General features: G+C 52.5%; 38 protein-coding genes and 1 riboswitch (1 of these 39 cut by a window edge). Of the genes, 20 read left to right on the top strand and 18 right to left on the bottom strand.

The genetic code is table 11. From position 1 onward, the window contains the following. The first annotated feature begins 191 nt into the window (after nucleotides 1–191). The 4 genes from ACUN9X_RS13825 to ACUN9X_RS13810 all read left to right on the top strand — a co-directional run bounded on the left by ACUN9X_RS13825 (nucleotide 192) and on the right by ACUN9X_RS13810 (nucleotide 4127). A complete protein-coding gene (locus tag ACUN9X_RS13825; RefSeq protein ID WP_445473466.1) occupies nucleotides 192–1091 on the top strand; it encodes a hypothetical protein in 900 nt (299 codons plus the stop codon). Beyond that, entirely contained in the window at nucleotides 1084–2055 is a 972-nt protein-coding gene (locus tag ACUN9X_RS13820; protein ID WP_445473465.1) for a TniB family NTP-binding protein, read from the top strand. The genes ACUN9X_RS13825 and ACUN9X_RS13820 overlap by 8 nt, the downstream gene beginning before the upstream one ends. Further along, a complete protein-coding gene (locus ACUN9X_RS13815; RefSeq protein ID WP_445473464.1) occupies nucleotides 2052–3560 on the top strand; it encodes a TniQ family protein in 1509 nt (502 codons plus the stop codon). The genes ACUN9X_RS13820 and ACUN9X_RS13815 overlap by 4 nt, the downstream gene beginning before the upstream one ends. 324 nt (nucleotides 3561–3884) lie before the next feature. Further along, nucleotides 3885–4127 (top strand): hypothetical protein, encoded by a 243-nt coding sequence (locus ACUN9X_RS13810; protein ID WP_445473463.1) that lies wholly within the window; start codon nucleotides 3885–3887, stop codon nucleotides 4125–4127. Between the two features lie 99 nt (nucleotides 4128–4226). Here the strand turns inward: ACUN9X_RS13810 and ACUN9X_RS13805 are convergent, their stop codons facing one another. Next, nucleotides 4227–6137: a DUF262 domain-containing protein gene (locus ACUN9X_RS13805; RefSeq protein ID WP_445473462.1), complete on the bottom strand. Its 1911-nt coding sequence runs from the start codon at nucleotides 6135–6137 to the stop codon at nucleotides 4227–4229. Between the two features lie 151 nt (nucleotides 6138–6288). After that, entirely contained in the window at nucleotides 6289–6561 is a 273-nt protein-coding gene (locus tag ACUN9X_RS13800) for a hypothetical protein (RefSeq protein ID WP_445473461.1), read from the bottom strand. Between the two features lie 412 nt (nucleotides 6562–6973). On the opposite strand from ACUN9X_RS13800, the gene ACUN9X_RS13795 reads away from it, so the two are divergent. Next, nucleotides 6974–7282, top strand: a complete 309-nt coding sequence (locus tag ACUN9X_RS13795) for a type II toxin-antitoxin system Phd/YefM family antitoxin (RefSeq protein WP_445473478.1) — start codon at nucleotides 6974–6976, stop codon at nucleotides 7280–7282. 220 nt (nucleotides 7283–7502) lie between these two features. Here ACUN9X_RS13795 and ACUN9X_RS13790 read toward each other — a convergent pair whose 3' ends face one another. Continuing rightward, a complete protein-coding gene (locus tag ACUN9X_RS13790; protein WP_445473460.1) occupies nucleotides 7503–7691 on the bottom strand; it encodes a hypothetical protein in 189 nt (62 codons plus the stop codon). A gap of 530 nt (nucleotides 7692–8221) precedes the next feature. On the opposite strand from ACUN9X_RS13790, the gene ACUN9X_RS13785 reads away from it, so the two are divergent. Next, complete coding sequence (locus ACUN9X_RS13785) at nucleotides 8222–8674, top strand: DUF1499 domain-containing protein (RefSeq protein WP_445473459.1); 453 nt, start codon at nucleotides 8222–8224, stop codon at nucleotides 8672–8674. Between the two features lie 43 nt (nucleotides 8675–8717). On the opposite strand, the gene ACUN9X_RS13780 is transcribed toward ACUN9X_RS13785, so the two are convergent. From ACUN9X_RS13780 to ACUN9X_RS13765, 4 genes are all read right to left on the bottom strand, one after another. Then, nucleotides 8718–10433, bottom strand: coding sequence for a protein adenylyltransferase SelO (locus ACUN9X_RS13780; RefSeq protein WP_445473458.1), 1716 nt, complete (start codon nucleotides 10431–10433; stop codon nucleotides 8718–8720). A gap of 41 nt (nucleotides 10434–10474) precedes the next feature. Further along, nucleotides 10475–11686: a D-amino acid dehydrogenase gene (locus ACUN9X_RS13775; RefSeq protein WP_445473457.1), complete on the bottom strand. Its 1212-nt coding sequence runs from the start codon at nucleotides 11684–11686 to the stop codon at nucleotides 10475–10477. A gap of 165 nt (nucleotides 11687–11851) precedes the next feature. Further along, nucleotides 11852–11948, bottom strand: a riboswitch (glycine riboswitch). 159 nt (nucleotides 11949–12107) lie between these two features. Then, entirely contained in the window at nucleotides 12108–13568 is a 1461-nt protein-coding gene (locus tag ACUN9X_RS13770) for a malate:quinone oxidoreductase (RefSeq protein ID WP_445473456.1), read from the bottom strand. Between the two features lie 170 nt (nucleotides 13569–13738). Further along, complete coding sequence (locus tag ACUN9X_RS13765; RefSeq protein WP_260039375.1) at nucleotides 13739–14149, bottom strand: ACT domain-containing protein; 411 nt, start codon at nucleotides 14147–14149, stop codon at nucleotides 13739–13741. 292 nt (nucleotides 14150–14441) lie between these two features. Here ACUN9X_RS13765 and ACUN9X_RS13760 point away from each other — a divergent pair, with 292 nt between their 5' ends. Both ACUN9X_RS13760 and ACUN9X_RS13755 read left to right on the top strand, forming a co-directional pair. Next, the gene (locus ACUN9X_RS13760; RefSeq protein WP_260039377.1) at nucleotides 14442–15365 is read left to right on the top strand and encodes an esterase/lipase family protein; all 924 of its coding nucleotides are present in this window, start codon (nucleotides 14442–14444) and stop codon (nucleotides 15363–15365) included. Next, complete coding sequence (locus ACUN9X_RS13755; protein ID WP_445473455.1) at nucleotides 15362–15631, top strand: hypothetical protein; 270 nt, start codon at nucleotides 15362–15364, stop codon at nucleotides 15629–15631. Before ACUN9X_RS13760 ends, ACUN9X_RS13755 begins: the two co-directional genes overlap by 4 nt. Nucleotides 15632–15681: 50 nt before the next feature. Here the strand turns inward: ACUN9X_RS13755 and ACUN9X_RS13750 are convergent, their stop codons facing one another. From ACUN9X_RS13750 to ACUN9X_RS13735, 4 genes are all read right to left on the bottom strand, one after another. Further along, nucleotides 15682–17013, bottom strand: coding sequence for a sensor histidine kinase (locus tag ACUN9X_RS13750; protein WP_260039380.1), 1332 nt, complete (start codon nucleotides 17011–17013; stop codon nucleotides 15682–15684). Then, entirely contained in the window at nucleotides 17003–17677 is a 675-nt protein-coding gene (locus ACUN9X_RS13745) for a winged helix-turn-helix domain-containing protein (protein WP_445473454.1), read from the bottom strand. Before ACUN9X_RS13745 ends, ACUN9X_RS13750 begins: the two co-directional genes overlap by 11 nt. 57 nt (nucleotides 17678–17734) lie before the next feature. Then, a complete protein-coding gene (locus ACUN9X_RS13740; RefSeq protein WP_260037392.1) occupies nucleotides 17735–18043 on the bottom strand; it encodes a PepSY domain-containing protein in 309 nt (102 codons plus the stop codon). A 109-nt stretch (nucleotides 18044–18152) separates the two neighbouring features. Continuing rightward, nucleotides 18153–18473 (bottom strand): PepSY domain-containing protein, encoded by a 321-nt coding sequence (locus tag ACUN9X_RS13735; RefSeq protein ID WP_260037394.1) that lies wholly within the window; start codon nucleotides 18471–18473, stop codon nucleotides 18153–18155. A gap of 247 nt (nucleotides 18474–18720) precedes the next feature. Between ACUN9X_RS13735 and ACUN9X_RS13730 the strand changes: the two genes are divergently transcribed. Next, nucleotides 18721–19089 carry a hypothetical protein gene (locus ACUN9X_RS13730; protein WP_260037395.1) on the top strand — a complete coding sequence of 123 codons (369 nt, stop codon included), beginning with the start codon at nucleotides 18721–18723 and terminating at the stop codon, nucleotides 19087–19089. A gap of 163 nt (nucleotides 19090–19252) precedes the next feature. Continuing rightward, nucleotides 19253–20560 (top strand): ATP-grasp domain-containing protein, encoded by a 1308-nt coding sequence (locus ACUN9X_RS13725; RefSeq protein WP_445473453.1) that lies wholly within the window; start codon nucleotides 19253–19255, stop codon nucleotides 20558–20560. An 89-nt stretch (nucleotides 20561–20649) separates the two neighbouring features. On the opposite strand, the gene ACUN9X_RS13720 is transcribed toward ACUN9X_RS13725, so the two are convergent. Together ACUN9X_RS13720 and ACUN9X_RS13715 are read right to left on the bottom strand one after the other, a co-directional pair. Next, nucleotides 20650–21918 (bottom strand): ABC transporter permease, encoded by a 1269-nt coding sequence (locus tag ACUN9X_RS13720; RefSeq protein WP_445473452.1) that lies wholly within the window; start codon nucleotides 21916–21918, stop codon nucleotides 20650–20652. Beyond that, entirely contained in the window at nucleotides 21915–22607 is a 693-nt protein-coding gene (locus ACUN9X_RS13715; RefSeq protein WP_445473451.1) for an ABC transporter ATP-binding protein, read from the bottom strand. The genes ACUN9X_RS13720 and ACUN9X_RS13715 overlap by 4 nt, the downstream gene beginning before the upstream one ends. Before the next feature lie 48 nt (nucleotides 22608–22655). Here ACUN9X_RS13715 and ACUN9X_RS13710 point away from each other — a divergent pair, with 48 nt between their 5' ends. Continuing rightward, nucleotides 22656–23171: a DUF3299 domain-containing protein gene (locus tag ACUN9X_RS13710; RefSeq protein ID WP_445473450.1), complete on the top strand. Its 516-nt coding sequence runs from the start codon at nucleotides 22656–22658 to the stop codon at nucleotides 23169–23171. Nucleotides 23172–23200: 29 nt separating this feature from the next. Here the strand turns inward: ACUN9X_RS13710 and ACUN9X_RS13705 are convergent, their stop codons facing one another. Next, a complete protein-coding gene (locus ACUN9X_RS13705; RefSeq protein WP_445473449.1) occupies nucleotides 23201–23860 on the bottom strand; it encodes a ZrgA family zinc uptake protein in 660 nt (219 codons plus the stop codon). A 265-nt stretch (nucleotides 23861–24125) separates the two neighbouring features. Between ACUN9X_RS13705 and ACUN9X_RS13700 the strand changes: the two genes are divergently transcribed. The 9 genes from ACUN9X_RS13700 to ACUN9X_RS13660 all read left to right on the top strand — a co-directional run bounded on the left by ACUN9X_RS13700 (nucleotide 24126) and on the right by ACUN9X_RS13660 (nucleotide 34450). Then, nucleotides 24126–24896, top strand: coding sequence for a metalloregulator ArsR/SmtB family transcription factor (locus ACUN9X_RS13700; protein ID WP_445473448.1), 771 nt, complete (start codon nucleotides 24126–24128; stop codon nucleotides 24894–24896). A 112-nt stretch (nucleotides 24897–25008) separates the two neighbouring features. Further along, on the top strand, nucleotides 25009–26013 hold the full coding sequence (locus ACUN9X_RS13695) for an ArsJ-associated glyceraldehyde-3-phosphate dehydrogenase (RefSeq protein WP_445473447.1): 1005 nt from the start codon (nucleotides 25009–25011) through the stop codon (nucleotides 26011–26013). 1 nt (nucleotide 26014) lies between these two features. Then, a complete protein-coding gene (gene arsJ, locus ACUN9X_RS13690; protein WP_445473446.1) occupies nucleotides 26015–27247 on the top strand; it encodes an organoarsenical effux MFS transporter ArsJ in 1233 nt (410 codons plus the stop codon). Between the two features lie 116 nt (nucleotides 27248–27363). Then, complete coding sequence (locus ACUN9X_RS13685) at nucleotides 27364–28764, top strand: NTP/NDP exchange transporter (protein ID WP_445473445.1); 1401 nt, start codon at nucleotides 27364–27366, stop codon at nucleotides 28762–28764. Beyond that, the gene (locus tag ACUN9X_RS13680) at nucleotides 28733–29698 is read left to right on the top strand and encodes an aldo/keto reductase (RefSeq protein WP_445473444.1); all 966 of its coding nucleotides are present in this window, start codon (nucleotides 28733–28735) and stop codon (nucleotides 29696–29698) included. The genes ACUN9X_RS13685 and ACUN9X_RS13680 overlap by 32 nt, the downstream gene beginning before the upstream one ends. A gap of 261 nt (nucleotides 29699–29959) precedes the next feature. Then, on the top strand, nucleotides 29960–30772 hold the full coding sequence (locus ACUN9X_RS13675; RefSeq protein ID WP_445473443.1) for a prolipoprotein diacylglyceryl transferase family protein: 813 nt from the start codon (nucleotides 29960–29962) through the stop codon (nucleotides 30770–30772). Between the two features lie 126 nt (nucleotides 30773–30898). Continuing rightward, on the top strand, nucleotides 30899–32428 hold the full coding sequence (locus ACUN9X_RS13670; protein ID WP_445473442.1) for a response regulator: 1530 nt from the start codon (nucleotides 30899–30901) through the stop codon (nucleotides 32426–32428). Next, complete coding sequence (locus tag ACUN9X_RS13665) at nucleotides 32421–33080, top strand: LuxR C-terminal-related transcriptional regulator (RefSeq protein ID WP_445473441.1); 660 nt, start codon at nucleotides 32421–32423, stop codon at nucleotides 33078–33080. The genes ACUN9X_RS13670 and ACUN9X_RS13665 overlap by 8 nt, the downstream gene beginning before the upstream one ends. After that, a complete protein-coding gene (locus ACUN9X_RS13660; protein WP_445473440.1) occupies nucleotides 33077–34450 on the top strand; it encodes a sensor histidine kinase in 1374 nt (457 codons plus the stop codon). Before ACUN9X_RS13665 ends, ACUN9X_RS13660 begins: the two co-directional genes overlap by 4 nt. A gap of 251 nt (nucleotides 34451–34701) precedes the next feature. Here ACUN9X_RS13660 and ACUN9X_RS13655 read toward each other — a convergent pair whose 3' ends face one another. The 4 genes from ACUN9X_RS13655 to ACUN9X_RS13640 all read right to left on the bottom strand — a co-directional run. Beyond that, on the bottom strand, nucleotides 34702–36489 hold the full coding sequence (locus ACUN9X_RS13655) for a CotH kinase family protein (RefSeq protein WP_445473439.1): 1788 nt from the start codon (nucleotides 36487–36489) through the stop codon (nucleotides 34702–34704). Between the two features lie 257 nt (nucleotides 36490–36746). Then, nucleotides 36747–39197 (bottom strand): response regulator, encoded by a 2451-nt coding sequence (locus ACUN9X_RS13650; RefSeq protein WP_445473438.1) that lies wholly within the window; start codon nucleotides 39195–39197, stop codon nucleotides 36747–36749. Between the two features lie 594 nt (nucleotides 39198–39791). Continuing rightward, nucleotides 39792–40499, bottom strand: coding sequence for a DUF1223 domain-containing protein (locus ACUN9X_RS13645; RefSeq protein WP_260037409.1), 708 nt, complete (start codon nucleotides 40497–40499; stop codon nucleotides 39792–39794). Between the two features lie 154 nt (nucleotides 40500–40653). After that, on the bottom strand, nucleotides 40654–41165 hold the 3' portion of the coding sequence (locus ACUN9X_RS13640; RefSeq protein WP_445473437.1) for a hypothetical protein. The gene runs 253 nt beyond the window's last position; only the last 512 of its 765 coding nucleotides appear in the window; the start codon falls outside the window, past its right edge — the gene reads right to left on this strand; its stop codon occupies nucleotides 40654–40656.

The raw sequence follows: 41165 nt of genomic DNA, 5'->3' as shown, positions 1-41165 counted from the left end.
AAGATGTGGGTGGCTATCTGATGGACTATTACAACCGGCAGCGACCTCACGCATTCAACGATGGCATTCCGCCCGTTGCAGCTGAGGAAAACCTTAAAATACTGTCCGGGATTAGTTGACCACTACACCTCAAGAATGTAGTAAGTGACGGTGGGCCTGGATACAAGGCAATCGAAACCCACTCATTTCTCTTGCATCTCAATGCTGGCTCTTCTATTGCCCCAACATTCTCCGGCGAAAAGAAACCCTTTATCGAGTCGTTCAACAAAACGGTACGAGCGCAATTTGCCTCTCGCCTCCCCGGATACGTTCCCAAAACACCTGGCAATCAACCCTCGGATGCAACCATCGAACAACAGGCTGTGTTAACACTTGATCAAGTAAAAAGAAAACTCACCCAGTGGATTGTTGACGACTATCACCAAAACGAACACGAGGGTCTCAACTGGCAGACTCCTCACCAGGTATGGTCCGAGAATGCGAAGTTGTTCCCACCGGCAATTCCCGATGAGCTGTTTACCCGGGTCAAACTTACTCACGGGGAAAAAAAGACCCCGAAAATCTCCGGAGATGAGGGGCACTTGGGCATCGCCGTCAACAATGCCAGGTACAACGATCCTGACAAAAGGCTGAAGTCTATCTACGGCTTTCTAAAAAAGCTCGGGAAAGAACCACGTGTGGAGTGCGAATTCACACCGAACGATATTTATTCGGTTTCGGTAAGAGACCCTGAGACCAATGAACGCTTTCCTGTCTTTGCGACCGATCGAAGAATCCATCCAGGTATGGCATTGCGAGAATGGGATGCCATCCGTCTGGACAAGAAACCTCTATCACGTGTCCGAAAATCGTCCCTAGACGGCGATCCCGAACTACTCGCTGCGGATAAGCAGAGCCAAAAGCAGACAAGAGAAGCGACAAGGAGGAAAAGCACCAAGGCCAACCTTTCAGAGATGACCAAAGGTGTTCATTCACTGCGCGATTCCAATCGAGCCAGAACATCAGGATCGGGTTCGGAACCGGATGCCGGAACATTACTGGAGGGACTTGCTGACGAAAATTCCAACGACGAGGGCTACGACGTTGTCTAAGAAAACCAGTGTAGAGGCTCTGTCGCAACTCTTTGATGCGATTACCCAGACTCAAGAGAGAGAGGTAACCAGGCGGATTCAAGAGTCGTCGATCTTGTATCCAAAATTCAAAGAAGCGCTTACGAATATTCGATATGCGCACTCCATGCACGGTTCAGAGCGGGCTGGAATGATCTTGACGGGCCTGACCGGGGTCGGAAAGAGTCGAGCCGTCGACACCTACATTGCTGCTTACTATGCCTCCAGGCCAGACCTTGAAACAGATCAGCTGACCGAGCTACCGATTCTTAAAGTTCGCTTGTCAGGGCGTCCAACCTACAACGGTCTGCTCCAGCAAATCCTAATGGCGGCAAACCACGTCAAACTTTCGGGCAACTCAACCACACTGCTGAAGAGGGTTCACAAGCTGGTTGCAGAGCAAGGTGTTCAGATGCTTGTAATCGATGAATTCCAGCATCTCCTGAGTGAGCAGGCACGCATTTCTACCCGAAATGTGCTCAACCTCCTCAAGACGCTGATGGATGACTGCAAATTTTCTTGCTTGCTCACCGGGTTGCCAGAAGGCCTCAAAACTTTTGTTCAACACGACGAAATCCGACAGCGGTTTGCAAAGAATCGCTTCGAATTGCGTCCGTTCTCAATTGCGGACAAAACTTCGGTCTTAGAGCTGCGTGATTATCTGAAGGCTTATGACCGTCGCTTGGAACAAGAAGGAATTAACAGCATCGCTCTCGCATCGGAGTTTATGCTTCCCCGAGTTTACCTCGCCACCCTCGGCTTGCCGAGGGCTATCAGCGAACTGATTTCCAGCACGCTGGATCGTACCGATATCAGTGCTCCGCTCACAAAACACAATTGGGCCCAAGGATACGAAGCCATTTTTCTGGACAATAATCTCGGCGAGACTTTTAACCCATTCGTTGCAAAGGATGAGCAGGTTAAAAACCATCTGGAGGCGCTATGAGGCGGTTTGGCGTTCGTCCATACCCTGCGGGTGGAGAAGGTCTTTCAGGGTACTTGCTGCGGCTCGCAGAACTCAATGGACTCGTCTCGCTCGATGAGGTTGTTGCCATCTGCTCCAGCAAGGTATCGAATCGTGGCAAGCCCGAGCGTTGGTCGCTCTCTCACGTTGGCGAGATCATGGATGGGCTTTCGCAGCGCTTAGGTCGGGATTGCGAAGCAGAGGCCCAGCAATTCGAGCACCAACACACAGTTCAAGGAATCGAAGACCCGATTCGAATGGTTCGTGATCTCCGAGTTTCGACGCCCCGCTTCTGTATTGATTGCCTGTTAGAGAATGAGTTTTTGGATTGGCGCTGGAGTTTGGGGCACCTTGCTCATTGCCCCGTTCACCGTGCACCCCTGATCGATACATGCCCCTCATGTCAAAGTCGGTTACCGTGGGCTTCGGAGCTTTTGCGTAAGTGTCCCAATTGCAAAACGCCTTGGGATTCGCAAAAGAACCCTCATCAACAAATCTCTGACTTTGAGATGAATTTGTGGACTCAATTAACTGAAGAATCGCTCGGAGCCGCAGATGCCCTTCGAGAAGTTTCCGCGGCGATCATGTTGGTTGCTAGGCCCTTCGATTCAATGATTGCTCCTCTGAACCGATTCCCGGCGACTTCGAATCTCTGGAGAGTTGCCAGCACTGCTTATCAACTCCTTCAGGACCCCTGTTCTGGAAGTGAAATCATCCGAAAGCGAGCTGAAAGAAATGAACCGCTGGGCTTTGAGTTATCACTCAGCCAGAGGCTTGCTCAAGTTCCCCCTATGAAGGGCTCAGCATCCCTGGCAACTAACCCACCAGGGGATATGCCCGAAATCTTACTTGAAGAAGATAAAAGTGAGTTTGTGACCAACAAGAGAGTTCAACTCAATTGGGACCGGGCGATCCGCGATTTAGAATATCAAATCGATGCTCGGGGGCTTGCTCAGGTAATTGGCATTCCCATGACCGAGCTTCGTTACTGCCTTGAGAATCACTGCATCACTCCTTTGAATAATACCCATGTAGTGAGGCAGCAAATTTTCGATATTAGAGACCTTCATTGCCTGTCCGAATTAGTTGGCCAGAATAATGACAGCGGAGCTTCTACCTTGGTTTCGATGAACGACGTCCGGTTAGACCGTAATTTAACCAGTTATGGTCGCCTGTTGGCCGCCGTTTGGTCGAGAGAGGTTAAAGGGCGTCTGTTCTGGTCGAACAACGTGCCGACCATTGAAATTGACGAGAATACTTTTGATAAATGGCTGGGAGCGGAGTTACGGACGCAATGTTCTGGAAATCTCGAGTGTTATCGCGTGATGGCCGCTCTGCATTGCGGCAAAGGCAGGCTGATGTCACTTGTTTCAGCCGGAAGGCTGGAGTGTGTGGATTGGGTCATCGGTGGCCGAGACGTAATTACTGGCGCATCCTATCTAGAATATCTTGATAGCTTGGATGGAGGTTCGCGTGGTGCCCAATGAGAAAACGATAAGCTAAGGCTCTATGTAAAGTCGATACGCTAGGTCAAAGTTTGCTTCAAATCTTCAGGGCCGAGATTCTCCATACCGCATATTTGTCCTTTTCAATCCACTCGAATCGAGCACGATTCCCCCTGAACGTTTTCTGTTTCCAGATCTTGCTATATCCCTTTGCATAATCATTATCTCTGCATTTTTCCAGCTTTAGCGTTCATAACGATCGTTGACCCTAACCGTTCGGTGATTTCGCCTTTAGCCTGTTGGTGGTGGGTCCGTGGATTTACCAGTCTGGTACACTAGAAAAGAATCTTGAAACGAGAGGTTCCCATGCAAAAGAAACGACCAACAGAGCAGGAGTTACTCAAAGACCTAGATGCCTTCGGAGCCCACTCGGACGAGTTGGGAGAGCTGCTTCCCCAAGAGTCCGAGCCCTTGGAGAGACTGAAAGGGTCTGTGAAGAAATTCGAGCGACCCACGGACCCAGTTACTGATCCAGAGGACTGGGATGCGTGGTTTGACGGAAAAGGTGTTTCAGAAGATTTCATGGAAGACCATGGAGAGAAGCGATAAATAGGTTAGAACCCGAATAACCCACCTTTGAAATTTCAATATCGATCTGATGTGATCAAGGTGCATTTTCGCCTATAGATCTGCTCTATCGGGTTACCCTCAGTCGATTGGCACTTGATCCAGATGGAGCAGGCGTTCCTTGAAAGCCTCATCGCCCAACTCGATGTTCCAGCGCCGCTCCATGAACCGAAGCAAATCCAGGCCGCGCTTGCGAATCTCCTTGGGCGACCACTCTAGGGCTTGAGCCACCTCGTTTTCCGATACCGAGCCGTTGTAATATCCGACCCCATTGCCATTATTGACCTTCAAGGGAAAGCGGGCATTTTGCAACGACCCATTTTTGGCGCGGGAAAGTGGCAGAAGGTTGCCCAGCGAGTGGGTCAGGTAATTTCGCTGCCTACCCTCCAGATAGCCGAAGCGCTCCTGCCAGTAAGGGTCATCCGGCGTTTGCGGGTAGATGTGCTCCAAGGTGACGTAGTCGCCCTTATTGGCCTTCAGAACGGCCCAGCTCAGCTTACTGGTTGTCTGCTTGCCCTTCTCCCGGAGCCATTGCTCGTGCTCGTAAAGAAAATACCGCAGGCCATCCCACTGATAGAAACCCTTGCCATCGAACTCGTAGCGTTCCTTGATCTGATCCAGAAACTTGTTGGCGTCATAGAAGCGCTCATTCTTGCTCTTGATGGCCTCAACCACCCCTTCGATGGTTCGCCGCCCATTGAGCAGTTCCCGAGACATGCTAAACATCTCGGTATCGCCCGTTCGTGCACGCCGCTGGCTGATGTTGAAGAGGGTGAAGTTATAGCGTTCCGCCGCCTTGAGCAGTTCGGTAATCATCTGCGGGTTTTGGCGAGAGACGAAGGCCGACAGAATAAGGGGTTTAAAGGAGGTGAAGCCCAAGCGATCCAGGCGCTCCAGCCAAGTCTTCTGATCGTTGGTTAGCACGCTCGCCTGGGCATGGTGGGGGTTGTGCATGTAAAACCAGTGCACAATCGACTGTTGAAGGCTTTTCACATAGTCGGAAATCTCTTCAATCTTGAGTTCAACCTGCTCGGACTTGGGGTGCGTGACGTTTCGCGCATTGAACTTCTCATCCAGCAGGAACTTGATGTAATCGTCCCCTCGATTTCGGCTGTACTTGAAGTACATCGTCCAGTGATTCCTCAGGAATACGTTGTCACTCAGAGGGTTTTCCGGGTTCTTCCCGAGGTATTCGTACATCGTCTTCCAGGCGTCGTTGATATTGGTCCGGAGCTTTTCCTTACCCGTGTTCTCCCTGAACAGGGTGGACAGGTAAATCAGACGGTTTTTCAGCAACTCCAGGCTGGTCAGCGATTTCCCTCGGTTGTTCATCGTCTCAAAAGTAACGAAGACATCAATCTCGTCGCTGATCTCATAAAGGTTGAACTTGAACCTCTGAGTCACCTTTTTGAAGAGTACGACCACTTCTTCGAACGACAGGCCGGACAGTTTCTGTTTGAAATAGTGCTTGGCATTCAGAAGATTGCGAGTGTAAAGCGTTTCCTGTTGCTGGTCGGAATGCGAGTGCATGCCAAAGATGCGGGTCCTCAGGAACTCATCACTTGGGTTGTCTTTTTCGTAGCCAAATATGAAGGATTCTCTGATTTTGTCATCGGCTTTCAGCAAGATGAACTTCTTTAGAATGGTGTCAATGGATTGATACGCCAACAGTTCGCCTTCAGGAACCGTCTCGATGATGGCTTTGATGAGGATCATCGACGTCGTGAGTCGTTGCTGGCCGTCTATGACATAGAAGGGGCTGTAGTCCACGTCTTGGATCAACCAGTGGTCGTTTTCCCACTTCGACCAGATTCTTTCCGGTACCGGCTCCAGGGTAATGACCCCGGTGTAGTGAACCCGTTCCGGCTCCAGCAAGAGCAGGTCTTCCCAAAAATCTTCCAGATGCTGCTCGGTCCAGGCATACCCCCGCTGAAAGTCGGGAATGCGAAGAATGCGCTCTTTAAAGATGTTGTTCAGGCTTTGTAATTCCATTGTGCACCCTTTGAAGACAGCTCCAGTGAGCGATAATTTCTACAGGGTTTTACAGGCCATATCAACGGAATAGGTGATCGGTCCGACACCAGAAACTGATGGTATCGACCCGTACAGGAGCGCATGTCAGCGACCCGGGATGGGGGTACCTTCAGAGTCCCAGCTCTTTAGGGTTCATTTCCTTCGGTCCTCGTTTAATGCCATTGAGCGATTCTTCCTGGTGCGTCGCCACCGCCTTGATGACACCTTTGGAATAATTCGGCATGTCGGCCATGTGCTGACGAGTTTTCTGGTCCAGAAACCGGGACATTTGCTGCTCAAAGATATTGAAATACCCCGGATCCAGAATTTCCTTGATTCGACGCTCCAGATTGCCTTCAAAGAGGCCCTCCTCCTTGTGGTCCACCCGTTTTTTGCGAACCATGGTCGAGGTCTCCCGAAATGTCCTTGCGCTTGAGCCACTGTAGGGCCCGACACACCCCAGTCTCAAACGGAGGTCAGTTCAAAGATTTCTGGACTGACGAATCCTTTACCTGCGGTAAATTAGCTGCAAAGAACGGGCCGGGGCGTTTGCACAAGTTAGTTATCTTCCTGACCCTGACCCCGTTTTACGTCCACCCAAGGATGGAAGAATCGGGTCTAGTGAGTCGGACGACGAACTTAGCACTTTTTATGGAAATTACCGGCTAACTTATTGTTTCTGGCCATTAATAAATTCAGTACTTTTAGGTTGCTTGCTGCGGCTTTCAGAACTGAATGGACTCGCCTCGCTTGGTGATATCGTAGCCATTTGCTCCAGCAAAGTATCGAACCGTGGCCTAACCTTATTTGTTAGCGTGCGCTGCGTGACGTGTGTGGATGCCTCCTTTCACAGCATTCACATCTGCACTGTTGCTATTGGTGAATCTAAATTCGGAGGGTGTAGTGTGCTGGAAGCACAAGAGAAACTCGCCAAATTAGTGGATGCCGTGGCTTCCGGGAAAGAAATCGTCATTTTACGTCACGGCAAGCCTGCCGCTCGGATGATCCCCGCTGTACAGGAATCAGTTATATTCCCTGATCGATCTGAACTCAGGAGATCCCTACGTCCGGCTGGCGAAAGCGCAAGTAAGGCAATCGGTGCTCTGCGTGACAACGATCATTGATACTCATTTTTGGTACCGAAGTGACCCTTTCTAAATACCCTCACGAACAAGGGGGGAATCGCATACAGGCAGTACCGCCTAAACAAACCGATGCAGGTAGGAACCTGCCAATCACCATAATGAGCACTCAAAGTTTGCCTGCAAACTCGTGCTGCAATCGTGTTAGCACATGCTGAATGCCTGACGCTCAGTTACGCTCTGAAAAGCCCGAACTCCTTACTTACTCCGAGTATTTTCCAATGTCATCCGCATCCAGAGCCTCCATACGGCGACTGCCTTCCTTTCCGATCTCTTTGAGTCGGGCAGCGCTCACCCGGAACTTGCCTCTGAAGGTTTTCTGTTCTCCAGTGCGAACAGCTTCCTTCGGATGATCATCCTCTCTGCTTTCCTTTCCAGTGTTATCGCCCATAACGATCACCATCAAATTTAGATGTCGTCATTGTAGCCCAAAAATTCGCTTCTTTTTGTTCTGTTACCTGAACCCTAAATAAAACACCTCGCCCTTTACAGTTGCCGCGCGCGCTGCTATAAAATACTAAAATTTAAATAATTAAATCAGACGCCTACAGCACACTTTGAAAATAAGTCTTACCTTATTTTGAAAAACCGGCACAAAATCTCAAGAAGAATTTGAACTTCAAATTCTCGCAATTGAAAACCCTCTCCTAAACCTCTGATTTCTGGAAGTCGCAAGTCTTACAGTCATTTGAAATTAACATATAGAGTATGCGAGTACACAAAGTATAAAACAGCAAACAACCCGCCTTCGGCTCGCCATTTCAGCGCCTGAGCTAATTCTTGTTTAGTGCTTTGTGTAAAAATAAGCGGTTAATTATCGAGCCAGTCTAGTGATCTCTGCCGTCGTCTAACCCGTAATGCAAAATTATCACGCGATCTCGCTTCCATCATGACGTCTTTAACACGGAGCCTTACCCAAACATGCGCCACTTTATGGCACTCTCAATACTGCTTATTCTCTCGGGATGCGCGTCAACTGGCAACGTACCGCCCGCGGGAACCGATTTTACTCTGGATAGCTGCCCGCCTTTTCTGAACTGCGTGTCGAGTTCATCCACCGTTGGCCTTTACGCTATAGAACCTATTCGGTTGGCGGAGCCTTTAAATGAATCTTCATGGGCGATTATCAAAGCTGAAGCTTTGCAACTACCTGGAGCGTCGATTAACGACGCCCGCTTCGGTTATGCGGACATCACCTGCTACAGCGATTTGTTTGGCTTCCCGGATTATCTTGAAGTTCTGGTCGATGCGGACATGCAGCGCTTGAACGTCCGATCGCAATCGCTCTTCGGATTATACGATATGGGCGTGAATCGGCGCAGGGTCGAATTGCTGCGGAGTCAGCTTGTGGAGCGCGGTATTGCCGTGGATTGATACCTGCCGTGCCAAGCCAACGTGGATTTCGGGTTCTAGACCGTCACGACGAACAGCTGTAATGCGACGATCCACCAAGTTCAAAATACGCCGATGGCTTCAGCCTGTAGAACTTCTCTTCTATGTCCTTCGATTGCTCGGAATATGGCTGCGTCATGACGTTCTGCAGTTCTCGCAGCAAGGTGTAATCCCCGGCTGCCGCTTGCTTATAAGCAGGTACAACGAGCCACTCCCTCAAGCTGTACTTTGGGTTAACGCGCTTCATCTGACTGGAAAGCTCTTCGCGCGGGATCGTTCGAGTGAGTGATTGCCATTTTGTGAGCCACGTTGACCAGCGCTTTTCTATCGCTTCGGGGTCTGCAACATAAGTTGAGCCCTTGTAGAAGCTTTTCTTGAGTGGGCCAATGTCGTCAGGCACGAGCGAGAGTTCCCGGAAGAAAATGGTGTAATCAACGGGCGTCTGCATCATCAGCGTTGCCAGCTCACGGAACAGGTCTGCGTCAAACGCATCAAGTCCCAGTTTGGCAGCCCACATCGTCTCCAGTTGAGCTTGCATCAGCTTCGGGAATTCACTTTGAATCTCGTCTAGCTGCTGCAGACTCTCTTGATGCGTTGCCAATAGCGGCCGCAACGCTGAACAAAACGAATGAAAGTTGCGTTCTGCCGCCATGGGTTGGTTGAGAAACGAGAAGTGACGCCCCCCACCCGTCCAGGGTTGGAACTGCGGATCAAACACATCGCAGAATCCAAAGGGGCCATAGTCGAGCGTGAAGCCGCCGGCCGCACAGTTGTCGCTATTGAAGTTGCCCTGGCAGTAGCCGACACGGATCCAGTTCGCCACAAGCGACGTCAATCGACTGCGGAAAGCACGTGCAAGCAACACCACTTTTTCAGTGACGGGCAGGTTCCGGTCGATAACGTCATGGTACTCACGATCAATCAGGTGCAAGACGATTTTCTCGAGCTCTTCCATCGCCTGTGGGTGTTCCTCATTGCGGGCACGACGACTAAAGAGCTCGAGCTGCCCGACCCGGAGGAACGACGGTGCAACACGCGTTGAGATAGCAACTGGCTCGGGTATAAGCACGTCCGGATCTATTGAGCGTGAGCCCTCCGAGTACCAGGGGCGCCTGACTTTCTCGGTTTTAGACACGTACAGACTCAGAGACCGTGACGTTGGCACACCCAGCGCGTGCATGTGCTCCTGTGCCAGAAACTCCCGCACACTGGAGCGCAAAACCGCCCGGCCGTCCGCGCCTCGGCAGTAAGGTGTGCGCCCTCCTCCTTTTAGCTGCATTTCCCAGCGCTGATCGTTGATGACGCCCTCAAATACCGATATGGCGCGACCGTCGCCGTATCCGTTGCCGGTCTGGAACGGGCATTGCCGGATGTATTCGGTGCCGTAGATCGACAGTGCGTAGCCACACGCCCACCCGGTTTTGCGCATCGGCTGCGGAACGCCCGATAAGTCGCCGGAGAACATACGCACGAAGTCCCCCGATTGCGCCATGCTGTCGGCGAATCCCAGTTCACGAAACAGCTCTTTGCCGTGCGCGACGTATTCGGGGTTTTCGATGGGCGTAGGACTGACCGGAACATAATGGCCCGAGAAGACCTGTCGCGGCGCGTGATCGGCTCCGTTTGTATTCCCCTCAGGGTCGCAGTTGAGCGCGTCGACGAACGAATAGTCTGCCAATGTTGCGAGGTCGTCTAGCGTCGTGACAATAGCGTGCGCGCTCCTGGGCGGTTGCTCAAGCATAAGGACTCCACATCTGAAATCTGGATACCGCCATCGCCTTCTCAACCCGCTATTTCGTCAGCGAGCATCTCAGCGGTGATGGCCGATAGTGTCCAGCCAAGGTGTCCGTGACCGGTGTTGTAGAACACAGTGGGCAACCGTCCGCCACCGACTCTTGGCATCATGTTCGGTAACATCGGGCGCAGGCCGGCCCAAGGCACGACGCGGCGAGTGCTGACGCCAGGGAAACATTCTTCGACCCAACGGGTCAGTGGCTGGATACGATCATCCCGGATGTTTCTGTTGTAGCCGTTAAACTCCGCTGTTCCGGCGATGCGGAAGCGATCGTCGCCGAGGCGGCTGGTCACCAGTTTGGTTTCGTCATCCAGAAGGCTGACGGTTGGTGCCGCTTTCCGGGAGGCTTCATCGTCCAGCCCGACAGTGATGGAATAACCTTTTACCGGATAAATATTAACCCGATCGCCCAGTTTTGCAGCCAGTGCCCGACTGCCAACGCCTGCGCACATCACCACACCATCAAAGGTTTCGCGATGCTGCTGCTCACCGTCATGAGCGGTAACCCAGGCGTTTTTTGGGTCTGCGCTCAGCTCCGTTACCGTGTGGCCATAGTTGGTTTTCACGCCCTGGCGCACGATGGCATCGGCCAGGCCGTTGGTGAATTTATGAATATCACCGGTGGAATCGCTTTCGGTGAAAAAGCCACCGTAGTAGGTGCCCGCGAGTGTGGGCTCGATCGCGCTCATCTCGTCAGGCGTCACCGCGCGACGTTCCAGGCCTCCCGCCGCCAGTAGCTTGGACACGTGGGCGGCGTGATCGAATCCTGCTTTGTCGCGGTAGATGTGGAGAATGCCCTGCTTCTTCAGGTCAAAATCGATGCCTTCTTCCTGAGCCCATTCGAATAAATATTGACGGGCTGCGATGGCCATTCGGGCAGTTTCGGTGGTGTTTTTTTCGTAGTGGGGTATCGCTGCAATAAACTCTGCGAACCAGCTCAGCTTGTGCCAGGATGGCTTGGGGTTGACCAGAAGTGGCGCATCACTGCGCAGCATCCACTTCATCCCTTTCTTGATGGTTTGCCAGTTGTTCCAGACTTCGGCATTCGAAGCTGAAAGCTGACCTCCATTGGCAAAAGAGGTTTCCATTGCCGCATAACGATGTTTTTCGTAAACGGTGACATCCAGGCCGCGCTTGGCCAGAGTGTAAGCGGTGGTAATACCCGTAATACCACCGCCAATAACTGCGATGCGTCTCATAAACTCTCCTAACGGCGCCCCAAGGTTTCCTTTCTACACGGTATGGTAGAAAGCACCCCTTCCGTCACTTGTACCTGAGAGATTCACGCGCCGCTTCCGCAGAGTTGGCCGCTTGCTCCTTCGGTGTGCCGACTGACGCAGTCGTCGGCAGCTCTTCGGAAAGTCATCGTGTTAGCGGTCCGTTTGCCTGAGAGTTTCCGGGGCAGTTGCTCCTTCGGCGCTGAGCACTAATCGTGCGCTCAGTCTCTCCCGCTAACACATCTGTTCTGCAATTAGTTTCAACCTGTTCGGGAACATAACAAATAAAGGCAGCTCGATGAACTCCGCTATCTCTATTTATATTGTTTTCCTGTTTCTTCCATCATAGTTGATTATGCGAAGCGTCATCGCTTCGTGGTGCTGACCAAAACCGTCGATTTCATTACGTCGCTGACGGGGTAATCCCCAGCTTTTCGTTAACCGCATCGCGAATCTCCCGATACCGGTCAGGATTATTGGCCAATATGTCCAGATCATCCTCGGGAAAAATCTCTTTTTTCTTTTTCTGGGCGGCTTCTTTAGTAAAAATTGCCGGCATCAATTGCTCCACGCAACGCAACATCACTTCGGGCGAAACCGATGCGCCGGGCGATGCGCCGAGCAATGTCCCGTAAGTCTTGTCTTCGGACACAATGATCTCTGTACCCATCTGCAAATCGCCGTCTTTAATGATCTGTACCCGTTGACCGGCTTGAACCGGTTCCCAGTCAAACCGTTCGCTCAAGCCCGGAGCAAAGCTTTCTAGTTCCTCGAACATGCTCTTTTTGCCTTTAAACGTCTCTGAAACCAGATACTTAACAAGAGGAAAGTGCTCGAGGGTGACGTTCAGCAAGCCTGAGATATCATGCAGGCGCATTGAGCTGAGGTAATCAAAAAAGCCACGCCCTTTCTCAAGAACAGGGTTAAATGACGCGAACGGTCCGAAAAGCAGGTAGCGCTGACCGTCCACTACACGCAAATCGAGATGAGGTACGGACATGGGAGGCGCGCCGACTTTCGCCTTGCCATAGGTTTTGGCCCGGTAATGCTCGGCCTGTTCGTCACTGATTGGCGCTTGTAAAAATCGCCCGCCCACAGGGAAGCCGGTATATCGGTGCCGAAATGGCAAGTGGCTTTTTTTAAGGATCGGGAATGCACCGCCGCCGGCACCGACAAACAGCACGTCTGCCTTGTATTTGATGGGCTCTCCCCTGCCTTCAGTTTCAATAATCCATTGTCCGGATGGACTCTTGTGCACGCGCTTGACGTGGGTGCCGTATTCTATTTTTACCCCCAGGTCATTCACTGCGTGGGCGGCCATTTGCTCAGTTAAAGCCCCAAAGTTTACGTCTGTGCCGGTTTCAATAACGGTAGCCGCCATTTTTTCATGGCGTGGGCGCCCTTCCATTGTGTAGGGAATCCAGTCTTTTATTTCGTCGAAGTCTTCCGAAAAACGCATGTGTTCGAAAAAATGATGCGCCGACATTTCCTTGAATCGCAATCGCAGTTCTTCAATCGCCGTTTCGGAAACGATGGTGCAGTGTTTGGTTTGGTTGATAAACGTTTTAGGGTCTTTGATGGCGCCCTGCTCGATCAAGTGAGCCCAGAATTGCTTTGCAATATTGAACTGAGCATGAATCTTCAACGCCTTTTCAACTGAAATAACTTCTTCATCCACCGGGGTATAGTTAAGCTCACAGTTCGCTTCATGTCCCGTGCCAGCGTTGTTAAATGCCCACGAGTTTCCTGCACCAGGGCCGTCCAGCCTTTCTAGAATGGTGATTTCCAAATCGGGTGCAAACTCCTTTGCCAGCGTGGCAAACGTAGTTCCCATAATTCCCGCGCCGATAATGATTACATTCATGAGCTATACCTGTCGGTCGAACGATTTATGACATCTGTAAACATAGTTTTGAATTACCCCCGCTGAGCTTAAGGCCATCACGGGAAACCTGTTTTGAGGTTTCGCCTAACCTGCGAAAACAGGAAACACCTGAACCAGCCTTCGAATACGTACGCTTTCAATATCGCATTCTAGCCATTCGGTTTGCTGGCCAGTTCCTTCAATGCGTCCATTGCCTCATCGGCGCGATCGTCCGGCACAAACATGTGGTCGTGGTAGAAGCCTGCGATGACGTTGGTGGTGATCCCGCGCTCTGCGAGCAAGCTTGTAACAACGGATGTGAGCCCCAGCGCTTCAAGGCTGGAGTGCCCTTCAAGGGTGATTCGGCGGAAGACTCTGTAATAGTCCAAACCCTCTGATTCGGCTTGTTCGCGAGGAATGACCAGCGTCAGGCCTTCGAGCTCGGCAATGCTGACAATAGGTTTGAGCTTTTCCAGTTCGCCGTACCGGGCGTTGGCCACTGTGCAGTAGACATAGGAATTGGAGTCGAGTCTTGGCGAGAGCTGCTTGATCAAATCCTGGAGAAACTGTGTTCGCTTCATCGTTTTGTGTCCTTCCTATGGCCGAATGTCGTGGGCGAGTTTTGGCTAGGTACAGAATATCATCCTAACCGATTGATTCGCCTCAATAGCAATTTAGCATTTTATCGGGATCTCTGATTAGTCAGGATTATACGGTTAAGGCTTTGGATTGGGTGTCTTTGGCCATCCCCAATGCTGTTCAGCGGTAGAGGTAGCCTGATTGGCCCAAATGCACGCCACCAGATGGTTCTGCAGACATTGGACAAAAAACAGACAGTGCTATGCTGAGACCACATTTTGTAGAGCCTGAATTATGGTGTCATCGCATCGCATACCTGCCAAGTGGCAGGAACAAACCTCGGCGATTGTCAGCGGCTTCCTGGGTGAATGGCTGCATCAGCGCCAAAACCCCATGGCATTTTCCATGGACTTGCGTTTTCAGGATGAGGTTCTGGATATCGCAAACCCATCGTTCGATGCTGCCCGTCCAACGCTCGTTGTTCTGGTGCATGGCCTGACGGAGCTCGAGACCGTTTTCGACTATCCCGAACGCCCAGGTGAGAATTATGCCACGGAACTGGCCGTGCAACTGGATGCCACGCCACTGAGCCTGCGCTACAACAGCGGACGTTCCATCAGCTCGAACGGCGCCGCGTTTGATCAACTGTTGGCTGAGCTTGTTGCACACTGGCCGGTGCCGGTGGAGCGGTTGATCCTTATTGGCCATAGTATGGGCGGGTTAGTGACGAGAAGCGCGTGTTATCAGGCAAGCCGGCAACCTTCCCCCTCCCCGTGGCTTTGCAAACTGGAGAGCTGTGTCTATATCGGCTCACCTCACGAAGGTTCATGGCTTGCGAGAGCCGCCCATAAAAGCGCGGATGTTCTGGGAAAAGCCCCTCGTGACTACGTGCGGGCGATAGCGGATTTTCTGAATGTGCGAAGCCCCGGTATTCATGATCTGACAGAGGGCAATATTCACCCCGACCACGAGGCGTTGCAGCAACCGCCCCTTGTGGAAGGCGTGCGCCATTACGCTGTAGCCGGGCTTTTGGCGTCTCAGTCCAGCCATCCGGTGAGCCGCTTGTTTGGTGACGCACTTGTGCAGGAATCAAGTGCAACAGGGTCTCGTCAAACTGAATGGAAGCTTACTGCAACCGCAGTATTTCCCCGAATCGATCATATCCGGCTAAGCCACCATCCGTTGGTGTACCGGCAACTAAAGGAGTGGTTGGTATGAATAAACCGCAAACCCAGGATAACCGCCAATGGTGGTTGGGCTTTTTCGATTTCGCCTTTGAAGGTACCGCAGTTGTGGCGACTCGGCTTGAGCAGGTTCACTTGTCGATCGCAGACGAAACCTTTGATGTACTCGCCCGGGTACCGATTACGAACACCATAAGCGAGCCTGTTCGGGAACTGCACCATGGTATCTCCCGGCTCTCCTACCGAACAGTCGCTTCCGCGGCGCGTTTGCTCAATCGGGTTGGTCAACACGCACGATAATTGCTCAAATGCCTGGACGGCCCTGAACGCAATAGCCAGGGAGCCCGGTGTTATGCCTTATGGAATCGGAGCTGAACGCGCAATCCGGGGGAATTGTCAGCCAGTAGCATCGTCGCGTCATGCCGTTTAGCGATACGTGATGCGAGACTCAGTCCAAGACCACTACCCGGCTTGTGCCGGCTTGGGTCTATTCTGAAAAAAGGCTTAAGCACTTCGCCCCTCATGGCCACCGGTATACCGATACCGTTATCCGCCACAACGACTTCAACGACGCTGGTATGGGACGTTACCGATAATTGGATACTGGCACCGACGCCATTATGATTAATCGCATTCTCGACCAGATTGGCGAACATTTGTGTCAGAAGTCGCTGATCTCCCTCAATCACCGTATTGCCGCTCACCTTGCAGACGAGGGTTTGCCCGGAATCCTCCGCGACCGGAGTATAAATCTCTGCAAGCCTTTCGAGCAGGTTCGATAAATCGATTTGCTCGCGTTCGATGGCGACCGTAGCGGAATCCATCTCGGCGATTCTCAGTAGTAAGCTGAAGGTTTCTAATGCCTGGTCTAGATTGCGAATGGCGCCACTGCAAAGTTGGCGCGTTTTTTCAGTTGATTGAAGCTCTTCCAGACCTTCCAGTTGTTGGCGCACCCTGCCGAGCGGGGTTCGTAAATCGTGCGCGATGTTGACAGATACGCTCTGTACGTCGTGTACCAGATGCTCTATTCGCTGGAGCATTCCGTTGATGGTGACCGCTAATTGCTCAAAGTCATCACCGATGTCCGCTAACGGAATCCGCTTTGACAACGAACCGGTACCGACCTGCTCAGCAATGTTCCGTAATCTTTCAACGTGCCTCAGGAATCGTCTGCTGACGATTCGACCTGCAACCACACTCAGAACCAGCACCGCGCAAAGCGTAAGTGCTGTCGAACGGAGAATCGCTTGGCGGAATTCAGCAATACTGCGGGTGTTCGCGGCGACGCCAAGTTGAAAACCGTCATCAAGGGAGGTTGTCAGCAGCAGCAATTCCGGCTTCGCGGATTGCTGAATACGGCTCCACCCATCGCGCTGTGGCAATTTGAGACGATCAAATACGGCGACGCCCTGTGGATTGACCAAGGTGTAGATTAGTCGCGGGCTTGGTGCGCGTTCCAGCCGTTCACCGATATCATGGCGTAATTCTTCAAGCCCGTTGTCGTTATACTCACCGAGTAACTGAGTCGTCTCAGTGCTGATGCGCTCGCGTAGTTGCTGCTCCATTCCCTCGCGAACGGTATAGTAGAACAGAATGCTCAAAAGCAGCGTGCTCAGCGCAAAGACCACCGCCGAAAGTGCCGCGAAACGAAAGCTGGCGGTGCGAAGCCAGTTAACTGTCATCGTCGATCATGTAGCCGGAACCGCGAACCGTCTGGATCAATTCTTTACCGAATCCCCGATCAATCTTGGAGCGCAGGCGGCTGATATGAGTCTCGACGACGTTGGTTTTCGGATCGAAGTGAAATTCCCATACATGCTCCAGCAACATGGTTCGCGTGACCACATTGCCTTTATTGCTTAGCAGATACTCCAACAGTCGAAACTCCGTGGGCTGGACCATCACTTCCTTCCCTGCCCGGTAAACCTTTCGCCGAAGCAGGTCTACTTCGAGATCATCGACCGAAAGATTAGTCGGTGCCTGCTTGATTTGTGGTCTCCTAATCAGCGCGCCCACGCGCGCGCGTAGCTCCGCAAACGCGAACGGCTTGACCAGGTAGTCGTCGGCAATCATCAGACCGTCAACCCGGTCGTTGACACTGCTTACAGCTGTCAGAAAAATCGCCGGTGTAGTATCGCCGCCGGCGCGCAGCATGGACAGTACTTTGAGGCCGTCAAACCCCGGCACCATGCGATCCAGAATAAGCGTGTCGTAATCGCCTTCAGCAGCCATCATCAAGGCATCTTCCCCACGCTCAGCCAGATCAATCACGTGGCCGTCTTCCCGAAAACCGCGAACGACGTAGTCTGCGGTTTCGCGATCATCCTCAAGTAGCAGCAAATGCATGCTCATACCCCATGGTCAATACCGACAAAAGCTACGATGGGCAACGCTGGTATAACATCAGTCATCTTTATCTTCGCGTACTCCGATGACGTCACCGGTTTCTGCGTTAACCCGTACGTCGTAAATTCGGCCATCTCGTGATATCGACACCTCAAACTCCGGCTGAAAGCTGTCGTCATCGATACCGGCTTCAAATGCTTTACCCCCTTCTGAGGACTCAGCGCTTTCAATGGCCTCGATCAATGTGATCTTCGCTTTCGCCATGGCGCGCAGATCTTCGCTATCTGCCGATGCCAAGCCGGCTGTCAACATCAATGCGGCGCCGAGACCAATAAGATTGGCTTTTCTGCTATGGAGCACCATCATTTGTCCTCTGTCGTCACAATGATTTGCTGTCCGGTCAGGCGTGACGCATATGCTGAATGCGCCACGCCGCTCAATACACAGGATACTGTAACACCATCGCTATTGGCGTTTAGTCATCCTGCTGATTCTGTAGCACCTCACCGGAAGCCGCATCTATGTCCATGTCCCATTCCTGGCCCGTTTCGTCGCGCAACTCCAGCTCATAGACATACTTGCCATGAGAATCTTCCAGTTCAGTATCGGTAATCGTTGCTCCCGGATGTTCTTTGAGAGCAATCTGGTTTAACGCGTCATATGATTTGATTTCACCAGATTCCTGGAGCTTTGCGGCGTCGTCCATGCTTACGTCAGCCAAGGCTGTTCCGGCTGCGAGCAGCGCTGCGACACTAATACCTATAAGACCGGCGGTTTTGATTTGAGTTTTCATCATACGTCTCCTGTTCGCACATAAGTTTGTCAGGTCATCTGTCATCTGACAGAGCCCAGAGTAAGCGAGGCTCCATAGCGCCGGGATTTCCCAAACTATACAAAATCACAATCGGCACTTCCGTTTCGCGAAAGGACTTAGCTGGGTGCACGCGCCGGATCATCTTTTATTGGTAATCGAACGATGAGCCCATCTGCGAGTAGTAGCGCCGATGTAGAGCTTGCCAACGTAGAACTACAAGGTGCCGGCAGTGCTCGAAGCCAGGATCGATCATAATGTTCGCATCATCCTGGGCTTTGACGGCAGCGGCCTCGATATCGGCAATAATGCGCCGTTGCTGATCGCCTCGGGCGGTGTCTACACCGAAGGTTCGCCGATCCGCGACCGGGATATCGCAACTCAGTATCTGCGTCTGGTAATGAAGAAATCGAGGCCGCAGCGTTCCGATGAGACTGTTTGGTCGTGTTGTGTGGCGACTTCAGTTGAATCAATCGACGGCTTGTTGGACTTCATTACCTTCAGAAAGGCGATAGTCGGTGTGATCCAGCAGATTCCCGGCCGTTTGTTTCTATTTGTAACCAGGCCAGCTATATTGAGGGTGATGGTTGGGATGCACTAACCCGTTCTATTCGTCCGGCGAGGCATGCTTGTAATCGCACAGATTTGTGTCTCGCCCCGGTCACTCGTTGTCTACACACGACACTGACGAAATGCTCAGTTCACCTCGCGCGTCCCAATGTCGGCGCAGCTTTTTCTGCGTCAACCAGCAAGGAGAACATCGAATGTCGACAGTATCAAAAGCAGAATCAATCGCCGATGTGTCAGGCTGGCTCGATCCGGACATGGATTCGGTAAAAGGAACCGAGACCCCCAAGGATCCGAACAAAGGGTACATCGCCCTGCTTGGCTGGAGCGTCAACGCAATCAAGGCGGCTCAAAAGTTTGATCGCCGCTACATTGTCGTCGCTCCGGATTGGGCTGCGGATTTCTGTACCGCAAATAAAATACCTTTTATCCAGTGGGATTTTGTTCGCCTGAACGATCGGTCTCTGGAGATTGCCCAAAAACTGAAAGCGGAAGGCGTCGATGTTGCCATTCCGCTGTTTGAAGAAACGGTTGAGTGGTCCGGCGCGATCAACTCGGTACTCCTGGACAGCCCCCGTATGTACGGGCAATCAATTCTCTTCCGCGACAAAGCGTTGATGAAGCGTCGTGCCCAGCTGGGTGGCATCCGTGTCGGGATCTTCGAGGAAGCGCACGAAAAGGAAGATATCGTGCGTTTCATGAAGCGCGTTAACCAGACGCTGCTCAAACTCGATGGTGATCCGGACGACCCGATTCACGTCAAAGCCTTCGACAAGGCTGGCTGTCTTGGACACCGGATGATCCGCAAGGTTGAGGAAATTGACGCCATCCCGCAGGAGGACTATCCGCTGTTGATGGAAAGTCATCTGGACGGCTGGGAATTCGCGGTTGAGGCCTGGATTCACGATGGCGAGATCAAGTTCCTCAATATTTCCGAGTATGTGACTCTGGGGTATTCGGTTTTCGTACCCGCAACAGCGCAGCTCGAAAGCTGGCGAAACGCGATCACCAAACAGATCGAGAAACTGATCAAAACGTTCGAGATCAAATTTGGTCTGATTCACCCCGAGTATTTCGTGACTGCAGACGGCGAAATGTACTTTGGTGAGGTTGCCTACCGTCCGCCGGGATTCAAGGCTTTCGAATTGATCGAGCGGGCTTACGGGTTCAATGCTTATCAGGCGTCAATGTTGGTGTTCGACCCTAAAAGCACGAAGGAGGAAGTCGACAGTTTCTTCCCTCGCGAAGTGGTCGACGCGAAAGGCTATGCAGGTTGTTTCGGTGTTTACCCACGCCGTCGTGTGGTCAGCAAACTGGAGATGCCCAAAGAAACAACGGAGCATCCCTATTTCGAGTCACACGAACTGGTCGCGCCGGCGGAAGAAACAGTGCCTGATAGGTCAGCCTTCGGCACGCACTGGGGGCTGGTATTCTTCTTTGGCGACGATCCCATCAAAATGCGGGATCTATTGAAAGCTCAGGAAGATCTGGACTTCTACGTCTAGGCCGCCTGATCAGAGAAGAGCAGTTGCAATAGAGGTGACGTCCATGATTCTGGCCATCCAGCGCCGGAATCATGGGCGGTCTTTCCCCCTTATTCTTTCGGCGTAAGCCCTTCTGCAAGCGTTTTACGATAGGCGCCAAAAGCCGGAACAAGCGATATCACACACGCCATCAGCGGCACAGCGGCCAGTAGCGTTATTTCATCGACATTCAACGGTCGCAAACCTAAATGCACCCCCAGATTCCCTTCCAGCATCGGCATGACAAACGCGATACCTGTGTACCCGAAGCCCAGTGCCAGCGCCACGCTTACGATAGAAATCACGATAGCCTCAAGTCCGAACAGTGCAGCAATCGCCAAAGGTGTGGCGCCGTTTGCCCTTAGTATCGCCATTTCGCGAGATCGCTGAGCCTGGGCGGTCAGCAACACAGCGAGCATGCCTATAAGGCTGGTCACCACAACAAAACCGGTGATGATCAAGAGCGTTTTTTCGAACCCACCCATTATTCGCCAGAGCTGTGATAGCGCGACACCGGGCAGAATTGCGCTCAAAGGCTCGTCAGCCAACTGATTGAGCTTCCTCTGTAGCTGGAACGTCATAACCTTGCGCTTGATGCCCACCATGACGGCGGTGATGGCATGAGGTGTAAGGTCAAGTTTCAACGTGTCTTCGGCATTGGGTGTCCTACCCGGCACTGGTACTCCGGACTGCCAGCCAACATGAATGGCTTCAATCGCCCTGAGACTGACGTACACGGCTTTGTCTACGGGGGTTCCTGTTCTTGCAAGCGTACCCACAACGGTGAAAGGCTTATCTTTGTGATTAACGAAGCTGACGCTACCGGTGCCATGGGCAAGAATAATGGAATCCCCTTCCCCATAGCCCAGCTCTTTCGCTACCTCTGCTCCAACGACGGCTTCATAAACACCTGAAAATATGCGTCCTTCTGAAACCTGTAATGACTGATTGCTTCCGTACATGAAGCGCGAGAAAAAATCAGCGCGAGTGCCGACCACCCGATAGCCTCTGTGCGAGTCTCCAAGTGAAACCGGGATAGCCCAATCGACCGCAGGATCCGCCTCAATGCGCTGGTAAGTAGTCCATCGGATATTGTTGGTTGCGTCACCAATGTGAAAAACCGAGTACAACAACAGGTTAAGCGGCCCGCTGCGCGCACCGACTATCAGGTCGGTTCCGGATATTGTATTCACGAACGATTTTTTCACTTCAGTCCGCAAGTACTGCACGCCCAGTAAAAGACTGACGCTTAGTGCCAGCGTGAGCACAACAAGCGACAACGTCTTTCGCCGATGCCAGACACTTGCAAGCGTGAGCTTTGCGATGATCGCTATCATCATGCCGCGGGCTCCATCCACTCTGTTATGTCCTGGTTACGCGGGAACCGGGAAGCCAGTGTCTGATCGTGACTCACAAAAAGTACGGTACTGCCTTTTTCTTCGGCGAGGCGAATCAATAGATTCAAAAACCTGTCGCGGTTATTTTCATCGAGCGCCGAAGTGGGCTCATCTGCCAGCACAATTTCCGGCGCGCCCAAGAGTGCGCGGGCCGCGGCGACCCGTTGTTGCTGGCCAACACTCAGTTCGCCGATTTTTGAATACCAGTGAGTACGAGGTATATCCAGGGCTTCTAAAACATCACGCGCACTTTCAGCCGCTGGCGCCGCCAGTCGATCACGGCGAAGTGACGAAAACCGACAGGGTAGCAAAACGTTGTCGATCGCATTCAGATAAGGCACCAGGTTGAACTGCTGAAAGATGATACCCATGTGATCCGCCCTGAAGCGGTCTCGGTGGCGACGGGACTGCTTTGTGACGTCTTGTGTCAAAAGCTCAATTGTTCCGGCTTTCGGAGTGACCAAACCGGCCAGCAACGACAGAAAGGTGCTTTTACCTGATCCGCTGGGGCCGCGAATAAAACAGTGCTCGCCCCGGTCCAGCGTCATTTCCGGGATGAGCAGACCCTGCTGTTGCCCCGGCCATGAATACTGAACGTTGCTGAGCGATAAAATGCTAGATGGCTTTTTCATGGATACTAATCCCGTGTAATCTGGAGCTCCTTAAGGCACACCGGGTTCATGGATATGCTGAGCAACGCTTTCAGATTGTTGTCTTTTATAGCTTTTTTGGCTGCGATGCCACTTTCAGCAAAAGAATGGAAAGAAATCGAGTGGACAGAACTGATGCCCCCGGAAGATCTCAACCTGCTTGAGAATATGCCGCCCATCGATCACGACGGCGGCGCTCCTCCGCTATTGCCTGATGAAATCATGACAGGCCGCGTGAGACCGGAAATGGGTGATATGCCGATTCGAATTCCGGGCTTTGTTGTGCCGCTTGTCGTATCAGACGATATGGTGATCTCCGAGTTCTTTCTGGTCCCATACTTCGGTGCCTGTATCCACGTACCGCCACCGCCACCAAACCAAATTATCCATATTACCTACCCGGAGGGCTTTACCCAGGAGGCGCTTTACTACCCGGTATGGATAGAAGGTGTATTGCGTATTGAGACGACCAACCACGATATGGGCAAGTCGTCGTACTCAATCAAAGCGGAATCCATTGAGCCATACGAGATACCAGAGCAATAGCCTGGTTACTGATGTCCAAGAGCTCTGTCTCAATCGCCGAGGTTGAGTGTCATTGATTCACGGGTAACTTCGCCGCCGCCCTGCCCGCTGCTGGTTACCCAGCTTACATCCAGCTCTTCAATTCCGTTGAATTGCTTTAGAAGTCCCGCAGTCGAGATTTCACCGGTGACGTTGGTGTCGCAAGACAGCGTTTGGTTCACGATGAACTCACTGTGGGATCCCTCGTGTTCACCGTGTTCGTGATGGTGATCGTTATGTGATTCAGCTTCCTGAGTAACGGTCTCTTCAATAGAAGACCGGGATAGCTCGCAGTTCCGGTTAACAATATCGATGATTGAATGTTGATCGAACCAGGCGACAGCATTTTTTAGCTGATCACGCTCATCATTGTTTTCCGGGGCATGCTCAAACCCGATCAAATTGACAGCCGGCGACTTGAAATAAAGTTCAACTGTTTGATTTTCCGTTGCAATATCGAGCGTCGCATGACCATGTTCATGCGCGTCAAGAGCACTTGCTGCATATGCGCCCGGGGTCAAAAGTGAGCTGAAGGTTAATATACCCACACTGAACCCACGACGATTATAAAGTAGCTTAAGCATTGAATTAACTCCAATTTTACGACGTAAGCCGCTTGGGTAATAAAAAACGGCACTGATCGAGAAGTTTTGGCGAGTAGCTGACGCCATTGATTGACTCAGGCCTCTCCCGCCCATGAAACAAAAGCATGTTATAACATACCATTTAAGACGTATGTACCAGCCAATTCTCTAAGCCCCCATCATTGTTCTATCTCTCATGCTTGTCTTTCGGTGTGCAACGAAGATCGATGTGAACTCGCGGGCAACTTGATGCTCTTAGCTTGCAGGTCGATCGACCAAGTCTTCACAAAGCATTTAGATAAATATATCATTATTTATATATAACGATTTCTAGATATCTGTGGGGCTACACATGAACAATCGTCGTCGGGTACTTTTTGTTTGCACAGCCAACAGCGCGAGGTCGCTCATGGCCGAGGCCTTGCTGAAAGATCTTGCAGGTGATCAGTTCGAAGTGGCCAGCGCAGGCACTGCGCCGTCGAAACCCCACCCGCTTGCGCTCCAGTGTATCGATGAAGCTGGTCTTGATAGCACGACAACACATAGCAAATCGGTAAGTTCAGTGAGCGACGAGCACTGGGACTACGTCATTACCCTCTGTGACAAGGCCGCGCGCGAGTGCCACCCCATAGCATCCGTTGGGCAGGTGATTGCATGGGATTTTCCGGATCCAGTACCACAGAATCGCCACGCCACGTTTGCGCTGGTGATGAAAGAACTCAAGGATCGCATCAGCCTGTTTGTTCTGGTACATCAAAAAGCAGCCCATCGCCCTATTCATTACTCTCCTGCGGGGGTTTTCAAAGCACTGGGCGACGAGAACCGCTTGGCTGCAATGCTGCTGATACAGCAACAGGAAGAGCTATGTGTCTGTGAGTTAACTGAAGCGATGGAGGTATCTCAACCGCGGATCAGCCGGTATTTGGCGCAGCTCCGCGATTATGCGTTGGTTCAGGACGAGCGCCGGGGCCAATGGGTCTACTATCAACTGCATCCAGCAATACCGGATTGGGTGCGAACATCGCTTACAGCAGCGTATGAAGAGAGTGCTGCACTTCTGGCCCCTATGGCCAAACGGCTAACGGAAATGCCGAATCGGCCGACGCGAACGGATTGTGTGTAACTACAGGAAATTGGTGGCTGCGGCCTCATACTAATCTCGCAGCACTCGTGACCACAGCTTGACCGTAACGCGCTATTTCCAGCCATTTTACCGCCCTTCAGGAGCATTAAATATGACAGCAATCAAAGTCGGCATTAACGGATTCGGTCGCATTGGCCGCCTGGCGCTGCGTTCCGCTTTTGATTGGCCAGAGATCGATTTCGTGGCGGTCAATGATCCTGGCGCTAATGCGGAAACCCTCGCCCACTTGCTCAATTTCGACAGTGTCCATGGCCGCTGGCAGCACGAGGCGATTGCCGATGGGCAAAGCATCCTCGTTAATTCTCATCGCATTCCGGTGAGTGCCAATAAAACGATTGGAGAAACAGACTGGTCAGATTGCGATGTGGTGATTGAGGCTAGCGGCAAGATGAAGACCGTTGCGTTGTTGAATGACTATCTCAAGCAGGACGTGAAACGGGTCGTGGTTACTGCGCCGGTAAAAGAAGCCGGGGCGCTCAATATTGTCATGGGGGTCAACGACGATCAGTTTGATCCGGCAACCCACCGCATCATCACTGCCGCTTCCTGCACAACCAACTGCCTGGCACCGGTGGTTAAGGTTATCCATGAAAAACTGGGCATCCGGCATGGGTCGATCACAACGATCCATAGTCTGACCAATACCCAGACAATTCTGGATGCTCCCCACAAAGATCCGCGTCGCGCCCGCGCCTGTGGTAGCTCCCTGATTCCAACTACCACAGGGTCCGCGACTGCCATTATCGAAATTTTCCCCGAGTTGAAAGGTCGGCTCGATGGCCATGCTGTTCGGGTACCACTGACCAACGCCTCTCTGACCGACTGTGTATTTGAGGTCGAAACACCGACCGACCGGGATACCGTTAACCGCGTCCTTAAAGAAGCCGCGGACGGCCCACTGGCTGGCATCCTGGGTTACGAAGAGCGGCCGCTAGTGTCTATTGACTACAAAACCGACCCCCGGTCTTCGATCATTGATGCGCTGTCGACCATGGTGGTCAACGAAAGTCAGGTGAAACTCTACGCCTGGTATGACAACGAGTGGGGCTATGCAAACCGGACGGTGGAACTGGTCCGCAAGGTCGGAGCGGCCTGACATGAGCCCTGCGATCCGGCAGTACCTGATCATCACCGGCAACTACTGGGCTTTTACCCTCACCGACGGGGCCTTGCGGATGCTGGTGGTACTGCATTTTTTCCAGTTGGGGTATTCGCCGCTGGAGATTGCGCTGCTGTTCATTTTCTATGAGGTTTTCGGGGTAATCACTAACCTGGTAGGTGGCTATCTCGGGGCCCACATAGGGCTGAATCGCACTATGAATATTGGTCTGCTCCTGCAGGTTGTGGCGTTGGGGATGCTGGCTGTTCCTGCTGCCATGCTGTCGGTGCCCTGGGTTATGGGGGCTCAAGCACTGTCTGGCATTGCAAAAGACCTGAATAAAATGTCGGCCAAAAGCGGTATCAAACTGTTGGTGCCCGGATCGGAGCAAGGCAAACTCTACAAGTGGGTTGCCCTGTTAACCGGCTCGAAGAATACCCTCAAGGGTGTAGGTTTCTTCCTCGGCGGTGCCTTGCTGATGCTAGTGGGCTTTCGGGGTGCAGTGATCATTATGGGTGTGGCTTTAATGGTGGTCTGGCTTAGTAGCCTGGTTTTACTGACTCAGGAGTTGGGTAAAAGTACCGCTAAACCAAAATTCACTGACATGCTGTCCAAAAACAGAGCCATCAATGTACTTTCGTTGGCCCGCATGTTTCTGTTTGGTGCCCGGGACGTATGGTTCGTGGTCGCACTGCCGGTTTTCCTGCACACGGTTTTTGGCTGGGATTTCTGGCAGGTAGGCGGATTTATGGCCGTGTGGGTAATGGGATATGGCGCTGTACAGACACTGGCGCCCCGTTTTACACATCGCAATGGCAAAGCTACTCCGGGCCGGCGTGTGGCGGTCGTTTGGGCGGCACTGTTAACCGGTATTCCTGCTGCTATCGCTATTGGGCTGAATACCGACTTGCCAGCCCAGATTGCTGTCATTGGCGGCCTGCTGCTGTTCGGCCTTGTGTTTGCAGTTAACTCGTCTCTCCACAGCTACCTGATTGTGAGCTTGGCACGGGCCGATGGCGTATCTCTCGATGTGGGCTTTTACTATATGTCGAACGCCATGGGCCGGTTAATAGGTACTCTAATGTCTGGCTGGGTTTACCAGGTATATGGCCTTGAGGCGTGTTTATGGCTGTCATCCATATTCCTGCTTATTGCGACGGTATCAGTTGCTCAGCTCTCCTTGCCTCAGAGCCCTGACGATTCCATTGGCGCCACTTCGTACTCTGGCTGACGCCCCTTTGGGCACTTTGATGTCGTCGCGACTGGATACATTGCCTGTTGCTGCACAATGTGACTAAATGCAGATAACACCTATTCAAGCATCCGGGCCGAAAGACGAGTCTGCCGATGAGCCGTGGTGATGATCCAGGCGTCAAATCTGCTGGCGCACCAAATGGAGAAAGCGAGCGACGCGTAGGATGGCTGTCACGCATTGCTTTGATTGGCCGCGACGAATGGCCTGCGGCAGCGCTTAGCTTTGTCTATTTTTTCTTCCTCCTTTTCAGCTATTACATTCTTCGCCCCGTGCGCGATGAGATGGGGGTGCGCGGCGGTATCGAAAACATGCACTGGCTGTTCACTGCCACGTTTATCGCCATGCTGTTTATGGTGCCGCTGTTTGCTTCACTGGCTGCGCGATTGCGCCGTAGTATTCTGATGCCGAGTGTCTACGGCATCTTTATCGCCTGTATCGGCGGTTTTTGGTTCTGGCTCGAATCCGGTATTGCGATGGATTGGGCTGCACGGGCGTTTTTCGTTTGGTTGTCCGTATTTAATCTGTTTGTGATATCGGTCTTCTGGAGCTTTATGGCCGATATATTCGACAGCGAGCAAGCCACCCGCCTCTTCGGATTTATTGCCGCCGGTGGCAGCATAGGCGCGATTCTGGGGCCTGGGCTGACGGGGTTTCTGGCTCAGACGTTGCCACCCCGCGACCTCTTGCTGATTGCCGGTGGCGCCCTGCTCTGTACCTTGCCCTGCATCTGGGCTTTGCAATATTGGCAAACGCAAGGGGCTGCCTCTTCGAGATCCGTTGCGCAAAATACTCAGGCGCTGGGCGGCACTTTGCTTGAGGGTTTCCGGGCTATCGCCAGCTCCCGCTATCTTATGGGGATCTGTGTTTTTATCTGGTTGTACACCACCCTATCTACGTTTCTCTATTTTGCTCAGGCCGATATCGTGGAATCGACTTTTTCCGATAGCGGCGACCGCACCTCTGTCTTTGCTGCACTTGATTTCGCTACCAATACGCTGACCGTTTTACTGCAATTATTTTTGACAGCCCGTCTGGTACAGAAGCTTGGGCTTCAGCGCGCGCTGGCAGCCGTTCCGCTGCTCGTTGCCGGTGGTTTCGCCTGTCTCGCATTGGCGCCTGTCATCACCGTGCTATTCGGATTTCAGTTGGTGCGGCGAGCCGGGAACTATGCGATCACAAAACCCGGCAGAGAGATGCTGTTTACGGTTTTACCGCGCATGGAAAAATACAAAGCCAAGAATATTATCGATACATTGGTGTACCGCGGTGGTGACGCTATTGCCGGCTGGATGTTTGCCGGCCTGACTGCACTCGGGCTGAGCCTGATGAGTATCGCCTGGTTGTCGGTGCCCGTAGCGCTTATTTGGGCGTTGATTGGTTATGGGCTTGGCAAAGAACGCATAAAACGTGTCCGGCAGGCTGACAGCGCGCTGTCCGGGCAAAAACAGGAGGACATTCGATATGAGCACTCAGAATCGACCCCGGCACCTTAACGGCATCAACGGCAAGCTTTCCCGAAGACAAATCCTCAAGCTTTCTGCTGCAGCCGGGATTACAGGTGTTCTTGCGCCGCTTGGTGTTAGAGCCGAACAGGAAGAGGTCGTACGCCGGAGTATTCCGTCATCCGGTCAGCAGATCCCTGTTATCGGCCTCGGAACAGCTCGAACCTTCAATGTCATCACTGACGATTCACCTGCATTGGCACCACTTAAACAGGTGCTGGAGGCTTTCTATCAAGGTGGCGGACGTCTGATCGATAGCTCACCAATGTATGGCAGCGCGGAAAGCGTTGTCGGGCGACTGGCCAATGATTTGGGTATCGCCAGCGATCTGTTTATGGCGACCAAGGTCTGGACCCGAGGTGAAACTGAAGGGATTGCTCAGATCAAGCAATCAGAAAAACGCATGGGGAAAGGGTCTTTGGATTTGGTTCAGGTACATAACCTGGTCGATACACAAACCCAGCTGGACACCTTGAAGGCGTGGAAAAAGGAAGGACGAATCCGGTATATCGGCGTCACGCATTATCGCTCCGACGCCCACGACGAACTCGCAAAACTCTGCGAAAAAGAGCCGTTGGACTTCGTGCAGTTCAACTACAACATCGCCACACGGGATGCCGAACAGCGTTTATTGCCGGCAGCGCGGGATAATGGCGTCGCTACGCTGATAAACGAGCCGTTTGAAAGCGGTTCTCTGTTCGGCAAAGTGCGCGGTGAATCGTTACCCGAATGGGCCGCAGACTGGGGCATCAAAAGCTGGGCCCAGTTTTTTCTCAAGTTCATCGTCAGTCACCCGGCGGTAACCTGTGCGATTCCTGCAACGAGCGACCCGGAACATGCCCGCGATAATATCCGGGCGGCGCTATCGCCACTACCAGATCAGACCGCCCGCGAAAAAATGGCGGCTTTGTTCAACCGCTTGTAGCTCAGGCTACTCAGGCAGTACCTGTTGCCCATCACAACGGGTTAGGCACCTTACTGGCGCTATTTTAGGCCACTTCAATTTGAACCCTTCAGTTACAACGCTGTCAGTAGTCGCGTCGGCCGATGCAGTTCAACCGTCTTCAGTGTCGATCGCTCATGCAAAAATGAAGACTTGAACAAGCGCTGCAAGCGCCCTGCTCTTTTCAACCGGGATCACACAGTTGAACCCGTTACGCCCCACCTGGATTTGGATTGAAGTCTGATGTTAAGCGTTAACCTTGGCCCTTTGAGTCTCCCTGCGGGCTACGTCCTGCTGCTTCTGGCATTTATCGTCGCTCTGATCGTCGGCTTGCTGGTGGGTCGTCGTGACGACAGGCCAATCGCTGGTACGATTGCTGACATTTTTTTGGTGGCAATGATCAGCGCACGTATCGGATTTGTGCTGATGTATTTCGAGCATTATCAAGACGATCTATGGGGCATTATCGATATTCGGGACGGTGGATTTGATGTGCTGTCCGGCGTAACGGGTGCGTTTGTTTTGAGCGTTTATCTGTTATGGCGCCGCCCGGCTAACCGGCGCGCGCTCGGGTTTGCGGTTGCTTCGGGTTTTATGACCTGGGGAGCCATCACGGCCACCGTCAGCCTTATCGAAACGCAAGCCAACAAGGTGCCTGATGAACTTTTCGCCAATCTTGACGGCGCATCAACGACATTGGGCCAAATTTCGCCGGACAAGCCTATGGTCGTTAATCTTTGGGCTTCCTGGTGTCCGCCATGCATCCGGGAAATGCCAGCTCTGGCTGCGGCCCAAAAGCAACATCCCGATATTGCCTTTATCTTCGTCAATCAAGGTGAAGATGCAGAAACGATCAGGCAATTTATGGCCCACACCGACCTCGAGCTCAACAACACATTGACGGATACCGCAGGAAATCTCGGGCGCATAACGGGCAGTCATGGGCTACCGACAACCTTGTTCTATGATGCCAATGGCCGGCAGGTTGATGCTCACATGGGGGAATTATCCAAAGCTACGCTGGCGCGAAGCCTCTCTCACTTTTCGTCTGATTGATCTCGGTCGCATTGACGTCTATTCGATCACAAAAACAATACCTGCCACGATTTTGTAGGAAATTCCTACAAAATCGTTCAGCGTCTACTGATACTCTTCCCTAATTATCATCAGTCTGGATCGGATATGAGCATGGGCAGCAGCCTGATACCGCAGGTTATCGTGCGTTACGACAACGAGCAGTCGCGACGGGATTTCGAGGTGATTTTCGGTCAGGATTTTGCCATCACACCGTTTAGCTCTGATGCCACTGCCCTTGCTCATCTCGACGAATCCGGTCGGTGTCCTGCTGCCGTTTTTATGCTCTCCGATGCTCCGACAGGTCAGGACCAATCGGCTTTTCTGTTGAGGGTCAGGGACGCCTTTCCCACCGTATTGAAAATTCTGATCTGCGATTCGATGCCGTTGGACCTGCTGGTATCACTGCTGGACAGAGGGCTGGTCGATGCCTGTTTTGAGCGCCCTTTTAATCCAGATCCGGTTCGTTCCAAGGTGCTCACCGCTGCCCTGACTGCCCAGGCAACGCCGCCAGTTTTGGGCAACTTAACCGGTCCGGTCGCTGGTGTTCGTCCAGTGGTTTTAATCGTCGACGATGAGACGGTCTCAACCCGCTATCTGAGCCTTCAACTGGAGCGCATGCAGGACGAATTTCGCGTTCTTTGCGCTGCGAATGCTGAAGAAGCATTTGAGATAATCCGTCGTGGGGAGGAATCCATTGCCGTGGTGATGACCGATCAGCGGATGCCCGGTCAGCAGGGCAAAGAGCTGCTCGATGAGCTCAAACAATCGCACCCGGAAGTGATCCGGATTTTGACCTCTGCTTATGGTGAGGTCGATGTTGCACTGGGCGCGGTTAATGATGGCAAGATCTTCCGCTATCAAACCAAACCCTGGCGCACACCGGAACTACTCGATTTGTTCCGCGAAGCGTTGGCGCATCATCACGCGCTGGTTGCGGCTCGTGAGAACTCCCGGTCGCAAACTGATGCACAATTTGCGGCGCTGCGTTCACAGCGTTATCAGCGCTTGCGCGACTGCGTTTCCGCGGTGCTTGATCCGATAATTGGTGATGCCGGAATGACAGACTGGCTGCAGGCACTTGAGGTGATCCAAGCCCTGCCTGCCAACACCTCCCACATCAGGGCGAGCCGCGACACGACGCTCGAACGGGATCTGATCCAACAATTCCCTGAACTGATAAAACGTGAGCTGAGTGGGTTATCGTTGCATAAAGCGGAACCCGATCCACTCTCTTCCGAGCAGTTTTTTGCGGAGTTGAAATCAGCTGAGGCGGCCGAGAGTCAATCCGTTAATTCGAGCGCCCCGTCATTACTGGCGCTATTTTGTCGGTCGCTGGTGGTGTTGCTGAAAGCATCAGGAATGACCCACATGGACTTCGCCACAGGTTCAGAGTGCGATGCAGACGTTGTGTTATCAACGCGCCGCGAATTGCACATGTACACGCACTTGCTGGCTCCCCTCACCCGTATATCCCAGCCTCTCCTTCAGCAACAGGTGGCCTTTCTGCTATTGCATGTCGCGGCTATAAATCTCGGCACCAAACTGACCGTTACCGGTGGGCAACAACGCTTTGGTCTGGCGCTGAGGTTTGCTGCTTTCAACGATGCGCCGGCATCGAGCGCAGAGCATGGATAACGCGAGCCGGCATCACCCCCAAAACATCCGGTTATACCTGACGGTGGGGCAACGGCTGCTTCGCGATAGCTTACTGTTTCAACTGTTGCTGCACGATGACGTTGAGCTGGTTGGTGAGTCCGAAACCGGGCTCGATACACTTAATCGCCTGGAAGCAGCGCGCCCTGGCGTGCTGATTATTGAAGAAGACCTTCTGGATAACGACGGCCTGACCATCGCAGAGAATGCCCTGAGCATGAACCCCACACTCGCCGTTCTTCTGATTTCCGAGGTAACAGTCAGCGCCGGTCGGCTGGCGATTTATCTTGAAGCGGGTATCAAGGCGGTAGTGTCCAAGCATCAGTCGATACAGGAGTTGATCAAGACGCTGTTCTATATTCGCAACGGTCAGGTTTACGTTGGCACGTTGCAGACGCCGGGAAATAACGCTGGCGAAGCGATGGTGGCCTACCGCGCGCTCTCCCGCCGTGAACGGGAGGTCGCGCAACTCATGGCGCGCCGTGTGCCGGTTAAAGATATTGCCGACCAGCTTGGCGTATCTTGCAAAACGGTTCACTCCTACAAGGATCGTATTTTTATAAAACTGGGTTTCGAAAGGCTGCCCGAACTTATTCTGTTTATGAAACGCCAGTCTCAGGGAGCCGCTGCATGAAGGTGCTGTCCGGAATAGAACAGATACGTAAACTCCCGCAATTTCGCCAGTCACGGTTCGAGCGGTTTTACCGGAGCCAGTCCCGGTATCGGGTGCAGCCATTGTTGGCCGACGTGTCGCTGACGATGACCTTCATCGGCACTCTGATTTTTTTAGCCGGGCTCGCCTTCGGTCCCGCCGGTAATGGCATTGCAGCAAGCCACATCATTTATCTGCTGATCCTGGCGGGGCTAGTCGCCGCTCACCGGTTTACCCGGTTAAGACAGAAATCACCACTGATCGTTTATCTTGTGTTCATCCACATGGCGGTCTTCAGCTACCTGGGTTATATCCTGTCGGGCGGTCAGGTGGTGGCGATCGTTGGTTTGTTTTTCTTTGTCAGTTCAGTTGGCATTATTACGTTATCGCTTCGCCATACCCTTGCCATTTTAGCGCTGAATCTTCTGTTGCTTGTTCTAGCGACGGTGCTGGCGACCGATACAGGAGCGTTCGGACCTACACTAACCCATGTTCTTTCAAACTGGCTGATTTTGATGTGCCTGGTGGTGGCGCCCTTGTCTGCGCACTTTTTTTCCCTATTTCTGCGTAATTTGCTGGCGTTCCAGTTCTTGCTTCGGGACCGTAATCTGTTGCTATCGAAAACACTCCAGACACTGGAGCATACTGAAGACCGGTTAGCGCAGGAACAGAAGCATCAGGCGCTTAGCCATATGGCCAAGGGGTTGCTGCACGAAATCATGAATCCGTTGAACGGTGCGAGCCAGGCGGTCGAGTTTGCCTCTGCAATTAATCAGACGCCTGAGATTAGTGAAGCACTCAACGACGCCAGGCTTCAGCAGCAGCGAATTGCCGATATCGTTTCGGACCTTATCGAGTTTTCCCGACCCGAACCGGCCCACCAGAATGAACAGGTGAATCCCCGCCAGTTAATTGAGACCGCCATGCGGTTCTGTCAGCACCAGCTTCGTGGCATCGAAGTCCATATCCATATTCCGGATGGTATTCAGCTACTGTGCTATCCATCAGCGCTAACACAGGTGTTCGTCAATCTGTTGCTGAATGCAGCGTCTGCGCTGACGGCCGCCGGGGAGCAAAACTCGAAGCGTATCGATATCGAGGGAACCTTGTCGTCGAAGCAGTTGCTGATTGCAGTCAGAGATAACGGTCACGGCATTGCAGGTGAGGACATCAAACGGCTGACCGACCCTTTCTATTCCACCCAGAACACGCCGGATAATCTTGGGCTTGGGCTCAGTATTTGCCAAACGATTATGCGCCATCACAATGGCACGATGGAGATCAGGAGTGTTGCGCAGGAGTGGACTGAGGTGGTGCTTGCCCTACCTTCCGTTGTCGCTAAAAGCCCGTAGATCATCGCTGCTCAAGTGCAGTGCTGACCGAAAAATCGTGCGGATGTGTTGCCACACGCTTGGCGGAGCAAAAGAGCCAGGACATCCTTGTCACTGGCAGGCCTGATTGCTCATTCAGGACAAGCGATACCCCGCACCGAAGGTCATTGTATTGATCACCAAGGCCCGGGCACCCATCGAAGTCATAACGGATACACCATCAAATCGACTAACGCCTGCGCTCATGACGCCGCAGGCATTTGTCAGTGGTTTTATGGCACCTCCGGTCCGTATTCCAGCGTGATACTCAGGGTCATATCGACATCGCCTTCGCTACCGGCATCACCAACCTTATTGATAGTTACTGAGCCTGTTGCACCCATAGCGAGAGTTCGCACATCGCCTGGCAGGCTTTCATCTACCTCAAACAATATGGCGTTGGTAGCAAGACCGTGCACGCGGTGCTCGCCGGGGACAAAGTCTGTCGCTTCCACGAACAGTTGCAGCACGTAAGGCTTGAATGCGTTGTTCACATCAACGCCAATCAGCAACAGGCTGATGACTTCCGGTGACGCTTCGCGATCCACGCTGTAAACCAGACTGTCCACTTCAAATGCGGCGAAGGTCAGACTTGCAGAAACCGCGTGGCCGTCCGGCAAGGTGAAAAGGAAGGAACCGGTATCCTTGCCGTTTTCAGCTTTAAACGAACCGGTCAATGACGTCGTAACCGGGCTGATGCAATCAGGCGCACGGTCCTCAAGCAGGTAGACCTGATCATTCTGAACGGGCAATGCCAGCGCCTGCTCGATTGCTACTCGACGCGATGGCCGGTAATCGTCATCACCGGGATCACCCTTGCCACTCACAAACGTTTTAACGCTTTCGGTGTTCTGAGTCGGAGTGTCGGTCAACTGCGCAATCTCGTTCAGCCTGGAGATCAGATCGGCTTCGTTCCATTGAGTGGCTAACAGATCCTCAAGTTCTGCGGCGTACTTCGCCCGATAGGTCGGCATTTCAAACAGGCGGTTGGCCAGTGAAAAGTTGCGATACAACACACCCGTCATGGGTTTCAATGGATGCTCGCCGCGAAATGCGGTATCCGGCCCCCAAGGAATAAAATGAAAAAGGCCGTCGTTAGTATCCCGATAGATGTGGAAGTTATTGGCATTCCCAGTGGCGGAATCCCACGCGCCTATCAGCGTCTCCACGGCCCAGAATTTAATGAACTCGTCCACATCCAAAAGTTGCGGTAGCACATTCATCATCTGTTCGTCTGGCAGCGCGAGCGCAACGTTCAGCGCTTGTAGATCGGCACGATCGTTTTCTTTTTCATGGTTTTTCTTCTCAAAACGCTGGCTCAGGAATTCGCCGAAATCAGCGGTTTGGGCTTCGTACTGATTACCGTCGTCATCTCCGAATACGCGCTTCAGGAAAGGGTCCTTGATTGGTTCAACATTGGTGAATATGCCGAGGTTTTGCCCATTCACGCTGACTTTCGCATAGTTGCACATGGGGGCCCCAATGCCGGCAGCGCGGAACTGATCGTAGGCGAGGCATTGGCGCGCGTTGGATGGGTCCTGACGATTGTTGTTGAGCGTCATTCGGTTGGAGTTCTGGTAGGTTCTTCCCTTCCAGAGATCATTAAAGTCCAGCTTCAATGACGGAATGCTTGGACTAAGTGACCCCATGTAGCCTTTCTTGCGGACAATCACGTCTTCCATCCGCTCGCCGTCGATGGACACAATCGCTGTGAATTCAGTGTATTCGTATTCGGGAATGCATTCCCGGGCAGTGCTGGCCAGAGTGCGGCCTTCTGATCGAAGTTGGCGAAACGCCCCGGGCTCCATGGTGATATCCACGGCGAGCACCCTATCAGTCTCGTACAGCGGTCCTTCACCACCGATATTAACAGGCTCTCTCGGCGGCTCAACGGCTGAAGGGCTGGTCGTTTCCGACTCGCTGCCTCCGCATCCTGTGATGGCAAGTGCCAGCATGCAAACTGAGCCAGCGAATCGCAGTGATAGCAGGGTTTCAGTTCGCCGATTGTTTGTTGTTCTCATTTATAACTCCCTCAGAGCTTGGTCGTGCGCCAGCAAATGCCAGCTGAGGTGAGTATCCCGGGAGGGTGATATCGATGTATGTAAGACGGTCTTACGCCTCAGTTCCGGCGAGAAAACAGGTTAATGCGAGGGAGTGCGCTGTCGGGAGATTCGGGCGATTGGGGTGAAGTATAAGGTTCACCCCAAACAGTAGCACAGGCAGCAACAGGCTTCCGACAGGAATCGTGACTTCCGAATACCAAAAAATCGGGGCCGTATTATTGGCCCACGGCGTCGTACGTCATCGCTACTTCCGGCTTCTGGATGAAGTGGCCCTGAAAGTTGCGAATGCCCCGCTCCCAGAACCAGCTTAGTGCTTTGGTATCTTCTACGCCTGCCACTATGATCGGCAAACTGGAACTGAACGCTGCGCCAAGCTGACGTATTAGCTGATCCAGGGGGGCCTTCAGTTCAGTTCGTGCGCCTAGGCCTGGAATCAGTTTGACGAAGTCCACGTGCTCTAGTTCCTTTATCAGATCGACCGCTGCGCTATTGAGATCAACATGTTCGACGATCACCCCGCAGTTCATCTCTCGAAGGGCTTTTACAATTCGCTTTGCCCTTGGAACATCTCTCAAAAGGATGGGGTTGGAGAGCGCGAAAAAGAAGCGACGCTTACCTTTGATTCTGGAGTTCCGAATTGTGTTGCTAATAAACGGTATCAAGTTTTCAAGATCGCTCATAACTGACGATAGCTTGATAATGACAGAGTGACTCGCAGAGGATTTACCTTCCAGATGAGAAAGCTCTTCGACGGCATGCTCAATAACCCAACGGTCGAGCTCATAAAAAGCCCCCTTATCGCCTGAACGCATCAATTGCATGAATTGAGCCGGCAGATAGATTGAATGGTCTTCATCAACCAATCGAACCAATGCTTCAAATAGGGTGTCACTGGTCTCCATGTTCACAATTGGCTGGTAGTAAAGTGTGTACGCACGCGCGGCAATCAGTTCCTGCATGCGAAGATCAAGCTCCGCCTCCGTTGTCGGCTCAGGAGGCTGCTGCCATTTCACTTGATTGCCGCCCGATTGCATGGCCGAGGCCCAAGCGGACTCTACTTCCATCAGCGCAGTGTCTTCATCTCGGGTGTAATTGAGGGGCAGCACTCCCATACTCAAAGTGATGGGTGTGGCATCATCGCCAAGTGCCCAGGCCTGCTCACCCATCTGGTGGTAAAATGTGTCAATGAACGCCTCATCGTCCCTATCGCTCCCGGCCGGAGCGTTGAGCTGGAACAGAAAACTGCTGTCGCCAATGAGGCAGCCTGAATCCTCCGCCGTCAGTTGATTGGAAAAGTAGCGTTCCATCCGGGCAGACAAGCTAATGAGCGCGCGAGCGCCGTGGCGCGCTTTAAGGTATTCCTCGCGATCGATACTGACCTGGACAAGATAACGACTGCAATCTGTCGGCCTGGTGTCAGTGTTGGCAAGCAACGCCCCCAGTTCAGTAATAAAATAATCGCGATTTTGTAGCCCACTCTCTTCTTTGCGTTGGCTGACCTGTTTGATCCGTGAGGCCACCATTTTTGCTTTCTCAATGTGCTGCTTTAAAGCGCGCAGAAACGGCTCGGTATCAAGCGGTTTCTGGAAGTAACTGTTGCCAGCGATGCTGTGCTGTTCAAGCTGTGCCGAAACATCAGTCGAGGCTGATACGAATAGAATCGGGATTGTCATGTAGTTGGCATCCTGACGCAGTGCGCGGGCCAGTTCGGCGCCTTGGCAGCCCGGCATATCATGGTCGAGCACGATCGCATCCGGATGAAATTCTTCAATACGCTCTAGAATACGAACAGGTTGGGACAGGCAATCGACGTTATAACCTTCTGCCATCAAGGTGGTTTTATAGTAAGCGAGCAGGTCTTTGTCGTCGTCGACCCAGAGAACGCGGGGGTGAATCGAGGTCTTGTCACCTAATAATTGTTCGAGCCGTTTTTCAAGAAAATCGAGATCCAGGGGTTTGGTCAGATAACTATCGGCACCTGCCCTGAGGGCTCGCATTCGAGCGACCATATCCGTTCTCGCCGACATCATGATCACCGGCGTGTTATAGCCGGCCTGACTTTTCAGGCGCTCAAGCAACGCGATGCCTTCCAAAGCACCCTCGGGAAAGCTGATATCAAGGAGTATCAGGTGGTGGTTGTAGTCGGCGGCACGCGCGTTATAGGCATCAGGATCCTCGAACATTTCTGCCGCGTACCCAAGTCGCTGCAGCCATGCCTTTAGTAGTTCTGCCTGATTCGGGTCGTCTTCAATGACGGCGATTCCGTACTGCGCGTTGAGCGGCTGCTCATACTCCACCTCGGCATTAAGCGGTTCTCTATCTGTATCAGCTTTAGTGGCAAGCTCTATGGTCTTTGATAGCGCGGTGACAGCATCATCAATTTGCTTTCTCTCGGCGGGGTCGGCATCTGATTTTGTCAGCAGAACCTGTAAGTGCTTCTCAAGTAGTCTGGCTTTCTCGCTAATATCGGGGAACTGGAACGTCGCCCCGCTGCCGACCAGTTTGTGGGCACACTGATCCATGAACGCCAGGGCCTTGGGGTCCCAGCTCACATGCTGAAGCCGCGCCCAGGAGGCACTAATTTCGTCCATACGGTCTGGCAGGCCCTGTACATACCGATGTTTGAGCGCTTCGAGCTGCTGCTTCGGGCTGATTTTGTCCATCATTGTCTCCTTCTGTCGGTTAGATATGCCCGCACTTGCTGAAACAGACAGAAACTCGAAATAACGGGTTCTGGAACCAGTGCAGTGTAAGCTCGCTCTCACCTGAGTTGTAAAACATCGTAACCTACTGGATATCACTTCGAAACAGCGCTGCGAATTGTGACCTGGTCACAAGGTGTCCGCTAACACTTATCCGTGATTACCGCTGGTGCCAGCGCTTACTGCCGCTCTGTTTTCGGCTATCCATTGAAGAGGTGCGCAATAAAAGCAATCGTTTAATCCCCCAGAAATGTCCACGTATTGGCGGAGGTCAACTTTATCTTTAATGGTATGTAATCCACCTCTGGAATTTTGGCCAGTAGTGAGACTGCAAGACCAGGGCAGCCGAGCTGCCCTTCATAGGGTTTAATATAAATTTTTGAGGTCATGATCTGCTCAGTCAAGAGGATCTGTGTGGCCTAGAGCAATGGTTACTGCAGCCTTTCATGGCTGAAACAACAAGATGTCACCACTCATAAAAAAATAATCTGGAGGGTTTGTCGTCCGTTCATCAGCAAAATTTGAAATTCGTGCGAATGAAATGGTGATTAGCGAAGCTTACTTGATGAACCCTCCAGTCGCCTGAATAATACCCAGCGCGCTTCCAGGGGTAACCCAAATGGCGATGGCCATGCTCTGTTGCCCAGCATCTGGGATCGCCGGCAGCTTCAGTGACCAATATTTACTGCCGGCAACTGAAATCATCTTTAGCACGACAAAATCATGTGACAACAACTTGCCACGGTTTTCACCGGCTTTGACTTCTGTAGTCAGGCCCATCCCGAGTAATGCAACGTGCAATCGCCCAGCATGGGCGCCATTGAAATTGGCCTCAAGTTGTCCGTCGTCGCCAAGGCGCGCTTTTAGCTGACCGACGTTCTGTTTGTCATCGTTCCATGACCGCTTGCCCCGAAACCAGTCACGCCATTCCTGACTGTTGATGACGATGCCAGGTGTATAGGATTGGCTGACGCGCCCTTCCCGCACGTATTCCCGCTGGCGCTCGGTGTATTCCGGCTTGGCAAAGGGATCCTCCCAGCCAATGTAATCCCAATAATCCACATGAAATGCCATTGGAATGAATCCAGAGAAAAGCGCGGGATTAGTTTTGAGTGAAGACAACCATTTATCAGCAGGAGGACAGCTGCTGCAGCCTTCAGATGTAAACAGTTCGACCACGTCTGTTTTAGTGGAACCGCTTTGCCATTCTTGCGCTGTTGCAAGCGATGGCAGGAGACATATCAATAGAATGGAAAGCCGGAGCATAGAGGCCTCGCTTTTGTAATCTGTCAGGGAGCCGCAAATGGGCTCTCCCTGTGTTGTTACATTTACAGACTACGCAGAGGCCTTGGCCGAAGTGTCACATTTCAATCACTTTATCGTTACAAAACGGGTCGCCGGACCCACTCGGGCCGCTTTATTATTCCTTACTGGCCCTTTCTGCTGCTCTCCGGTTATCAATGTCTTCCTCTCGGTTTACATGGCGGAATGATGAAGCCGACGAAAAATTGGTCGCGTTCAGCTTCTCGACGTTTTTGCGCAGCTTGTGACGGTGCCAGTATGAGGACAGGCGTTTGGTATTCCACGAGGCAGGTATTAACGCATAGCGCCCATTGTCTCGCTTGAGATCAAAGCTGCGCTCAGCGCCAATCGGCATATCCTCCGGGCCATATATCCCGATAAGACGAAGTGTCAGGCGGGTGAATTCAAGATCCCCCTGAGGCACCGTGCCACGCATCCGGATACCTTCATCCCGGGCAAGGCGCTGTATCAATTCACTGAATGTGCCGATATGGAAAAAATCCCCCGGCTTGATCGGTCCCTGACGGGTATTGTCGCTGACGTTCGATGGCTTTGTGGTCTTCGGTGAAGGACCCTCACCCTGCTCTTCGTCTCCCTCTTCGTACTCTTGCTCGAAATCGGTGACATCCA

The sequence above is a fragment of the Marinobacter sp. V032 genome, from assembly GCF_052645435.1.
This window is presented reverse-complemented; position numbering and strand designations above follow the sequence as displayed.

What these genes read in the sequence shown, in the direction of transcription:
- ACUN9X_RS13775 (WP_445473457.1), bottom strand. Translation starts at nt 11,686, where the DNA reads ATGAGACGCATCGCAGTTATTGGCGGTGGTATTACGGGTATTACCACC.
- ACUN9X_RS13805 (WP_445473462.1), bottom strand. Translation starts at nt 6,137, where the DNA reads ATGGAATTACAAAGCCTGAACAACATCTTTAAAGAGCGCATTCTTCGC.
- ACUN9X_RS13705 (WP_445473449.1), bottom strand. Translation starts at nt 23,860, where the DNA reads ATGGCGTCAGCTACTCGCCAAAACTTCTCGATCAGTGCCGTTTTTTAT.
- ACUN9X_RS13780 (WP_445473458.1), bottom strand. Translation starts at nt 10,433, where the DNA reads ATGCTTGAGCAACCGCCCAGGAGCGCGCACGCTATTGTCACGACGCTA.
- ACUN9X_RS13745 (WP_445473454.1), bottom strand. Translation starts at nt 17,677, where the DNA reads ATGCATTTGCTGCTACTTGAGGATGATCGCGAAACCGCAGACTACGTC.
- arsJ (WP_445473446.1), top strand. Translation starts at nt 26,015, where the DNA reads ATGAGCCCTGCGATCCGGCAGTACCTGATCATCACCGGCAACTACTGG.
- ACUN9X_RS13655 (WP_445473439.1), bottom strand. Translation starts at nt 36,489, where the DNA reads ATGAGAACAACAAACAATCGGCGAACTGAAACCCTGCTATCACTGCGA.
- ACUN9X_RS13725 (WP_445473453.1), top strand. Translation starts at nt 19,253, where the DNA reads ATGTCGACAGTATCAAAAGCAGAATCAATCGCCGATGTGTCAGGCTGG.
- ACUN9X_RS13770 (WP_445473456.1), bottom strand. Translation starts at nt 13,568, where the DNA reads ATGAATGTAATCATTATCGGCGCGGGAATTATGGGAACTACGTTTGCC.
- ACUN9X_RS13700 (WP_445473448.1), top strand. Translation starts at nt 24,126, where the DNA reads ATGAACAATCGTCGTCGGGTACTTTTTGTTTGCACAGCCAACAGCGCG.
- ACUN9X_RS13650 (WP_445473438.1), bottom strand. Translation starts at nt 39,197, where the DNA reads ATGATGGACAAAATCAGCCCGAAGCAGCAGCTCGAAGCGCTCAAACAT.
- ACUN9X_RS13660 (WP_445473440.1), top strand. Translation starts at nt 33,077, where the DNA reads ATGAAGGTGCTGTCCGGAATAGAACAGATACGTAAACTCCCGCAATTT.
- ACUN9X_RS13680 (WP_445473444.1), top strand. Translation starts at nt 28,733, where the DNA reads ATGAGCACTCAGAATCGACCCCGGCACCTTAACGGCATCAACGGCAAG.
- ACUN9X_RS13670 (WP_445473442.1), top strand. Translation starts at nt 30,899, where the DNA reads ATGAGCATGGGCAGCAGCCTGATACCGCAGGTTATCGTGCGTTACGAC.
- ACUN9X_RS13755 (WP_445473455.1), top strand. Translation starts at nt 15,362, where the DNA reads ATGAATAAACCGCAAACCCAGGATAACCGCCAATGGTGGTTGGGCTTT.
- ACUN9X_RS13800 (WP_445473461.1), bottom strand. Translation starts at nt 6,561, where the DNA reads ATGGTTCGCAAAAAACGGGTGGACCACAAGGAGGAGGGCCTCTTTGAA.
- ACUN9X_RS13760 (WP_260039377.1), top strand. Translation starts at nt 14,442, where the DNA reads ATGGTGTCATCGCATCGCATACCTGCCAAGTGGCAGGAACAAACCTCG.
- ACUN9X_RS13765 (WP_260039375.1), bottom strand. Translation starts at nt 14,149, where the DNA reads ATGAAGCGAACACAGTTTCTCCAGGATTTGATCAAGCAGCTCTCGCCA.
- ACUN9X_RS13710 (WP_445473450.1), top strand. Translation starts at nt 22,656, where the DNA reads ATGGATATGCTGAGCAACGCTTTCAGATTGTTGTCTTTTATAGCTTTT.
- ACUN9X_RS13810 (WP_445473463.1), top strand. Translation starts at nt 3,885, where the DNA reads ATGCAAAAGAAACGACCAACAGAGCAGGAGTTACTCAAAGACCTAGAT.
- ACUN9X_RS13675 (WP_445473443.1), top strand. Translation starts at nt 29,960, where the DNA reads ATGTTAAGCGTTAACCTTGGCCCTTTGAGTCTCCCTGCGGGCTACGTC.
- ACUN9X_RS13750 (WP_260039380.1), bottom strand. Translation starts at nt 17,013, where the DNA reads ATGACAGTTAACTGGCTTCGCACCGCCAGCTTTCGTTTCGCGGCACTT.
- ACUN9X_RS13685 (WP_445473445.1), top strand. Translation starts at nt 27,364, where the DNA reads ATGAGCCGTGGTGATGATCCAGGCGTCAAATCTGCTGGCGCACCAAAT.
- ACUN9X_RS13715 (WP_445473451.1), bottom strand. Translation starts at nt 22,607, where the DNA reads ATGAAAAAGCCATCTAGCATTTTATCGCTCAGCAACGTTCAGTATTCA.
- ACUN9X_RS13815 (WP_445473464.1), top strand. Translation starts at nt 2,052, where the DNA reads ATGAGGCGGTTTGGCGTTCGTCCATACCCTGCGGGTGGAGAAGGTCTT.
- ACUN9X_RS13665 (WP_445473441.1), top strand. Translation starts at nt 32,421, where the DNA reads ATGGATAACGCGAGCCGGCATCACCCCCAAAACATCCGGTTATACCTG.
- ACUN9X_RS13790 (WP_445473460.1), bottom strand. Translation starts at nt 7,691, where the DNA reads ATGGGCGATAACACTGGAAAGGAAAGCAGAGAGGATGATCATCCGAAG.
- ACUN9X_RS13695 (WP_445473447.1), top strand. Translation starts at nt 25,009, where the DNA reads ATGACAGCAATCAAAGTCGGCATTAACGGATTCGGTCGCATTGGCCGC.
- ACUN9X_RS13735 (WP_260037394.1), bottom strand. Translation starts at nt 18,473, where the DNA reads ATGATGAAAACTCAAATCAAAACCGCCGGTCTTATAGGTATTAGTGTC.
- ACUN9X_RS13785 (WP_445473459.1), top strand. Translation starts at nt 8,222, where the DNA reads ATGCGCCACTTTATGGCACTCTCAATACTGCTTATTCTCTCGGGATGC.
- ACUN9X_RS13645 (WP_260037409.1), bottom strand. Translation starts at nt 40,499, where the DNA reads ATGCTCCGGCTTTCCATTCTATTGATATGTCTCCTGCCATCGCTTGCA.
- ACUN9X_RS13740 (WP_260037392.1), bottom strand. Translation starts at nt 18,043, where the DNA reads ATGATGGTGCTCCATAGCAGAAAAGCCAATCTTATTGGTCTCGGCGCC.
- ACUN9X_RS13720 (WP_445473452.1), bottom strand. Translation starts at nt 21,918, where the DNA reads ATGATGATAGCGATCATCGCAAAGCTCACGCTTGCAAGTGTCTGGCAT.